Origin of the sequence: Kluyvera sp. (genome assembly GCF_047971185.1) — a bacterium.
Taxonomy (GTDB): Bacteria; Pseudomonadota; Gammaproteobacteria; order Enterobacterales; family Enterobacteriaceae; genus Kluyvera.
In genome coordinates, this window is record NZ_JBKDZH010000065.1 from 1 (window position 1) to 57,671 (window position 57,671).

The window sequence follows — 57,671 nt, forward strand, 5'->3', positions numbered from 1 at the left end:
ATGGGCCAAAGGCCAGCTTCTTCTCTTTCCCGTCAATACGGTACTTCATGTACCAGAGTTTTGAGCCGTTGGGTTTGATCAGCAGGTACAGTCCGGCACTGTCGCCGAGTTTGAAGGGTTTGTCTGTGGGTCTGAGCTTGCGGATAGCGGTATCAGTGAGTGACATAGCGGGGGGCTCCATTCGTTCAACGAACTGTGAGGCCCCCGATTAAGCCCCCAAAAACTACAGGTGTCAAGAAACCCGGCAATCCTTACCAGGACAGCCGGGTCAATCTAATTGCTTGTTTCTATAACGTATTAAGACTCACTGAGATGTCTTAATACTAAAATCTGGCTCCTCTGACTGGACTCGAACCAGTGACATACGGATTAACAGTCCGCCGTTCTACCGACTGAACTACAGAGGAATCGTGTGAACGGGGCGCATATTAACGATGTCGCCACGGCTTGTCAAAGGGTGAAAAGCGTTAATAAGTTCGTTTGCTGACAATTTCAGCAATTCGCCGTTGTTTGCTTATTTTACCCGCGCTTTGCACCGCGAAAGTGCAGATTTACCCCTTATGGGGCATACGGCAATCTTCTGACTGGCCTAAAAAAGGGCCCCAGCGATAGGTTTACCCGCATTTAGCGCCCTTTTCAAAACTGGCAAGCATCTTGCAACTCCTCCGATTACTTAACGCCAGCGTGGCAGTGGATCTCGTACCGGAGGCAAAAATGAACTTAAGACGACTGAAATACTTCGTGAAAATCGTCGATATCGGCAGCCTGACTCAGGCGGCTGAAGTGTTGCATATCGCACAGCCTGCGCTGAGCCAGCAGGTTGCGACGCTGGAAGGGGAACTCGATCAGCAGCTGCTGATTCGCACCAAACGTGGCGTGACGCCGACCGAGGCCGGTAAGGTGCTTTACACGCATGCCCGCACGATTCTGCGTCAGTGTGAACAGGCGCAGCTGGCGGTGCATAATGTCGGGCAGACGCTAAGCGGCAGCGTGTCTATCGGCCTGGCGCCGGGCACGGCGGCCTCGTCGATTACCATGCCGCTGCTGCAGGCGGTGCGGAATGAACTGCCGGAGGTGCTGGTCTATCTGCATGAAAATAGCGGCACGGTGCTGAACGACAAACTGCTGAACGGCCAGCTCGACATGGCGGTGCTTTACGATCGCGCGCCGCTGGCGGGCATCGTCAGCCAGCCGCTGCTGAAAGAAGATCTCTATCTGGTCGGTACCCGCGACTGCCCGGGGCAGAGCGTCGATCTGACCGCCGTCGCCGAGATGAATCTGTTCCTGCCGCGTGACTATAGCGCCGTACGCGCACGCGTCGACGAGGCGTTTTCGCTGCGCCGCCTGACGGCGAAGATTATCGGTGAAATTGAGTCTATCTCCACGCTCACCGCAGCGATCGCCAGCGGAATGGGGGTGACCGTGCTGCCGGAGTCGGCGGCGCGCTCGCTGTGCAGCGCGGCAAACGGCTGGATGGCGCGTATTACTACGCCGTCGATGAGCCTGCCGCTGTCGCTCAACGTTTCGGCTCGCGGCCAGCTGTCGCCGCAGGCCCAGGCGGTGAAAGAGATTCTGATGTCGCTGGTCAGCCGCCCGATGCTGGATAACCGTGAATTGCTGCTGGTGAGCTAAGCTTATATTCCATTCAGGAATATGTTGCTGGTTTTTATTATTTGTTTGTCCGGTCGACAAACTTTAACAATAGCGTCATAACTGACTCAATCGGGGTGACGCGTGAACTTCCAGCAACTTAAAATTATTCGCGAAGCGGCGCGGCAGGATTACAACCTGACCGAAGTCGCCAATATGCTCTACACATCGCAGTCCGGCGTTAGCCGACATATTCGCGAACTTGAGGAAGAGCTAGGGATTGAGATCTTCATTCGTCGCGGCAAGCGGCTATTAGGCATGACCGAGCCGGGCAAAGCCCTGCTGGTGATTGCCGAGCGTATTCTGAATGAGGCCAGCAACGTTCGCCGGCTGGCCGATCTCTTTACCAACGACGCTTCCGGCGTGCTGACCATCGCCACGACCCACACTCAGGCCCGTTATAGTCTGCCGCCGGTCATCAAAGCCTTTCGTGAAATCTTCAAAGATGTGCGCCTGGAGCTGATTCAGGGCACGCCGCAGGAAATCGATGCGCTGCTACACAGCGGCGGCGCCGATATTGGTATTGCCAGCGAGCGGCTCAGCAATGACGCCACGCTGGTGGCCTTCCCGTGGTTCCGCTGGCATCACAGCCTGTTAGTGCCCACCGACCATCCACTCACTCAGACCACGCCGCTGACGCTTGAAGCGATTGCCCGCTGGCCACTGATTACCTATCGTCAGGGGATCACCGGACGTTCGCGCATTGATGAAGCCTTTAACCGCAAAGGGCTGACGCCGGATATCATACTCAGCGCGCAGGATTCCGATGTTATCAAGACTTACGTGGAGCTGGGGCTGGGGATTGGGCTGGTGGCCGAACAGTCGGGCGATGCGCAGGAGTCTGGCAGCCTGGTGCGGCTGGATACCCATCATCTGTTCGATGCGAATACCGTCTGGCTGGGGCTAAAACGGGGTCAGCTCCAGCGTAACTACGTGTGGCGCTTTATTGAGTTGTGCAATGCGGGGCTGTCGCTAGAGGAAATTAAACGTCAAGCGATGGAGAGCGAAGAGACGGTGCTGGATTATCAGATTTGAAGACGAGCTACCCGCCGAGCGGCGGGTAGCCCGGAGGGTTAGTCGTTAAACTTTACCGGACTCTTACGGTAGGACTGAAGTTTCTCCCGCATCCAGCGGCTACTGTTGCGGTTAACCGCGCTGACCACGCCGGTGGTGGCGCCGCCGCCGACCTGAACGTGGAAAATCCCGCGTGAAGGGAAGTCCTGATATTTGGCTCCGGAAAAATCCCATTCGTGGCGGCTAAAAAGTTCCCGCGGCGTGCGGCCCATCATGCTGGCATGGACATCAAGAAATTCGATGTTCAGCAGTTTCGGGTTAATGGCCTCGAGGGTAGTGCCAATTTCAGCATGGCCCATCAGATAGCTGCCGCCGGTTCCCCAGAACTGTTCCTCAGGTTCGCCAACGTCATCGCTAACGCTTGCCAGACGGCTGGCCGGCATCTGCCACGGCAGTACTGGCTGGCGGAGATGGCGGCTTAGCGCCGCGCAATAATCGAACGTTCTGTCCCACTCATACGGTGAATAGCAGTAGCCATTTTTGTAGGCGCGGGCGGTAAAGTCGTCCGCCTCATAGCGGTCAACGGCCATAAAGTCAGCGCCTTTAGCGGTGGCGGGAGTGCCGTTAGCCTGAACGTATTGGGTCTCGTCAAAGACACCGACCAGCAGTGCGTACTGTGCGGAAAGTTTGCCTGCCAGCGCCGGGCTGATGGTCAGCTTTTTCTTCTGGCCATCTTCCGGGTCAAAGACGTCGTCATAGGTGAAATCGTCATACACCCACTGGGAGCCGCCGACGCTCCACAGGTTAATCTGCCAGCCAAGAGAGACGTCCGGCGCAACCACACGCACCAGCCAGTTCACCCCCTTGATGTAGCCCTTCAGCGTGTCGGTAATTCCCGCAGGGATAGCCAGATTCACCCCGTGATGCGCCATCGCCTTAGCGAGCGGTTCGCGTACCGGAACAGGATAATCGGGAGAGAAGCCGTATTTCTGGCACTCGCCGAGATAGTCTGGGTTGACGATAAAGCCTGCCGGTACCGGATGCGCATCGTCTTTCATCGTCTGCGCCATCTGCAACGCCTGAATAAAGTTGGCGAAGCTAAACTGATGACGAACCGGATCGTCGATGATGTTTTCCACATCGCCGAGTGAAAGGTTACAGGTATAGGAGACCATCACCGGCAATACGCTGTCGCCGGTTATCGCCTCAACGTCGCGGGCCATCTGGATGATTTTACTGGTCGGTTCTTTGGCCGGGTCGAGATACGCCGAGGCATCGCCCATGCCGTCATCGCCGGAATACTTGAACAGCGAAGAGACTCGCGCCTGTGCCAGATCCTCTACGTTGCTCGGCGACATATCGGCGCAGCCGCCGAAGCTCAGGAAGTTCGGAAATCCTTTTACGCACAGATTTGCCCCTTCACTAATCGTTACATTGACGGTGATGGGCATCTCTTCACTAACGTGCAGCTCTTCGGGCAGAACGTCGATGTAGTACAGCGTGCCGTTCTGAATAAAGGTGCTGGAGGCGAGGTGATAAATGCCGGGGGCAATCGCCTCCCCTGGGGTGTGGTGGCCAGTCTCCATGGGCAGTGGGGAGAAACGGTACTGCCGCGGTGCCTCACTCTCCTCAACCAGACGGAGTGCGAACGTCGCGGCTACGTTTTTTTCCGCTTCCACGGCGATGTTCAACGCCGGGGAGCGGCTGACGACATCCTCGTTCTGATGAATATGCGTTTGATTGAACGTGACGGCATGGTAGCCGTTATCCAGGTTGCCGCTCTGCGCATCGAAGCGGTAATGGACGTTATTCAGCGTGATGTCATTGATGCTCAGAGTGTAGCGGCCCTGTACCGGACGCTGTTCCAGGCGCAGCGTTTTGCCCGCGTGCAGCTCCGCGCGCCGAACTTCACCATCATTTTCCAGATACACCATCGTCAGCGCTTCGCCGTACAGCGCATGATCGGATGGCAGATTGAGCGTAACGTCCAGCGTGGTGCTGCGTTCTGCGGGAGCAAAGGTGATGACCAGCGAGGTGCATTGGCCCTTCGTGATATTCAGCGAGGCCGCGCTCAGCCGTACGGTCGCGCGAATGGTACCCTCCGCGGTCCGCAGTTCCGCGACGCTGGCCGCGTAGGTGCCTGCTGCGATCCTGAAGCGATTAGCGCCAGCGATCGGATGCAGCGTCTCCTGTTTTTCACCGCGTGCTAGCGTCAGCTCCATCTCACAGGCTTCAAGCCCGATGGGGAAGGTTTCGCAGCTGACAAGCAGTTCACCCGTGACATCGGTCTCTTCATCTGCCGCGATGCTGAAGGTATTTTGCAGCGTTGACCATGCCGGCGCGCTATCGGAAGAGACGTTCACGCCCATATGGATATCAGAAATCGCGCCGCCGAGGGCGGAGCCGTCTGCGGCGGTAAGCGTCAGCTTGATATCGAAAATACCGCTGGAGACCTCGCTGGACTGCACTGTGGTCTTAATTGCGCACCAGGGGTTCGTGGTCACAATTATATCTCCTTCGGTAATCTTCCCCGGCGCGCTGAACGACAGCACCATTTTCTCCTGAATATCTACAGGCTGCCCCTCGGTGGAGGTGAAGCCATGGATATCAACGGTGGGGTACCAGGTATCGTCTGTAAATTGAAGCGTGAAGTCTAATTGCATGTTTTCTCTCCCTGAGAAATCAGTGTGATGGACGTCGTGTTCGCCGAACAGAAGCGTGTCCTGATGGCGTTTTTTTTATAATCAAAACCACGGAGAGAGTCATATAACTTATTGATAAAATGTTGTTATTTTATATTTTGATGTTGCCGTGTTGGCGCATGATGCCAGGCTGTCGGATAAATGATGACAATGAGGTGGAGGGTGATGGATTTTTTGCTGAACGCAGAAAAGCAAAAAGCCCGCTCGAAAGCAGGCTTTTTAAATTTGGCTCCTCTGACTGGGATCGCCTTTGCCAGTAATTGGCTAATAAGTAAGCTAAACCTGAATTGCCGCTCTGTCAAGACCACCAGAATGACCACCAATAGGTGTGGGTTACATAAATCTCGTTTGAGCGTTCCAGAGTACATAATGATCGTTACTATGATTCTACATAACATCATGAGCTAAAAAATGATTGAAGGTTAATTATTCTTCTCTTCGGATTTGATTCTGCACTTTTTCATTGACACAATTAATAATGACAGTTCAAAAATTAGGCGATTATGTTGATATGCCGCTAATCGATAGATTTATCCGGTATTTGCTCCCAGCCTGAACTACCTACTCGCTTGCAGGTGGATTTCTCAATACGGACAAGACATACCATTAGTAAGTTTTCTGATCTTGATCAGAATGATCTGGCGATATCCGGCTCATTGGCACGGCTTTGTTTGATGTAGCTAACTTTTTTTTCCTTCCGCTCATCTGGTCAACGATATGATGAAAGCCGGTAAACATACAGCGTCGGATTGCCCTCAACTCAGGCAATAATTGTAGGAGTAATGCTGGATTGCACGGGAGGTACTGGTAGTAGATTACCGTTTTAATGCAGTGATACAGACGTTGATGAGTAATCCTACAGAATCGGCAATATTATGACACACGGGGTGATTAAGCATGAAGGCGCTTTCTAATCCCCTAAGAAAAAAATGCTTTGGTTGTTAATATAAATTATTGATATTTATTCAAATAATCATCATGTGTAGATGGGTTATGGCTCGACCACTAAGAAAATTAAACAGAGAAAGTGTGGCTTATACTCGGCGAGAAATCGCTGAGGCTGAGATCAATGAACTCGAAAAGCTCAGTGATGATGATATTGCCATCAGAGGAGCTGTTTGGCCTGAAGGTATCCCCGGTTTTATCTCGAGTGAAGCTTTACTTTATTTTGTACGAAACACGAATAACCTTTCACTTCGAGAAACATTGCTTAAATCTTTGCTGGAAAGAGTTCATCGGAACCTCCCTAAGCCCAATAGGTTGGATGGAAAAACTGCATCGATGAGTAGCATGGCGATCCGGGACAAGGCCCGTGATGATTTCATAGACCTAATGCTGCTAGATTAAGCTGATTACGATGAGCGACTCGACTATTTTGAAGTCAATTTTAATGGAGCATTTGCTAGCGATCGGGTTGATGTTAAAAGACAAGTTCTAACCTGCTCCTATTTTTGGAACGAAAAAATCTTTTACGGTATAATGTATATGTACAGCAAAAGGCTGTGCGATTAAAACAAGGAAAATTAAATGGATATTAAAATAATTAATCAGCTACTTTCTGATTATGCGGATATTAGCCGTAAGTTAGCTAACTATATTGGTGAACGTGATTATACTGAAGAAGAGCAAGAGATTATGGATGTACTAATACGTATACATACTCGTCTTACTGAATATAAGATAAAGTGATATTACTTTTCTCAATTGCCATGTCTAAAGTATATTAGTCGCCCAGGTCACCGGCCACAGAAACATCAACATCCTCTGGCGGGTCTACACCGATCTTTATCCCAACCGGGTACACGCCAAGTTTGAACGGTTGCAACAAAAAGTGGTAGCAGGGGCCAGATAAAGTGGGAAAAGTGGGATGATGAGTCTCACGCCCCCATTCAATTTATCCACTTGCTACCCTACAATAGATTAAATACTACCTAGGGGGCAGTTTTTTCCTTTTATCTAACAATCTAAAGCCTTCAGGTACTGGCTTGAATTTATCATTCTCTTCAGGCCAGCGTTTTGCTCGGCTTTGGAAAGCTCGGAGTGCGGTAATATCCAAGGTGGCTGCAACCATAAAATCATTGTCTCCACCTCTCAATCTAGCGATATCGCGCAGGAAGCTCTCTTTGGCTGGCGATCGGATACGACTATCACCGTATTTTCGGTTGTTTACCAGTATAGTGTAGGCATGAACGTCCAATGCTGCGGATTCGATAAGAGACGAAAAAGTATCTAGATCCCTATTCCAACTGAGAACCATAAGAGCGTCAACAGCGCCTTGGAAACGAATTCGTGCTTTGCTGTTTTGCAGTTCCGAACAGACCATTACACCAAAGTTGAAGCCATTATGGATATAAATCGGCTTTGGTGCTTTCTCAGGTGTATCCCACTCCTTTCCATATTTCACTGTTAGCTCTCTATCCTCGCCAACTGCTGGTTCAAGCTTTGGCTGCCATATTTTGACAAAGGTTGGATAGCCAAGCCGGTTATCTGCGAGGACCAGTGCTGCTTCACTTAGGATTTTGTTGCCATCTTTGTGCCGATACTCGGTTCCTGCGATTAGGCTGATACCCGCAGCACTGAGTCTGCTAGCGATACTGTTCAGCCAGCGCAGAGGAATAGATAGTTCTGGAAATATAACATAATCAGGCTTTGGGCTCAGTTTCAAAGCATCGTTAACCAGCTTTGATATTTTCTGATAACGTTTGCGGCTTAAATTCGGTTTATTGCAGGCGGTAGCAGCCCAGTCAGTGTCTTCGGTACGTAAGTTGGTTAAGGCAACGACGACTTTATCCTTGCTATCTGTCCCTATTCTCAGGTATTTCTTGCGCTGTTTTGATTTCTTGTCGTTGGCGTCCTGTTCCGCCGCCAAAAGGGTGGGCTTTATCCAAACCCCACGCAGCACTTGGGTGTATTTAGCCCAAGTCACTGCTGGACCATAGATTGGAAGTTTTCCAGATGCCGATAACAAGCCTACGCATTCAGGCGCTAATTCTGATATTTCAGCCGGAGATAGTGGCCTGGTTGGGAAAAGATAGGGCAGATAGCTGTCATTTATCTTTTGTCCCTTGGTTACCATGCTTAACCTAGTTTTTCGGGTAGAGCTAATAAACTGCTCAAATACCTCCACATCGAGAAACTCTGAGTTACCAAGCAACTTAAGGATTCTCTTTTCCTTCTTAGCATCGCGTTTACCTGCTAGTTTTTCAGCAGACGGACTATTCAGAATGTGCTTGTAGGCTTCTTTTGCGAGGTCTGCTGCTGCAACAAGTGGTGCTTTCTTCTCGAAATCTGCCACATCAAAATGTAGGTCTAATAACTCTACAAAATCAGTCAGTGTTATCACAATCTGATTCAAAAAAAGATCCGCTAAGCGTTTCTTTTTGCTCGACCGTTCACCTAAGAATAGCTTGTTTGGATCATGGTAGCGTGTGGCAGCATCAATAAATAACCATGTCAAAGTGCCCTTGATATAGCCCCATAGATCTTTGAGTACTTTGGCATCACCTCCATTAATTCGAACCTTCTTACCTTGGCCTACTTCGGAAGCTAAGGTATCAATGGCTTGATAGGACTTTACTGCTATTTGCTCGGCTTGGTCCCACTCGTTCATGCTGATTGCAAACCCGAGTAGTCTTGGCAAGTAATGGAAATGAGCAAATAGATTATCCACTCGTAAGATATGGTTATGGGCAAACTGGTAAAACTCTTCGCGCTGCTCTTTCCATTGATTAGGTGGCAAATCTCGCGCAAGGGTTTCTACATGGCGTAATTGCAGTGACCACCCCAAACGGCGAATGGTCAAGCCATCAGCTTTACGCAATGTATCGGCATTTTCCCCTACGCTACCGGCAGCGGAGAGCACTTTGGCTGCCGTCGAATGCTCCAACTGGTCTGGCGACGGCATCAAACGGTGTTCACTGGAAAGCTCATATATCTCTTTTTCAATGCTATCCAGAAGATCGAGCCCCGATCGCCCCTGTAATATAAATAACTTTTGCTTGTCAGACTGAAGCGAAATTTTTGAATTGCCTTGGATATTTGCGCCTTGGTTTATCTCCCAAACCTTTCTGTTTTTAGCGTTCTGATAAATAACGTTTTCACCCATTCTAGCCTGAATCAGGTTCATTAGATCCAAGCTATTGAAAATCGTACCGGTATCACGTAGAACCAAAAACATATCGTCTACATAGCGGCCGTAATGTATCGGTGACAGCTTCTCCAAAACAAGCCTGTCCCATTTGTATAGCAGGGCATTTGAAATGATACGACTACATGTAAGACCAATCACCAATCCGCCGCTGATCTTGGCTCTCTTACCCCCAACAGTTTGGCCAAATTTTGAAGCACCTTCGGCCCAATTGCTGAGGAATTTCGAGAGCTGTTTGGTGAATGCTTCTTCTTCATTTGTCAGTTGTAGATCAAGTGCTTCAAGCAAACCTTTGCCAAAAATAGCAAGCGGGTCAATAAAGTGGTAATAACATTTCAGATCTAGGGATACAGCAATAATATCGCGTTCTTTTTCTAACTCGTCCCGGATAGCCTTAAGGCCGTCGCTACGCCATTTTTGATAGGGCTGAAAATACGGGACAAATGAGCCAATTGAGCTAATGTGGAATGGTTTTTCATCGCCATCTGTGAAGAACTCATCATTACGAATTCGTTTTAGCCTAGCGCCGTAGCAGCTATCATCGAACTTGGCGTCGAACTTGCGACCAATCATGTTGAGCCACAGTGCAGAAATGATGTGGGTTTCTACAGGAAAGTCGCCCACAATACGGAATTCAGGAACTATGTCGTAATTATTGAACAGACTTTCTACCGCTCTCTCTGGTTTAGAAAAGTGCACGTGGCCATTCTCAATAGTATCTGATTTTTTATTTGTAGAAAGTTTCTTTGGCAGTAATCGAAAATGCCCGAGTAATGCTTCATTATCGTCAAAACCCGCGTCGCTCTTTAATTGAATTAACAGCTCATTTAGGTTAGCCAATAAGTCTTGCTCATACTCAGCGAACTTTATGGCAGTCGGGAAGATATTCTCGAAGAAACAGTCGGCTTTGGCCTTCCTATACGCAACTAGGAGATCTTCTATAGTTAGAGAGTTCCATCCTGTAAATTCAGCCTGATAACTCATTATTGTTCCCCTTGGTTATCTACTGCTGTCACTACCTGTTCTATTAGCCGCTTGATAGTTGGATGGCTCAACTTTGATGCGAGTGGAGATACATAGTCACGACCCTGACTCCAATGTAGGTTAGTATTGTATATCAAGCCAAGCAGGAAGTAGCTTTCTGGAATATCAATACCAGTACTGGCAGCGAAGTCCATTTTGTTCTTGGTTTTTTTGGTAGTAAGAAACTCGTTCTGTTGATCTTCATGAGTCAGCATTTCATAGCCGAGTTTCTCTACGGCGACACGGACGGCAAAACAGACCGCTATAGGGTCGTAATTTTTACACTCCAGATAGCGCTTCAGTTCGATATAGGCATAATTTTGAAAAGCTGCTGAACTTCGCCACACTTGCGGCAAGTTGTTTGGCCATTCAGGTTCGGGAATCTCGCATTGGTCTGTATGAAAATGAAACCAACACATCTCTAATCGGTCTTTGATTAATGCTTGTTTATCCCTTGCTTCTATCAGGCGAAGTGTGTCCTGCGACTTTCCTTTAGACATTGATTGAAGATAATTGATCTGAATCTTATGTTTGTTAAAACAGAAATCAAAAAATACGCCTGGGTCCAAGTGCGTTAAAATTATTGGATAAATTATTTGGTTGCGTAGTTTGTATTCTTCAATAATTGAGGTGACATAGTATTGGAAAGCTACCAGATTGGCGTCATCCAAGTAGTCAAACACCTCGTCAATCACCAATATGAGCGGTTTCTTGCTGCTCTCATACAAAGTTTTATGTAGCTGTACCACAAGCGTAATTATGTCACGTTGGCCGTTCGATAATTGGTGGGCTTTGGGGAAGCTAATAACCAACTCTTTCTTTTTCTTGGTCTCTTCAACCTTGGCCCATTGCCAAGTAGAGCTTTTGAAGTTTGTCAGCAAGTCTTGATAGTGTGCTTTGACTGTAACGTAATATAGCCAGTCTGTCGCAGCGGAAAATGTTTTAGGATCGGCTGCATGTAGGCTGGCGATTTGGTAAGCCGCAAAAAAACCTTCGATCTCGGTAGCGGCTGCACCACTCTTGATTAGCCGTTCAGAAATGCCATTTAAAATAGCCACTGCTCTTAGGTTATCAATACAGTTATCCAATATCCATTGTGATATGACAGCAGCACTTCCATTCTGTTTGTTCACCATGTCGGCAATGGCTTGAACCGCTGTCTGAATTCGAAATTGAGTGAACTTTGTTAAATCGACGTCCTTAATTGCATCCAAAATTCTTTGATCTTTTAATAGATCGGCTATGTTAGGCAGAATCTTTCCGTTTTGACCAAAATTGGCTTTAGCATCAGCAAGCTTATACGAAAAGTCTGCTTTTTCCGGAATCTTGCAGATGATTATGGGTTTCACTTCAATGGTGGAGGATACCGCCCCCTTGAAAAGCTTTTTCGCTTTCGGGATTAGGCCGCTATTGACTACCAGCACATCAAACTGTTGTCGAATTTCGTTTTTTGTTCTATTAGCACTTAATTTCTGCCCGTCAACGGTAATACTCAGTTCGGGCACAAGAGTTTCATCCCCTTTATGATGATCGTTTTCGGCAAGATCTATTCGCTTTGTATTCATTGACGAGAAAGCTGTAGCGATCGAACTCTTGCCAAAGCCATTAGGTGCAACCAAAAGATTGGGTTTATGGGCACTTAGCTGCACATTGAAGCATTCGTGCGAAATGCCTCTGATGTTCCTTATCTCTATTTGGCTTATGGTCATCGTTTAACTTCCTTATTTTACCGTTACTTGACCGTTCATTAGCATGTGAAGGAACCAGTCACGAAGTTGAGCTAGTTGTGCATTTTCTCTTTCTGTAAATGTAGTGGTCAACTAAAACTGACCACCGCTTTAGAGTTTTTCCGATATCGATTTTCTTATTGGTTTGGTGATAACCCGTCTTATATTCGTACGGCCTGAGTGCGATTGCATGGGCAGTGTCGTTGAAGCTCATATAACCTGTTACAGGCATATAATACTGGGGGCAGGTCACCCTGGCAACAAGGGCGCATGCGCAATCCATTTTTTTGCCCGGCCAAACTCCACGGCCTCTTTGAACATCTCCGCTTCCATCGTTTTTTTGCTCAGAAGACGCTGAAGCTCGCGGATTTGCTTATTGGCCGCAGCAAGCTCAGAGGCGGGCAGGACTTCTTCGCCAAATGTTACGGCGGTCAGGGAACCGTCTTCATACTGCCTACGCCATTTGAAGATCTGGTTAGCATTGATGCCATGCAGGCGAGCACATGAGACACGGTGATGCCGGGTTCCATAGTTTGCTGAATAATGGCAATTTTTTCCTGCGAAATACTCCGCCGACGCCGACGCCGACGCCGTTCAGGTCCTGATAACACTTCGACCATCTTATTATTCTGACTGGTGTTAAACATAGTTCTAAGACTACCTCTTTTTTAAGAGAGGCGAAGTGTCCGATGATCTATGGGGCCAGTCTAAATACTCCGGAGCTAAAACCTAGCAAATCCACTGGGAAATAAAGATATAGGGGTGAGAATAATTTAGGGTATAAATGATTCCTTTATACCCTTATTGCGAAAATAGGTCACAGAATATTTTTCTGTAGCCAGATCTGGGTGCCTTCTATATCGTACGCCTTTGCTCCATATCCTTTCGCAAGCAGGGACTCCGGCAAATAATCGTCATATTTATCCAGATATTTTTCTGGAACATCTGCAGCGAGCTCAGACTCTGATGGCAAGCCCGACAACTGAATTTCTTTTAGTGCATGTTGGACCGAGGATACACTTGCGTCATCTATTTCTATAACACCGGCAAATGAACTAGCTTTGAAGCTGCTACGCATTAGCAAGGCCGTTATTGTGTTAACGACTTTATCGCCCATCCAGGGGAGAACATAACTACGCTGGCCATCGGAAATAGAATGGGAGTTTTGCAGATTGTAACGTTTAAAGTTGTCACAACCTTCTGCAAAAAGGCTTCTGGCGGTGGCATCCACATAATCGACTCTCTTACTTCCTACCGAGATGCGATAATCATTCTCCCTGTATATGGCGAGCATCTCTTGGCGAACTACATCATGAACAGACATACCCCCACCACTAAAATGTGGCGGCTGGCCGCCTTTGGTCGCCTTAACATAGATAACTTTTTTTTCCACCTCGATCTCTGTCACTTTCCAGCGGCGCCCACCGAAGATTATGTGCTGGTCAGGCAGAAGGGGAGAGTCCACTGGTATTGTGCCAAGGGTTCGACTTCCTGTGACAATGCGGAACTCTTCTGGAGTATTGAACACGGCGTAAAACGTATAATGGTTAGTCAGTTTCTCTCCCTCAGCCCCGATAACCATTTCTCCGCTAGCAAGTTGTGTCAGTAGGCCGTGTGCCCCCATATGTCGAAGCAGACTTTTGAAATCAGTTAAGTCGATGTTCCGGAAGGGGCCTGTCTGGCACAGTTGTGACCAAAGTTGATCGGCTCGAACCCCGCCCCATTGCGCTGTGATCGCAAGAATCTGATGTAGCAACGTGGAGTAATGCATCTGTCGGGCATCAGCCGGTTCGAACCATCGCTTAGTGATCATCAATCTAATCATCGCCATCGACTGAACCAGTTGTAGCCGCAAGCGGTCTACGATGCCGCTGGTTGCGGTAAGTTCTTGCTCAGAGATCAGCATTCTCAGAACCGATGGCGAATCTCGCCGTCCTGACCGGCCCATACGCTGACGCAGGCTGGAGACGGAATGTGGAGGAGTAACCTGTATGACCGACTGCACTTTACCGATATCAATACCCAGCTCAAGCGTCATGGTACAGACGGCTGTTGTAGGCAAATTACCCTGCTGTAGGCGGGCTTCGAGCGTCTCGCGTAATTCCCTAGACAGGGAGCCGTGATGGGGAAAGAATTCATTGGGAACAACATTTTCCTCACACATGTCGCTCAGCGTCGCCGCAATGCTTTCAGTGCGCTTTCGACTGTTTGCAAAAACTAAATGGGAGTCGCCACGGCAGAGTCTGAAAATGTCAGCGCAGACGTGTTTTTCTGCTGAGCTTTGTGGCTCTTCTCCTTTTTCGGTCTCCGGCACTAGATAGCCTTTAACCTGCACTTGCAATGTGGCCGTGCTATTGCTGTCTGTCACAATTTCGCAGGGCAATCGCTGATCCGGACGCAACAGTTCAGGCACTTTATCCAGTTCTCCTAACGTAGCGCTTAACGCAACGCGGGGAACTGGGTTCGCATGACGTCCCAGCACATGATCAATTCTGTTTAGAAGAGAGAGCAACTGCATACCGCGCTCGGTACCAATAAAGGCGTGAAACTCATCAATAACAATGTAGGCTACTGGCGAAAACGCCTGTTTAATCCAGCCTGATGAATTTATGAGTAAGGACTCAAGTGATTCTGGCGTGATAAGTACGATGCCCGCCGGGTCAGTCCGTATCTTCTTCTTTTTGCTTTGCGGTACATCACCATGCCATGGCGTCACCGGCATATCCAACGCCTCGCCCAGGCTCTCAAGACGACGGTACTGGTCGTTAATCAGCGCTTTAAGCGGGCTGATATAGACAATACCAAACCCGCTAGTGATACCTGCAATTGCTGAACAGGCAGGTAGAAAGAAAGCCTCTGTTTTACCCGCTGCTGTGCCTGCACTAATTAGCACGTCCTGGTCTCGAGCTAAAATTGCCGGGATAGCGCTCTCTTGCAGGGGCCTTAATGTAGACCAGCCCTGCTTATAAACCCACTTACGAACGCGAGGATCGAGACTATCGTATGCGCTGCTCATAACTTGAAGTTGGCCAGATCGTCATCATTTTCTTCCTGCTCAATAGCATCATCCATATCGCTTGGCCTGTCATCTTCAATCGACACACCCGAGATTAGCGTTTGCCAGTTTATATTACTGTTTTGTTCCAGCACGGCCAGCATATCCAGGAAACCTTTAATGGTATTTCGGGGGGTACGGAAGTAAGCATCCCCGATGGTTTTACTGCAATGATGCAGAAAAGCGGTGAGTGCGCCATCTGATACCAGATACTTTTCGGGCTCTCCGCCGGCATAAACATGGCGGAGATTTTTCAGTAAAATATACAATTCCTCTGGGGTGAGGCTGGCAAGATGTAGAGTAGGTGACGAGTAGTCAATCACTCCTGCTTTCTGAGCGAACCGATTTTCCGCCAGACGTGATTGCAGCGCCTCATAACTGTAAAGTCCTTTACGCGGATCAAACAAGAACTCGGGCGTGCCTCCAAGAACAAAACCAATATTCTCGGCAGAACCCTGCAGACAGTCATTCAGGATCCTCAGGATCTGTTCATAGTTTGCAGTTCTCGCCTGAGTGTTGTTCAGCTTATAAAGGTTTACCATCTCGTCGAGACTGACCAGTAAACCGGCATAACCTGCCTGACGGACAAATAGGCTTACCAGCTTCAATGAATCGTAGAACGAAGCGTCTGAGATAATAGTCCGGACGTCGAGATCGTTACGGGCATCGGTTTTGGTGGTGTATTCACCCCGCAACCAGCGAATGGCATTTGATTTTAATGTCTCGTTATCCTGTTCATGTCCGCGCCAGAATGCATCGATGACTTTAGCAAAGTCATATCCCCCCACCATGTCAGACAGAGCAGCCAGGCGCTGGTGAATAACCGACGAGACTGTAGTGCCATCCGCATCAGCCTCCTTTCTCGCCTCCGTGACGAACCGCTCCACAACACTGAGTAACGCATTACCATCAGGTTTGTTGCGGGTTGACATGTTCTTCATAAGCTCTGAGTAGAGATTGCGCGCCTGACCTCCCGATGAATGAATGCGCCTGTCGGGGGAAAGGTCGGCACTGACTGTTACCAGCTTTTTTTCCAGCGCAATAGAACGTACAACGCTCAGAAAGAACGTTTTGCCTGATCCGTATTCACCGATGATAAGCCTGAAGCTCGCGCCGCTGTCAGCGATCCGCTCAATATCCTGATGGAGGGCTGTTATCTCATTTATCCGGCCTACCTGGATGTGCTGAATGCCTATTCTTGGCGTTACACCAGACTTCAGTGATTGGATAATAGCATCCCGTTCTTTAACTCTTATACGTGTTACAGACATTAACTATCCCTCTAATTCTTTGGCAATTTCCAGGTCTACCCAGATATCATCATCGGCATCATCCAGCACTGGTGCATCAACCACTGCATAGGACCAATCATTAATAACCTCAAGTGCACCGCTGAGCATCAAATTAAAATTCTCGCACAGTTCCGTCACCTCTTTCCGGGGCCACTGTTCCTTTTCCAAAAGCCTGTGGTAAAGCTGGCTATGTGCATTATCAAGGCCACCATCCTGCGTCCCGGCTGCGGGTGTGCTCTCGCGCAATTCCGGTTCGTCCTCGGTGAAAATCGCGCTAAGTAATTTACGGACATCGTCTGTGGCCGACTCATGGTGAGCCAGCACGCTGGCGTCCAGCGTGAACTCAGCGGCCCCAAGACTCGCTGATGTAGGCGACAGCGGGGTAACCTCTGCCGTAGAATGCTGATGGATGTTGCCGGAGATAGTTGAAGGATCCAATCCTAGGCCTGAATAAATTTTTTCCAGCTGTTTGATTTCGCCAGGCTCAATTCGGCCATCCGAGCAGGCTACTCCCACGATAACCTTACCTACTGCTGATTTTTCCATCGGACTCAACAGTGCTATTCTATTTTTCATGCCTGCCATGTTGGCTGGGGTATGAAGTTGCCACGTCAAATACGAATGTAAGGAGCGCTTTTCATCTTCGCTAAAGCCAGAATTATGGTCGATAGCATTTTCCAGCACTTTCTGCTCGGCCTGATCAAGGCTATTGTCGGTTAAGGCCACCATTGACCCTAGCCTTAGTGTCATCACCGCTGAGATAAACGCCGGAGATGGTGGTAAGCGCGTTCCCTCACCAGCGGCGAATAAAACCAGTGCGCCGTCAGCTTCTGCTTTCACATGGTGGTAATGCGGATCAGGTGCCAGGTAGTAGCCCATTTTCAGTGCAAAGGCCTGCATCAGGTCGGCCTCTTTTTTATTGATTTTCGCCGGGCAAGTAGCTCCCATATGTGCCCAGAAGTCAGCAACGGTGGTTAACCCCTTGTGACTCGCTATCACTTCATCAGCCCAGCGTTTAAATGTATTTAAAACTTTTCCTGCGCTTTCATTGATGATTTCCATAGGCAGCAACATGATTGCCGCAGTATCATTTTCTGACGTACCTTTCCTGCCAAGATAGCGGCTGTAAGCATCCAGTTCATCTGTACAGATCTCTGCAAGCGTCATGATTTTCTGGACTGGTCCCTTCAATGCACTAGGGTCAGGCAAGTCTGGAACAGGAAGGCGAACGCCGCGCAAGCTGGGACTTGCAGGGTTGTAATCCAGACGCAGTCGCGTTTTATTCGGTTTGACAACTATACCCTCACCGTATTTGAGGGTATAGCGCCGTTTGAAAAGCGCAGCAAATTCTTTCGCACAGCGGCGGGCGGGAGTTCGTAACGCATACTCCGTGTGATTTGTTACCCACGTCAGCGCCAGATCGGCTGACACAGGAACTCCAGCATCCACAGCCTTTGCCAGCGCTAGCTTAAACAGCATACCATTGCTGAAACTCGAATCACGGCCAAGGTCGGCAACCAGATCAACATCTGGGCGCAGAATAGACATTGCTTCCAGTAACTGGGACGAGTAATTCCGGAAAGAGCGGTTCTCAATGAATACCGATCTTAACCGGCAGATTTCATTAAATAGTGTACGGAACTCTGCGTCAGGTGTATTACCATCCCGGCAGTCAAAAAGTGCCTTTCTTTCCAGCCCATACAGATAGATAAATACGTAGCCTACAGGGCATGACGCGTCGGACCTATCACTGGCAAGCCAGTTTAGATACGCGCCGCGCGCATCCGCTGAAAGCGAGGAATAGCTGGGCCAGTATCCCAATGAACTATCTTCGTAAAGATAAGGTTTATGGTGAATATTAAGCGTGTCGTCAATTAATGATGCCTCAGTGCCATCATCATAATAGCCGCTCATGCTTTGCCCGGCGGGCTTCATCCGCTGTCCGAAGTAGAAATGACCACTGGTGATCTTCATACCGCCTACAGTAGTCACCTCACCAGGCTGCACCCATCGAGCCAAAGTACCAGTAGTTTTTGGGGGATTCTGACGTTGAATCGTTGTTACTCTGTATTCGACACTCCGGTCGCTGTCCAGTGTAAAAGTTGCCAGATCATCATCTTCACTGTCATCTTTTCTCACAACAGCCTCTTTTTTCTTGATGTCAGCAAGCCATTCTTTAGGTGGCGCTTTCACGGTTTTTGAAGAATAAGAACCCGCAGATTTATGTTTTTTCTTTTTGAAAAACAATAGATAAATTACATAAATCGCCGCTATAAATATCCATAACTCCATGGGCAACAACCTTAAGAATGACTTTTCGCATACGCCGAAAATGGCGAGGGAAAGTAGGGGGGAAGTAGATTAATCTTAAAATAATACTTCTAAATTGCGAGGGTTAAAATCAAAACTTGACCAAATTTAGCCTATTGGTTTTCATCGATAAAACCATTAGCTATCAGCGAAATGCGCAAAGTCGGCAGTTAATTCTTAAGAAGTACTAATGCTAAACCTCCGAGTACTGTTGCGGGGGCAACACCAGTCACATAGATGTAGTCTCGACAAGTCTTCACACTTACTGGCAAAACTTACCTGTCAATGAGCAGAACCCACGATTCGACTGGAAACATAGCCTTTTGGGTTAGCTTTATTCCTAACCTATTGATCTCTAGCATTTCCACTTTTCGCAAAGCAGACAGCAATGTTTTATTGTCTTCAACCTCAAAACACTGCTAGTTCAGGTCTGAACGAATACCGAACAATTCAATCCCCAACCCATTCCACCACTGCGACCCAAGGGGCGCTACGCCCGCCTATGCTGTGTCAGTTTTTTCTCCGTGCGACTTCCGTTCTCGTATCAGCTTCCGGTTAATCGTTTCCCAACACAACCCGTCCCGCAAGGGTAAATGGCACGCATTCTGCGCCCTTGCTGGCCGGAACGATGTCGGGAAAGCGAACCGTCAGGCGATACGAAGACGAAAATCACACCACTGACGGAGAAAAAACATGACCATTTCCCTGCATACCCAGACTAGCGCCCCTAACACCGCAGCGGCGACCAGCGTATCCCCGCTGGAGCAGTCAGGCTCCTCAAAAACGAAATTTTCTAAAGCCAAAACCGATATTTATCAGACTGTCACCAACAACATCATTGCAACGCTTGAAGCCGGTGTAAAACCGTGGTCTTGCCCGTGGAAACGAGTGCCGGGCATGTCTGGGTTACCTTCCAACTTCGCAACCGGTATCGCGTATAGCGGAATGAATATCATGCTGTTGTGGTGTAGCGCGTCAAAACAGGGCTTTGGTGATTCACGCTGGATGACCTACAAACAGGCGCAGGCAATAGGCGGGCAGGTTCGAAAAGGTGAACACGGTACGACAGCCATTTTCTATACAACCTTAGAGAAAGAAAACGAAGACGGTGACATCGACCAGATCCCAATGCTGAAAACCTTCAATGTGTTCAATGTTGAACAAATTGATGGCCTTCCACTGACAACTGAAATAGTCAGCCCAGAAGCAACCTTTGACCCGTTGCCTGAGGCTGAAAATCTGTTCCAGAAGAGTGGCGCAAACATCATTGAGAAAGGACAAAATGCATTTTTCCAACCCTCAACTGATGAGGTCTGGCTACCAGAGCGTCACCTTTTTTCCGATGCTGCTAATTTCTACGCTACTGGCCTGCATGAGCTGGTTCACTGGAGCGGTGGTAAAAAAAGGCTTAACCGTGAAATGAAAGGGAAATTTGGCAGCGCAGATTATGCGGAGGAGGAATTAGTGGCTGAGCTGGGAAGTGCTTTTCTGATGGCGGATTTGGGTATTGTTGGAGAGGTGCAGCACGAAAGCTATATCGCTTCCTGGCTGAAAGCATTGAAGAATGACAAGCGTTATATTTTCAAAGCGGCCAGCACGGCATCAAAAGCACATCGTTATTTGATGGATAAAGCCTGAGGGCAGGGGCAAGAAGCCGCAAAGGAATGTGGCTTTAACATAATATGGTAGTGGGTGGAGTAGCGGTGGTGTTAGGGGGTATCATTCCACTGCGAATTTTCCTGGCACCGGATGTCAGGAAAATTCGCAGGCTGCGGGGCGGGCGGCAAAGAGCCCGTCAACCCTTTAAATGTATAGGCTCCGACTTGATCCGGCGGTCCTCTTTGTTAGAAAACGATTCAACCTGACAGTCGACAACGAACAGCGGACATTGTCTGAACTGGGAGGTAAGCTCTAAAATGAGTGACACAATTTGCAGGAATACTTATAGCATCCTTAACCTGTAGCGTAGGCAAAACTGCACCGGTCTTACTCCTCCTTTCTACCTCTGGCCTTTACATAAATCACCATGCCGTATATGTTTATCAAGCCAATAGCTTTCATATGATAGTAAAGTGTCTAGGTAGTCGTTCAATTGCCTAGACCTTCAGAATTTTACTGAGCAGCGGCCAAATTAGCGCCGTTGCGTGCAGGGATGACCCGCTATGATCGAATCAATCAGTCTCTCCAATATCGCTACCTACCGTCCTGACAAATCAGAAGTTATTAATCTCAAAAAGATTAATTTCATTTATGGAGCAAATGGAGCGGGCAAGACCACAATCAGTCGACTTATTGAGAAACCTAGCCTCTCAACAGACTCTAGTATTACCTGGCTCAGAAATATGGCAGTGCCAGCAATGGTCTATAACAACGACTTTATCACTGCCAACTTCTCAGAATCCAAAGAGTTTCAGGGAGTATTTACACTCGGCAAGGCCGAGAAAGTTCAGCTCGACCGCCTCAAAGATCTTAAAGATGAAAGAAAGCGCCATGAACAGTTGAGGGCCAAGTTAATCATCTCTCTTGATGGTGAAGATGGAAAACCTGGAAAGCATGCTGAGTTGATTTCTTTGGAAGCAAAGTTGGTTGGCCGATGCTGGGAACAGAAAGTGAAGCATGATGAATATTTCAAAGGGGCATTTACTGGTTTAAGGAATAATAAGGAAGCATTCAAAGCAAGGGTTCTTCAAGAACATGAGAATAACAAATCCACCTTGGTTGATTTGGTTGATCTCAAAGCTAGAGCGGCAGTTTTATATGGTGACCAACCCTCGAAAATAGATCTTGTTTCGACCTTGGATTTATCACGGTTGATAGCATTCGAGAAAAGCCCGATTCTGGTTAAAAAGGTGGTAGGCAAAGACGATGTTAGTATATCCGCGATTATTCAGCGGTTAGGTAATAGCGACTGGGTTAGGCAGGGTATGAGATTTCTGGAGCATACGGATGAACAATGTCCGTTCTGTCAGCAGACTCTGCCCCACGACTTCGAGAAGGAACTTACTGACTACTTCGATGAGACTTTTGAGGCGGATTCGAAGGCGATCTCTGCCCTACGTAATAATTATTTTCAAATTGCTGAGGATCTTTTGGCTCAGGCACATGTTCTGTTAGCTTTGGATTGCACAGAACTGGACAAGGAAAAACTTAATCCTAAGATTCAAGCACTGGATGCTGTTGTTCTTATCAATAAAGGGCGGATGGACGATAAAGTTACTACTCCAAGTGCTGAGGTGTTTCTTGAGGGGCTGGAGGATATTGAGGCTGATATTGCTGCTATTGTTAATACGGCGAATGCGAAAATAACCGAACAAAATCGCCTAGTTGCAAGCTTCACTGCTGAGCAGCGCAGGCTCACCGGAGAAGTGTGGAAATATATTATCGATGCCGAGCTAAAGAATACCTTGGCTGATTATACCTCTGAGAAGAATAAGCTACAGAAATCTATTTCGGGCATCGCATTGAGCCGGGATAAAGCCACGGAAGATATTAATGCTACAGACGTCGATATCGATAAGATTGAGGCGGAGCTTACCAGTGTAAAGCCTACAGTAATTGCTATAAATAAGATTTTAAAAAATTTTGGATTCTTCAGCTTTTCTCTAGATCCTGCATGTGCGGATAACTCTTATAGAATTATCCGAGCGGATGGGAGAGATGCCAAGCAAACATTGAGCGAGGGAGAGAAGACCTTCGTAACGTTCCTTTATTTCTACCACCTGTTGAGAGGGAGTATTACGACATCCGGTATAACCGCCGATAGGATTGTGGTCATCGATGACCCTGTTTCTAGCCTTGATAGTGATGTGTTGTTTATCGTGAGTAGTTTGATCAAGGAGCTTTTCGCCGAAGTTAGAAAGAGTGGTAGCCATCTTAAACAAGTTGTGGTGCTTACACACAACGTGCATTTCCATAAAGAGGTCACGTACGATCAGCGCCGGAAGGCCAATACATCTCTTGCTGATGAAACATTTTGGATTGTCCGCAAACCAAATGAGTATTCGGTAATTGAGTTCCATTCAAGTAATCCAATCAGGAATTCTTATCAATTACTCTGGGCAGAGCTGAAAAGGACACCGGTGCCAGTCCTTACGTTGCAGAATACCATGCGACGGATTTTGGAGAACTATTTCAAGATTTTGGGTGGTGTCGATACGTACCACTTGGTTGACAAGTTTGAGGGTATTGAAAAGACACAATGCCAGTCTTTGATGAGTTGGGTAAACGATGGATCGCATTACGCTCCGGATGAGCTCTACGTGGCCATTAGTGACAATATGGCAGCGAGCTACCTGAAAATTTTCTTCAAGATATTCAAGGCGGCTAAGCATGATGCGCATTACAGAATGATGATGGGCGATTCATATGTTGATCTAGATCCGGAAGAGATCTCAGAGCAGCAGGCGATGACTGATGCTAAAGAAGAGGGGGGCGTTGTATTTAATGATGCCGGTGTAGTAGAGAAATCAGCCCCAGTACCGACTGTACTCAAGTCTGAGATTGCTCAGCCCGGATTCGATTAGGGTATGCCGTTTTGAAGCCTTCCGTTGACGAGCGCATCTATGAAAACATCCATCGACTAGATCAGGTTCGAAGCATCCGACCGAACGAGCGGAATGATCACTTTCCCTTGATTAAGGATAGCGTTGCAACGACCCGTTAAACTCACAGTATAAAGCGGACAAGCTTACTGAGCCGAAGGTCCGATGTGAGCGAGAAGCGGACACCGGCTGTCTGAAATGAATTCCTGAATCACTTCACAGCCTGATCATGTCAAAATGCTGCGCAAGAAATTCAATAAACGCCCTGACCTTAACTGACATCTGAGAGCCTTTACTGAATAACGCGCATACCGGCCGCGATGGCAAAGAAGATTCGGGCAGCACTTTTTCAAGTTGCCCCGAACTGATATAGGGTCTGACAGCCCAGTCAGGAACCAGAGCAATGCCGCAGTCATTTACCGCTGACTGAATTACGCAGTCTAAGGCGTTGGCCCGCATCCTGACCGGTACTCTGATTTTCTCTTTCCTGCCATCACTCATCAGCTCCCACACATCAGAATGACTGTACTGACTGTAAATAAGACATTGATGACCTGACAGTTCCTTTGGTGTTGAGGGGCGCCCGTGCCGCTTAAGATACTCTCCTGATGCTATCAGTCCCCAGTGAATGGAACCGAGTTGACGGCCTATCAGTTCACTGTCGCTGAGTGGCCCCACCACTATTGCAACATCTATACCTTCATCAATGAGGTTAACCGGACGGTCCAGAAGCGATACATCCACAGCCAGCGCAGGGTGCTTTTGCATAAACTGAGTTACCGCCGGCATGATTTTTTCACGACCAAATAATGTGGGTGCGGTAATACGAATGATACCAGCGGTTTGCCCTGATCCGGCAGTGAGCCCGTTTTCAAGCGCTGAAATTTCGTCAACCAGTCTGCGGGCGGACGCATAATAAATTTGTCCCTCTGTAGTTGGGGACATATTCCTGGATGATCTGAACAACAGGGGTGTGGCAAGGCGCATCTCCAGAGCACGAATCCTGCGGCTCACAGTGGGCAGCGAAATGCCCGTCGTACGGGCCGCTGCGGACAGGCTGCCGCCATCAACAATCGCTATAAAAAGTTGTAAGTCACTTATATGTTTCACAAAAAACCTGTCTTTCATTTTTGAAAGGGTACCTTACATATTACTTTATTTTTTGAAAAGGATTTCGGGCACATACTTTTCAAATTGCTTATTAAGAGGATGTGAACATGCCGGAGAGTACGACGCAGTCAGTGCCTTATTCAGGTGGACGCTTGCTTAAAGCCATGGCGGCAATTTCAGTATCGGTCGGCCTGGCGACTCTTGATACCTCAATTACCAACACCGCGCTGCCGGCTATTGCGGAACAACTGCAGGTTGGTGATGCGGACGTAATCTGGGTTGTCGCTGCTTATCAGATAATAATGACCGCAGCCATCATGCCCCTGGCCGCACTGGGTGGGACGATCGGATACCGGCGTGTATTTATGGCAGGTCTGATACTTTTCATCTTTTCATCAGCATTCTGCGGCCTTGCCACATCGCTGCCGGTCCTGATCATCGCACGTGCCTTTCAGGGGCTGGGCGCAGCGGCCATCATGAGCACAAATACAGCACTCGTGAAGCTTATCTATCCTCCTGAAAGACTGGGTAAAGGCCTGGGACTCAACGCACTTGTTGTGGCTCTTGGACTGGCGGGCGGACCGGTAATAGCGTCGGCTGTCCTGAGTTTTGCCAGCTGGCACTGGCTTTTTCTGATAAATATTCCGACAGGTGTCCTCGGCCTGATCCTGACTTTACGCAACATCCCACAGAGCAGACCAAGACAGACCGGATTCAGTATGTGGACTGCTGCCCTGACCTTTTTAGCCTTTCTGCTTTTTATTACCGGACTGCAGAGAGCGGAAAGTAAAGCCTGGCCTGAAGTAAGTGCTTATACAATAACAGCGATATTGTGCTTTGCTGCACTCATCCGTGCCGAGCAAGGGCGCAGTAACAGGGTATTTCCGACTGATTTGTTCAGATCTGCAGATTTTTCACTTTCCGCGTTAACAGCTGTTTTAGCCTTTGCAGCGCAGGGACTCGCAATGGTTATCTTTCCGTTTTTTTTGCTGTACGGTATGGGCAAAATGCAGTGGGAAATTGGCTTGCTGATTGCCCCCTGGCCTGTACTGGGGGCTCTGATGGCTCCCGTATCAGGTTCGCTTTCCGACAGATTCCCTGCTGCATGGCTCAGCACAGCGGGCATGGCCGTTCTTTCAGTCAGTCTGCTCACGATGACCCTACTGACGTATGAAACGCCGGTGTGGCTGCTGATGTTCAATATGGCGTGCTGCGGCGTTGGTTTTGGCCTATTTCTGTCGCCAAATCAGCGAACATTGATGGCTTCTGCGCCGCCATCAAGAAGCGGAGCGGCCAGTGGTGTCCTGGGAGTAACCCGCCTTCTCGGCCAGTCTGGCGGTGCTGCCTGCGTCGCTTTCTTTCTGGCTGGAGGTGATGTACAAGCGGGCCAGTCTGCGATTATGGCACTCTGGAGTGGTGCGGCCCTTGCCATGCTTGCGGCAGTTAGCAGTTTTTCGCGTATATTCTTCACAGGGCAGGTTTTAAAAAAATAAAGCATTGGTATGATGTGAAGTCCGCTTCTGGCACAAAGTTGCCTGTCAGATTAAGTTATGGCCCTGAGCCATAAAAATGTTAACTCATATCTTAGCTAACATTTTTAGAATCAGTGACCCGACTTCAATTATCAATATACCTTTCTGCATCGCCAGAACGAGCCGTGGTACTCCGTGCTGCCGCATTACGCCCGCGAGCAATTTTCACATAATTCTCTTCTCGCTCTATACCGATGAAACAGAAACCTTCCATCGCCGCAGCTTTTCCGGTGCTCCCACTTCCCATAAAGGGATCAAGGATAGTGCCGCCCGGGGGCGTAATCAGGCGGCAAAGGTAACGCATCAGCTCGGTGGGCTTTACACATGGATGATTGTTACCCTCACCACGGTCCTTTCTGCTGGCTTTCGCACAATAAAAGAACCGACTGGGGCTGCTAATTTCTACCTGCTGAGGGTTATCCCTGAACCAGGCAAGCACTGCGGCACTGCCATCATGGATAAGATTGGCAGGCCATCGGCCATCGGGGTTTCCTTGCCTGGCGATATCCCCGTCACCTTTATTTCTGCCTCGCCACATGTGGTTGGGATCGGAACCTCCCGGTCCATTTGGATAATCATAGGGTGATTCTCTTTCTGCCAGAGGGATCCTGCATTCGCCGATGTTCAGAACGCCGGTACCATATACGTCTACGTTGGATGCTATGGTTCCCTTACATGGCTTGCGGGCCAGGGTAATCGGTTCCAGCGCCGGTTTTAACGCGTGGTGAGATTTAGGAAAGCCCGAACCGTATACCCAGCCCAGCATTCCGTCACGTCCAAATGTCGCGTCCAGCAATTTGAGCTGATCCGACGATAAACTTTCGATTAGTACCCTGGCAGCATTACTGGTCTCGTAGAGAAATACGATCATGTCACGTATTTCAAAGCCCGCATCCTCAATACGCGCTGCCATCCGGTGTTGAGTGCGGCATCCTGCGAAGGACAACAGATGACCACCGGGTTTGAGTACGCGTAGACATTCTTCCCAGATGACTTGTGAGGGCACATCATAGTCCCATGTCTTACCCATGAATTTAATACCATAGGGCGGGTCGGTCACGATGCTGTTCACAGAGTTGTCCGGCATACTGCGCAGAACGTCAAGGCAGTCGCCATGAGTCAAAATGTCATGCATGGCGTTCCCTCCCGTCATCGTCAGCAACTGATGAAGAGGGGCCACCCTGTTTTTCACTGACACTATTTTCCAGTTCATCAAGGGTACGGAACAGAAACATTTCCCGGTTCTTCGCGTCAAACGGAACCGGAACGCTGTTCCTCATCACCGTCCTGATACTGTCAAACAGCCTGACCAGCGATTCTTTAGTTTTACCATCCGGCATAACATACATCGCATAGTGCCAACGTCCGGCGTCGCTGGCGGCGAGATGACTGCTGATAATGCTGATGTAACGAGCGCGGGTTTTCATCGTTCGCTCTGTTTCCACTGCAACGATGGCACCGCTGCTTAAGGTAATAATGCCGTCCGGTCGGTGTCGGAAGCCCGAGTATCGCGACATAAACTCTCTCCGATCGCCGTTAAGCCAGCCTGTACCGCCTTTTTCCTCAAGGGCGATCCTGACCCGCTGATTTAACAGTCGATGTTCCAGAGTCGAGTGTTTGAGTTTTCCCGGTTCAAAATAGGCGGGGAAAACCTTGTCATCAGCGCTAACCACCATCGCCAGTCCCTGCATGCTGAGCCCCCACAATGATTTTTTCCCGGTCAATACCGGATATTCGTGTTTAATCAGGAGGCCCATCGCAACCGCTTTATTGAGCAGTTTATACATCGCATGGTTATGTTTTCCTTTATAGCCGACAACTTTTTTTAAGGTCCGCAAATCAGAGAACGTTTCTTCCTTGAGAAAATACAGCAATGCCCGCATTCTCCGTTTTGCGGCTTCATTTCTTTCAGTAACGTTATGAATAAGCATTGATAGCCTCACAGGTTGACGGAGGGTTTGTGAATCTGATTTTCTTTTTTGGTATGCGGAGGGTTTTTATTCTCAAATGCAAACAGGTCGATATATTGCTTCTTCACTGGTATGTGGAATAGTTTGGTTGCCTTCGCCAGATCGTTCTGGGTAAAAACAAAACCAACAAATTTGGGGAGGTTAAGCAACATGTTGCTGTCTATATAATATCGTTCAGCCTGGCGGATCATCCTGTCAGTATCCATTTTCTCCGTCAGGGATATATCCGTTTTAACTTTCCTCATTTCATCGTCAACCAGTATAGAGCCTGTCATTCTGGCGAACCAGTCGGCAGTATCCGGATCGCGAATGCGATAAACCAGCATAAACTTGCAATTCTCAATCACTGAACCAGCAACGGCATCACCTTCCAGATCTGCCGGACAGTCATATAAATCTTTTACCGACTGGTGAGCCATGATGATATGCACGCCTTTATCCCTCGCTGCGCCAAGTCCTTCAAGCGCAGGGCGGGACAGGTGATACTTGAGTTCATCAAGGAAAATAGCGACCGGGCGAAGTTTTCCTTTTATCCGGTCACGCGTTTCGGCTATCTGAATCAAGCGAGTTAAAATCATGCGCTGAGCCGAGATGATTTTCTGGTTACGCATTGAGCCGATGATGTAGCAACATCCGCCTTCATCAAAAATGGTCTTTAAGGAAAATCCCTTATTGGCATTGATGGAGTTCACTAAAGCGATTTCCTCAAGCTCGCCATAAAAAGCAGGCACATCTTCACTGAGGGATTTCACAAAGTCAGTGTTAAATAAGTCGCGTAACGTCATTTCCTTTTCATAAATAGCTGCCGTATTTCTGGCTGCACGACGGTCAGCAATACGATAAAAGTCAGCACCTTCGCCTTTTTTACCCAGGCTGAAACCTGCATTAAACAACTCCTCCAGCTGTTCATGAGAAATATCAGCCAGTAAATCAAGTTGAAAATTAAGGTCATTCAGGTTAATCAGAACAAATTTTTTTCCCGCTTTCTGACAAGCTTCCCGTAGTACATGCGGTGCCCACTCATCATTTTTAGGATCTTCGACAAATACGCCTTCACCTGAAAGTATTGCCTGATAAAGCAGTACACAGGCACTGACGCCTTTACCGGAACCTGTGGTGCCGATAAGGTCGGCGTGCTGAGTTTGAAATTCTTCAGGAGTGATATATTGCGGCTGATCATCTTTATCCAGCCCGATAAAAATACCTTTATTCAGGTCAATATAATCCAACGGATTATATGCAATACTGTCTGGCAACATGTCCCTGACTTCGCGAACATCCGTTCTGACATTTCTTTCCAGTTTACTTTTTTTAATCATCCGGTGTTTCAGACTGTCGATTTCCCCCGTCAGCAGCCTTCGGACTACAATATGAAAAGCCAGACCTGCCAGCGTAAATTCGACAGTCAGTATCCAGCGTGATAATCTGAGCAAGATGTTATTATCGAGCACTTTAAAGAAAAAACTCAGCCCCTGAATGGTCAGCGGTGACAGGGTGCCAAATATGAAAAAGAAGGTGGATACACCCGCCACCAATTTTAACCAAAAGGGGGCATTTTTTCTTTCTTCACGTGGCAGATTAAATATAAATGGCAGCGTCAGTCCGGCAAATATGGATAATATTACCGGGTTATGTTGCAGCCAGAGTAGAAAAAAAGAAAAGGCATCCGTAAAGGCATTCAGCCTTTGCATCAGATGAGTTCCCATTACAGTGACCTCCGGTCTGATTTCGGTGTGACGGGCGCATCGCATGGGCGTCACCGATGGACGCTAAACCCCATGCCCATACGCGACGCCTATTGATGACGCCCATAAATGAATGAAAAGCACTGAACGTCTCCGACGCTCATGCCCGTGAACCGCGCTTTCAGAAAACAGCCGACGCGTGGTCGTCAGTCCCCTGAAACGCACGTATGACGGGCAACAGCGTGTGACATTACGCTCGGGCTGGACGCACTCCCTGCATGTCACATGAGGGTAATGTCGTGGCTGGACGCCGCGCCAAAACCCCCAAGGTCAACGGCGGCACACCGTCGGCCGCTACGCGCGACCACCCCCTTTAAGACGGTCGCTTTCGCCTTTTTCTTCCCTTTGCTCGTGCCTCGCAGCGGGAATAAAAGGGAAGCTGACCTTTAAAGAGGGTGGTCGCGCCACGCTACCGGCTTTTGGCCGGAGACTTAGCCGCGACGGTGTGCGGGGCGATGCCCCCCAAATAAACCGCTGTCGTGGGCGACAGCTTTTCGCTCGCTGGGGCGGCGAAATTTATTCGGCTCCCCCCGGCCGGCAAAATCCGCGTGGGCGCGGCTGTTTGCCGGTGAGGCGCGGTGCCTGAACTATTTTCGCTCCTTAACCCGCGAAAATAATTCTGTCCGCTGCCTCATTTTTACGGCCCGCATTTCTTCACGCCTTAATTCGCGAAAAATGTGCTGGGCCGTAAAAACCGGAAAATCACCACGCCTTAATCCTGAGTCGGCTGAAATATTTTGGCGCTATAGGTGACCTGCGAATAAAATTAATACAGGGATTAATAGTGGCTCTCGCGGATTTCCCTGATGATGTCAGAATAACACTGACAACTTTCTTTAATGCTGGTTTCATCCAGCGTAAACCCTCGCCGGTTGGCTTCCTCTGTCAGCTTTATTCTGTCAGTGGGGTTCAGCGTTTGCAGTAATTGCAATAACCGGCATATAACCCGGTAGTGATAAATTTCATAATAAAGGCCGCATCCACGCATCGCCTCATTTTCAATGTGCTCAATAACACAGGCTGCGCGCATGGAATCTCCGCGCTGACGTGTCCAGGGATACTGAATAAAACCCGGTTTTGTCATGATGACTACCTCCGTTAATTAGCCACGCATGCGGCCAAATTTATTGATTATCTGGCTGATAATTGCCGGATCTGATGAGTTGCATTCAAGTAAAAATGATTTTCTGGCATCGGCAGTATGGTCTTGCAGAAAACCGTGCTTGTTCTTTTTCACGATATTAAAGAATGCACGTTCAGCCGAATGACATTCATTGCCGCCGCCGTTACCGGTGGCTTTACCGTACATGCATAACACCACTTCACAGGCGTCAGCGGCCATGACGGAGGTTGAATATGACTCCATAATGCAGAGTAATAATGCGGAGAATATTGCTTTTTTCATTTTGGTCACCTTCATATTTAAACGAGGGTTGCGTAATTCGATAAGTTATTTATTGAAGTCCTTTACTGAATACACCTCTCATGCCATTAAGATGAAGGGGTTTAAAATAAACATCATTCATCCGGCGTATGTCACCATGAATATCAATGCTGACGATCACATCAATGCTTTTTAGCACCTTGCGTAACAGCACGTCGAAAGGCATGTTCCGGCAGGCGGGATTTTCATAGCAGCGGTCAATTATCCCTTCAATACATTCTTCCGGGCTGCCCGCATGCAGGGAGGTCATCAATCCCTCATGCCCGGAACCGACGATTTTCAGTGCATCCCAGGCTTCCCGACCGCGAATTTCTGCCAGTAATATCCGGTCAGGGTTCATACGATAATTGGCACGTATCAGCCTGCCGGGCGTGACAATGGCATTATCCCCGGCATCCGCCGGATAAAAGAGATGGACATAGTTGGTGTGGTGATAGAACCGGATTTCGGGATTATCCTCGATGGTGGTCAGCCTGAGGTGCCGGGGAATATAGTGCAGCAGCGTTTTCATATAGGTGGTTTTACCGGATCCGGTTTCACCGACGATAAAAATCGTCTTGCCGTATTCCACCGCTTTTTCCATAAAACGGGGAATATCCTCACTCTGATAGTAGCGGGTCAGTTCAACATCTTTGCCTTCCGTCCGCTCCTTACCGGTCACCCGGTTATAAAATCCCGCATCAATCCATGACTGATGCGTTTTCTGCCCGAATGAGGGTTTGCGCAGCGTAATAGACACGGTATTACGCTCACAGGCCGGGGGAATAATGGCCTGAATGCGCTCGCCTGATTCAAGCGTGGCGGAAAGGATCGGCGAGGTGTCGTCGATATTATCGTCCTGCCAGGACGCCAGCGCTCTGGCAAAGGCGTAACACTGGCGCTGCGTAATCGAGGCTTCATGTCTTCGCCATTTCCCCCGGATTTTGGTATGCAGTTCACCCGGCCGGTTAACGGCAATTTCCGTCAGGCCGTCCTGTGCAATAAAATCACCAAACAGCTGGTTTTTCATAAAATCCAGCGACAAGTTTTCAGCGTTCATACCACCTCTTTTTCAGTCGCAGCTGCCAGACGGATGAGAAATCAATATCGGTGCCTGTCATGATGCCGATGACATCACCCTGATTCAGGTACAGGGTGGGCGGGATATTGATGCTGTTGTCCAGTGTCGTTTTCGCCATTTCCGCCGTGGCAGCGCGGGTGTTTTCGGTGTAGTCGGTATTGCGGTCTTTCCCCGGGGCAGCATCCGACGCCGCCGCTGCCACGTCCTGGACGGTACTGAGCATCAGGGCATTGCCGAAGCGCTCCCAGAAGTGATTGTCGATCCAGCCTGAGATCCCCGCCTCGCCGAGCGGGCCGCTGGCCTGCGTATCAGTTAGCGGTATTTGCAGGCTGCCGGGCTCAGGCGTACGCAGCTCCGTCCATAGCACAAACATCCGGCTGCGTCCGTGTTGCAGCGCCCCGGTGCGGTAGATGCCACGGGCGACCGTTCCCGCCGGGATCAGCGTCACATGGTTGCTGGCGCTGTAAACATCTTCACTGACCAAGCAGGAAATATGCCCCCCGACATCGGACACGAAGCGCCACATCATCGAACACGGGATATAGCGGTCCACCGGGATATAGAGATCAGGATCAAGACCCAGTCGTCTGACGCCGGTGACACGGGCGACGCCCGGATTGTCGTTGTTACCCGTTTCCGACGCGGCAGTATCCGGGCAGCGCAGGTTGCCATCCTTTCCCCTGGACAGTACTGACGGACAGGATATGTATGTCGTGGATGATGACCGACTGTTGGACGTTTCTGCGTTGCTGCGCGTTTCACCCGGGGAAGTGCGTTCAGTATCGCCCTGCATTGTTTGGGCGTTGTTCACCCCGTCAGCCAGCGCGGCGGCCTTGTTCAGGGCTGGTGGGGCTGGTGGCAGGGTGGGTGCGGGAGTAACGGTCTGGCTGACAGGGTCTGTTCCGTCCTGTGTGTGCGGCCCGAACAGGCCAAACGGGTTACTGTCCATGCCCAGATTTTGACGCTCATGCAGCGTCTTTCCGGCGGAGGGTTGCGGCGCGGTGTCGGCTTCTTTCTCATTACCCCCTTTGAATGCACTGAAAAGACGATCGCCGCCGGATGCCAGGGCGATCACCAGCGCCAGACTCAACAGGCTGACGATCAGCGTGCGGCGACCGGATGCCTTACGAAAACGGGTCACTTCCGGCTGGCCGGGCGGTGTTTTCTGCTCCGGCTCCTGATACGCCATTGCCGCACGGGCGCGTTCGCGGGCTTCCGCTTCCCGCTCTGCGGTGGTTTTTTCCGGTTCGTCCGGGACAGGTTTGTCAGTCATTTGGCCTCCAGCGTAACGGACGGTGAAACGGTGTCGCGGCGGGTTATCGGGATGCGCCCGAATCCGTCGTTTTCGATCCCCACCACCGAAGTGCCGTAACGCAGCACCAGTTGTGGTGATGCCGGAACCACCATCACGATGTAGTTACCCTGTTTAACCGTCCTGGGCGTGACCGCCCGCTCCCGTCCGTTAACCACCCGGAAAACGGAAGGCAGGGTTCTGAGATGCGAGAATCCGAGCCAGGTGAAGCGGCCATCGTCCCAGGCAAAATCCGGTGCGATGGAGGCCGAACCGGCGGCGACCCGTTTGGTGTATCGCCAGTTGCGTGGCGTGCTGGCCTGTCCGAATGCCGCTGCTATCTGCTGCTTCTCCTGTCTTTCACGCTGCTGCGTCTGACGCGCGGCGCTGTCGGCGGCGGATTGCTGGCGAACCTCGGCCGGATAGTGGTAACGGATAACGAACGCCTGCGCGGGGGAATCGTGGTCCAGCACGTTCAGCTCCAGGCTGTAATCACGCTTTGAGGTCACCACGAAGAGGTTGGTCTTCCAGTCCTTTGCCGTGGGCAGGAACACCTGGCTGATGTTGTTGCCGCTGGCGTCCGTCACCGGCTGGGTGATGGGGTTCGGGCTGACGCCTACCCGGTTATCACTCTTCGTGACCGTCCAGCCTTTGGGAAAACCCGCTTGCGCATCAATCACAGCTTCATCGTCGTCAAACAGCAGTGTGGTGACGTAGCCAGGGCGGGTATTCACCACGGTGGCGTTCTGGCTGTTATACGATACGTTCTGCATCCGGCTGTCATAGCCGCTGCCACGCGGGGTGGCGGCACTCCATGCCGCGCATGATGCCAGTAAGCCCGTCAGGAGCAGGATGTTTTTCAGCATCATTCGCTCCTCCGTTCTTTATCGCGCTGGTAGCTGGTGACGATAAAGCCCAGCGGGTTCACTTCACGCTGGCTGTCCGTCAGTTGCTGATGCGGGATATAACGATAAGTGAGTCGGATATTCCAGAAGTCCGTTTTCACTGAATTATCAGAAATACGGCGAAGGGTACGCTTGATACGCAAGGTTGCCAGGTTATCCTGCCCGGTTGCAGGCGCGTGCACATTGGAAATAATGTCGATATAGACAACATATTCGGCTTTATTAAAAACAACGTCCGGTGCCTGGTCGCCGTTAAACCCGTCAAGATAATCCCGGTTCACGCTGTCGCTGTTAAATAATTGTACGTCGTCGTAATCACGCTGGAGGGAGAAATAATTATACCCTTCGCGGAGTCTGGCATAGTGTGCCGCCAGTGAATGCGCCAGCGCTTTTTCAGACGCAATATCCCGCTCTTTAATGCGGGTCATATACTCATAACGACCGGTCTGTTTGTCCACCGACCATAATTCAATGTCAGTGGTTTTCAGCGGCAGCAGAATAAGAATGGCTGTAATTGCCAGTGCAGCCAGAATCAGCCCGGCAGCGGCCACCCGCCAGGCAGTTTTGCGGGAACGCTCTTCCTTTTCCAGCAGGATGGATTCAAAAGAGCGCGAGACATTAATGATGTGCTGAATATCAGACATGGTGAGTCAGCTCCTGGATCATGGCGGGGGAATTCACCGGCTGGGGATCGCCGGACACCGGCGGGAGGTTGCCCTGATGCTGCGCGCAGCCCGTAAGCGCGCACAGCACCAGAAGCAAGATGCTAAATTTCATGGAAGCCTCTTATCGGATAAATGCAGGAAAGCCGCACCGCTGGCAGAGGCCACGGCGTGACGGAGAAAAGAAATTAGCGGTCGGGAGGATTAACGGTGACGCTGCTGATTCTGGCGTTTCATGCTTTCAATGGCGGTGGTACGTTTCTGCCAGGCGCTCACGGCTTTGCCCGCACCTGCGGCAATGAACCTGCCGGTTGTCGCGGCTGCGGCCATGCCACCTTTGGCGGTCAGTCGGCCTCCGGCCTTTATGCCGGGTCTGGCTACGTCGGCAGATTTGCTCGCCAGCGCACTCAGTCCGCTCATCGCAGCCCCCTGTAACACAGCCTGCACGGCGGCACCGCTCAGCGCAGTGGCTATTTTCGCTGAAAAATACACCACGACGCCTGCCGCAATCCCGGCCAGCAAACATTGTGCCGCCAGGGTCACCATATTGCTTTCAGCAGACGTTGCTGTGGCGGCATCCAGTATTGTATTCAGGTAGTTGATGGCGATCCGGACAGACAGGGCAGAGAACATGATCGTTAAGATTGCGGTAAATATTGTTTTCAGCCAGTTATCAAACATGGGTTTAAGAAAACCGTACAGCAGGCAGAAAATAAAGAGTGGGGCGGTGGTGGTCATTAACAGAATGGTGATTTCGGCGAGCAGGTTGACAAAGGTTGCAGCCAGTAACAGAACGATTGCACCGCCCCAGACCAGCACCTCGGCAAAGCCGCCATTCACTTTAACGTAGGTGGATGTATCGAGATTAAACAGCGTTTGCCCCAGCGCTTGTGCCTTTTCCCACACCGTGTCGAGCAGCGCCCAGACATTATCATCGCCACTGATGCCGTCCTTAAGCCCTTCAATGGCCGCAATGATGGCATCCAGCCAGCTATCGCGGTTTAAAACAAAGGTGGTGATCAGCAACATGCGGCCCACATCCCAGACAACATCTTCAACCGGTGTCTGGAGTTTGCCGCCAAGCGTCTGATACCCGCGATACGTAATAAACAGGGTGAAGGAACTGACGATAATCACACTGATTAGGGTGCCGTAGGTAGAAGACTGACCTTCTAATACGGCATTGAGTCCATCCATGATGTTTTTGTCCATACCAACAAAAATACCACCGGACATGGTGCCTCTCATTAGTCAGGAACAGACAGGGGATAAAAAAAGGGAAGGACCCCTGTTTTTGTTGGTGGGGATCTTACTGAGTGACGGATTTTCTTTTTTGGGCTTCCTGCTGAAACAGCGTCTCGAATTTTTCCCTGATGCCGGGTTTGCCTGTCTGGGCAAACATGAGTGCTGCCCGGTGCGCAAACTCGCAGTTGTCGCTTGCCTCGCCATCCTTGAGGCATTGCGTATAGATCTTATAGGTTTCATCGGGATGTTCTTTATACCAGGCTTCTGATTTCGTCTCTTTACAACCTGATAAAACGAGAATGCCTGACATGACGCATAAGGTTAATACGGGTTTTAACATGTTAACCTCCCTATAGAGAGTTCAGATCGGCAACGGGCGCAGTTAATTGCTGTTGCTCAAAGGCTTTCTGTTTTTGCTGTTCCAGCAGCGTTGTTCGCTGTTCAGCCTGTTTGACTGACATTTCCCACTGGCTAGTCAGCGCATTTAATTGTACGCTTTTGGCCGCGATGGCGTTAGCCAGGTCCTGCGACTCTTTCGAATCCTGCGCATTGGCAATACGGTCTGATAAATCTGATATATCGTCGAGCGTGCCCGTTATCTTGTTTTCAACCTCGGACGTATTTTCTATTGCTACAGCCTGATTCAGGATCATCTGTTTGCAGCTGTCCAGATAGCGTTGTGAAGCGCTGGAGGGGTTACAGGTATCGAACGTTTTATATTTGTTATACAATCTATTAAGTTCAGACGAATATGACCCGCTTTGGTTGCTCAGCAGGTCATCCAGTAAAATACCGTTTTGACGAAGATTTTCAATATCGGTTTTCAGACTTTTGGCCTCGCGGAGAAATGCCTGAACGTCACGCACGCCCGTTGCCGTGGCTAATTGCTGCTTGTAGGCATCAAGTTCACTTCTATAGTGGGTAACGGTTTCCTGCCACTGCTGGAGTTTCTGGATCCACTGATTCATGGATTCGGTATTCTGTACGGCGTCGAATACCGGTATTCCGGCGCTCATCGCCTGGGTGGAAATAAACAACGATAATGCCAGTATGATATCTCTGAATCGCATTTTCATTACCTCCGTCATGAATATTACAGGGCTTGTTCAAGGAAGGCGGCTTTCCAGTCCTCAGGCTGCATTCCTTCCTGATACAGGGTGTCGAACAGTTTCAGGTTGTCTTCGCTCCCGCTCAGGATTTTGGTGAGTTTCCCGAGGCCCGATAAATCCATTTTCGCCATCGCCACAAAAGGCCGGGTTTCACCTGCGCGTAATGGCGTTTTCAGGACCACCATAGAGCGCTCACCCGGATCGAGGTTTCTGACGATGTCATACACGCTTTCCGGCACTTTCATCTTTTCCACGTAATCCGCCCGGCTGGCCTTCGGGTTGACGAGAAAAATCTGCGTACTGCACTGCTCGATAATCGCCGGGGCAATAGGGTGCTTGACGATTTCGTCAGGTGACTGGGTGGCGGGGACGAAGATGCCGTTCAGCTTGCGGATCACTTTCAGCATATTGAGCGAGAAACGGGAAAATTCGACATCGGCCAGCCATTTCCAGAACTCGTCCATGAACATCACCAGCCGGCGACCGTCCAGCAGGCTGGTGACGCGGTACAGCAGATAAAAAGTGATGGGGCCGCGAACATCGTCATCATCGAGAAATTCCGTACCGTCGATACCCACGTTATCAATGTTGCTGATGTTGAAGGTGTCCTCCTCATTGTCAAATACCCAGCCGAACTCGCCGCCCTGCGCCCACTGTTTAAGGCGGATGCGCAGCCCGTTGGTGCGGGCGTCAGTGGTTGGCGGCTCCGGCAGGACTTCCAGCAGCCGGGTGATCCCGAACTTGCGGTATTCCGGCGGGTAGTCGAGCATAATGGTATCTACGGCGGCACTGATGCGCTCCTCATCGCGCGGATCGAGCGGCTTCCCGTTGCGGCCGCACAGCATGCGCACCAGTCGTTTGATAAAGCTGATATTCCGCCGGGTTGGGGCAAGCGAAAACGGGTTAAATCCGGTGGGCGTGCCGGTACGGATACGGAAGTAGCGTCCACCCATCTGACGTATCGCCATCTCCGCCGCCCGGTCCTTGTCGAAATACACGGTAGTCAGTTGCTTAAGAGGTGCTGATTCAGAGAACGTCGCCGGATTACGGTACTTCTGCATCAGTTGCTGCATCATGGTCATCAGCATCGTTTTTCCTGAGCCGGTTTTACCGATAATCGCCGTATTACCCGGCGTTTTTTCGTTGAAGTCATCCCGCCCGCTCTGGCTGTCGTGCAGGTTCAGGCAATACCCGCCACCGCCAGGGGATTTGAGGATGGCGATGGCATCGCCCCAGGGATTGCCGTTTCGTTTATGAGGATGAAAATTGTGCAGGCTCGCCAGGTCGGCAAAGTTCTGGCTGCTGACGGCCACCAGACGGGGGCGCAGCGTATAGATACCCGGCAGTTGCGCCAGGTACGCAGCGGGCAGCGACAGCGTGGACAGCGTCGTCATGATGCCGAGGTCGGCGAAGGGCTGCGCCAGCGCGTTGGTGTCCTTGACCACCTGGTCGGCGCTGTCTGAAGATACCAGCAGGGAAAAGTGGTATTTTCCGCAGGAGACATGCCCGGACTGGAGCAGGTCACGCAACACAATCAGCTCTTCGCGCTGCGAAATGGCGTCGTCATCCGCCGAAGTCAGGCGCTTTTCCGCCAGACGAATATGCTTCTGCGCCTCATCGCGGGCCATGCAGGTGAAGGACTGCGTCAGCACATACTCGCTTTCGGCATACAACAGCGCGTCCAGCAGGCCGGTCGCGGTTTCAGGCGAGTAATCTTTGATTTCCAGACTGCGAAAAAAGCGGGAGCCGCCGACCGTCTGGCACTCGGCAGTGTCGGCGGTAAAAAAGACATCCGGCGTGCTTAACGTTTCATAAAACGGTGCACGCGTGACCGTCACCTTTTGCCACTGGCCGGTGAGCAGCCGATGATACAAGGACAGCTGGGCGGAATACACCCGCCGGTTTTCTTCATACATCCCCAGCGGCGTCGCCGTATAGCGGGACAGCGCCGAAGCCAGCGCCTCCCGGTGTTCCAGCATCACTTTCAGGGCATCATCCAGCGCCGCTTTGCGTTTACCGGACGGTTGGGCCTTCATGGCCTTTTTGTCCAGCGGAGAGAAGGGCGCGTAGCAGAGGGAGAAAAACAGCCGGTGCCGCCAGAACGGTTTTTCGCTGGTCGGCTGGTAATACAGCCGGGTCACTTCATCAGAAAAGGGAATACCTGAATTCGCGTCAAAGGCATCGTGGTACTTTTCCCGGATACGGTGAAGATAAAAGGTAACCGGCAGGCCTTCATACGCACGAATCACGTTATTGAGATGTGTCGCCATTAAGGTCAGGTGATGTTCGTCCTCGCATTCAAAAACGGTGCCCTCCAGCTCCCAGCTGGCAACCAAATCACCCTGGCGGTTTCTGATGACGTGTGGGTGAATATGGGAGGAATACGGAATGTATTTCTCCAGCGTAACGCGCTCGTTTAACTTCATCTTTTCAATAAACTCCGAGACGTCGACGGCGTCATAGCGGTTTGCCAGCAGGGCATTGGCACCAAAAAGTTTATTGGTGCCAAAACGGCCACGGGTTTTAAAGGCCAGCCAGAGCAGGCCGAAATAGTGAATATCGGTTCTGGCCTTTGCCTTCATCTCCAGCCAGGCGGGAATAAGCAGTAATATCAGGTAATAGCTGACATAGACCGCCAGCAGGACGATGGCCCCGCTGACAGTCACGAATGGCACGAGGGGAATGCCGGCTATGGCGGCAGGCCGCGTCAGCGCTTTGTTCAGCGTAGCCATCGTTGCCTCCCTTATGACGCCCAGTAGGCACCGAAACCTGACGCACCGACGATAAGGATGGCGCCAATGATGACGTTGCGCATGTCATGGAGGCTCTTGCCGTCAAACAAGACTTTGTATCCCACCCACATGGTGGCCAGCGTGATGGTGACGGCGGCCAGCCCGAGCAGGCCTGTGGAAGTGTTGCTCAGCGTCTCATTGGCTTTATTAAACCCGCTGTCTGCCGCCAGCACCGGGCTTGCCATTAACAAGGAAGAGAGGACGGGCCAGTCAGTCTGTTTTCGTTTCATCATTGTTCCTCCTGGGGGCCGGGAATGGGTAACGCGCCGCGTATCACGGCGTTGGGGTAGCGCAGGGATGTCAGAACTGGCGTGGCGTTATCGGTAAGCTCGCCACGGATGAAGGCGGTGGGGTAATGGATTGCCGGCAGGGTCTTTTCGGTGAGAGGTCGCTGCCGGTCTTCCCGCGTTGACGGCACGGCGTAGCCGATGCGCTGGATGTAGCTGGTCTGGTTAAACGCAGATTCCGGCTGTTGGCCGGTCGTGAAATTTCCTGAGTAGTAGCAACTGAGCGCACGCTTGAGGGAACCGCCGCGGTGGTAGCAGTCGGTGAGGATGTGCTCAAACACGGACAGGTTGGTACAGGGGTCAAGAAGGTCACTGGCGGTCACGCCGTAATGACGGAAATTGGTGCTGGTGATTTGCATCAGCCCGACCGAATAGCGTCGGCCCTGTGCTGCCAGCCGTCCGGTGAGGCTGATGGCCTCATCCCTGCTCGTGGGAAAATGTGAAATCACGCCTTTGCCACCGGGCAGAATTTCAGCGATGGCATACGGATTCAAACCGGATTCGACCCGCGCCACATCAAGCGCCGTTGACGGGTGAATGCTGGGGGCGCACTGTATAGCCGCCGCCAGAAATACGGTGGTGGAAAGCATGGTGGCCTCGGAACGGTAAACCGGGCAACGCGTACCGCCATCAGACGGCACAGGGCCGGGAAAAGGGGGAAGGGCGGTTAAATAGGCTGAGTAGCCTGTGTCGCGTCGCCGTCATCCCTGGGCTCAAGGAGCACCAGCTTTCCGGAAACGGCAATGCCGGGTGTCAGTACCACGTTCAGTCCGGGTTTACCGTGATGGGCAAAAGCCACGCCGACTTTTGTCCACCAGGTATTTTTTTCACTCTGTGAGTCGGGCTGACTTTCATGGGTGACAAATACGTGATAAATGGGTTTTCGCATGACGCCTCCTCTAATAAAAACAACAATGAGTTAAATGAATGTCACATCCCAATTCTGCATTCCGGTTTTAACGGGTCAGCGAGAACATTCAGCGGCACCCTGAATTGTGGTTTCGTGACAGCCCGAACCTTATTTTTAAAGAGCAATGCCCGATCTGGGGAAATTAACGACCATTCGGGCAACCATTCTTTAATGACGTTTTCAGGATCAGATATCCGGGGCGGCATATACACAATAAATTCAAAGTTAAAATGAGAGAGATAAATTAGTGGTGGAGGGGGTGAGCTCTGCGAGAAATAAAAGTAAGTGAAATATATAATAAAGACGACTGTGGATTGATAGTTAATGATAGAGACATGCAGGGGAAATATTCCTGCATGTCTCTGTGACCATTATTAACGTATTCGACGTTCAAGTTTTTCCTGGCATTCTGTGCAGGTGGTTATGCCCGGGAGTGCCTGCCGTCGCTTTTCAGGAATGGGCTTACCACATAGACGACAATGGAAAAATGATGGCGTAGACCCTGGCTTAAAACGACTCTGTTCAATCATCTCCTCCAGTCGTTGCTCATTAAATTCCTGATCGCGGTCGATCTCATCCGGCATGTGCGGCCCTCCGGTCTGACGCCTCCCGCTCGCAAAGTGCGATACGCTTCCAGACGATGGTCAGTGACAATCCTTCGACTTTCACCAGCAGGGTTTGCGTTACCTGCATCATGGCGTCCAGCGCATCGGTTGATTCCAGACTGGCCACCCGGCATTGTTGCCATTGCCGCCAGATGGCCGCATCCGTATCTTCGTCCGGCTCTGGCGTCCGGCCATAAGGTACACGGACGCCCAGTAACCGGCGGCGAAGGCAAACTTCGTTGGAGGTGAGGCCAAAATACTTGTTGAGTAGCGCAATTGACCCACCCAGCCGGATGGCGTGGTTGATACGCTGTTGCTGCAGAACCTCCTCACGGGATTTCGCCAGAAGCAGGCGTAACGCGTCGTGATGAACCGTCACAGCCAAAAATGGTGCAGACTCACGACTGAGGATAAACAGCTCGTCTAGTGACAATTGGTTGAGGGCATTCATTTCGTCGAAAGTGAATCCTAGCGATTCACAGTGACGAATGTTGCCATCCTTCAATGCATGCAGGGCATCGGTTAAAACGGCGTAATTAAGTGACGGAATAATCATGGTGTTTTCTCCCTTCAGCCTATTGAGCGGCGCACTAATTTAATATTGATCCATTCGTCAATTTCCGATTCGAGCCAGGCGACACTGGCTGGGCCAATCTTGATTGAGCGAGGGAAGGTGCCGTCTTTCATATACAGATAGATTTGAGAGCGCTTCAGGCCCGTTTTTTCTTCAACCTGTTTCAGACGTAATAACTGATGAGATGTCACGGTATTCTCCTGTGGCAGATGTAGCGCTAGCCGGGAGATAACACGACAACACAAAGACGTGGTGCGGAGAAAGTTGATGAACCCGTATTACGGAAAATCCAATCCTTAATACGGGTTTTCATAGCGAAGGGCATCATCTTACTTTTGTGTTGGTAGGGAAGGGGGCGAACCGCGCTCAAGCGCAGTTTTGAGCGTGTCGCCACTGAATCGATCGGTAATGCCTTCCTCTGATGCCCATTGCTCAAAAATGGATAGCAACTTGTAAGGCTTTCCTATCAACGGGCTGATAGTTTCATTATTTCTACAGGCAAGCCAAAATAGTCTTGATAGAGGGGATGATATGCGTGTGGAAGAATCCGAGGGTGATTTTTTTTCCAGCCAGCCTGTTGAATAGTTTATTTAACTCAGTTTTCCTGATAACAAAACATGCATCCTTCGGTAAGTTATAAATAGGTAAATAGGCATCATTAAAGCTTAAATCTATGCTGTTTAATGATATTCCATTGCGTAATGAAATTCTATTGTGAACTAGAAAGGTTTCCCCTGATAAGGAAACAGTGATGCCATAGTTATTGTTCCCTCTAAGTACAGGTGATGGTATTTTTAGATTGTGAGCAAGTAGGCATTGTATGAGGAAATATTCATATCCAAAAAGATTTGTATCAATGACGCCATGATCAGTGTGAAAATATTTACCTTCGGTGCTGAAAGTTAAGTTACTCTCGCTAAAAAAATCGATTTCATCCAATTTAATTTTGTCGTCCGGTAAGTTATTATCTTTAGGCTTTAGCTTTAATTTATGGTTATAGGATTTTATTTTCCTCAAGGAAATTGGAGACTGAAAGTATATCGAAAGGAGGATTTTTCCCTGCAGAGCATATCGATAGATATCACTTTCTAGTATTTTTCTAATGCCCTTTTTCTTTGATGCTTTAACTGCTTCTTTGATAGTTAACCAGTCTGAGTTTACATTTTTATTCTTAAAAAAAGCGAGTCTGTCTGACATAACATATCTCCTTTTACATATCCGTGCTGATAAATGTAATACCCTCTCATAAGATGAATAAAGAATAACGATTGATGAAAGGTTAGATGGTTTTTTAAGTAACACCCGTTCAGATTTATTTTTAATATAAAACTGCCGCAAAGACTTCGCGGCATTTTGGTTTCTTACAAATTTGGATTAACATCGGGGTTTTCAAAGTCTGGAACAAAAGAAAGGTATTTCCCACCAATCTTAATAGCCCGTCTGTTTGCTTCGGCATCATGAATATGTAGTGGTGGTATAACGCCCTGTTTTGCTACGATTCCTGTTTCCCTAAAGAACCCTTCGAATCCAGCAGGAGAGAACATCAGTAATATCTTGATAGGTTTAATACTGTTGTTTCTAAATTGATGATAAATCCCCTTGGGAACATAAACAAAATCGCCTGGATTGGCATGGAAAATAATTTCTCCGGCTCTTACTGTTAATTGTCCATCTAGTACATAAAAAATCTCATCAGCGTCTTCATGAAGATGCCAGATTGGCCCCCCACCTGGACCCACAAAACCCTGGATAATAGAAATGTTCCCCCCGGTATTTTCTTTATCCAGCTTTATAGTATAAGTGTCGTTATTTAACCAGAGCGGAACGCCTTCATTGTCTCTAATAATAAATGGCTGCATGATCTATACCTCAGAAATAATAATTTAAAGAGAGTGGCCACCATCGATAACTATTCGTGAACCCACTAAGTAGTCAGACTGGCCTGAGCAGGACCAAATAATGGCTTCAGCGATCTCTTTAACATCGCCAATACGCCCAATGGGGATCAAATCGCGCCATCTTTTGTCACGGTCTGCCGCCGATTCGCCGGGAAGTTGGGTCATTTCGGTGGCCAATGGGCCAGGGTTTATTGAGAAAACCCGCACGCCGTGCGTGATAGCCTCTTTTGCCGAGACTCGGGTCAAAGCATCGACGGCAGCCTTTGAAGCGGTGTAGGCCGCCGTGCCCGGAATATTCAGCCCGATAGACATATTTGATGAAATATTAACGATAGTCCCGGCCCGGTTTTCTTTCATCGACTGAAGTTCGCGCTTCAGACTTTCAAACAAACCAATGACATTAGTAGTGAATACGTGATTAAAGTCTTCACTGGGGGTTTCATCGACAAAACCAAAAGAAAATACTCCGGCGTTATTAACGGCAATATCAAGAGTGCCGACTTTATTTTTTATTCCATCAAACAGGTTATCTATTGATTGATTATTATTTACGTCGAAAGGAATAACCCATGATTTGCCAAGAGTCTCGGAGATCGCTTGTGCCGTTTCTTCGAGTTTCTGTGTATTTCGACCTGCAAGAATAACGGTTCCGCCAAGTCGTGAAAATGCCAAGGCTATTTCTCTGCCAAGTCCACTGCCTGCGCCGGTTACAAGAATTTTCTTTTGCGAAAAAATACCACTCATCGGTTCTCTTCCTTATATAAAGTAATCTTCGACTTTGCCACCAAGGAGAATATCGCCGCACACCTGCAGGACTTTTTCCTGCGCGACAGCGTGCTGGCAAATGGTGTTGATATCACGTAATGCGCGGTCAAAAGGTGTTTCATGGGTGTAGATAGAACCCCCACCCTGTAGGTCATACAAGCTTGAAACGATGGTTCGTGCGGTTTGAAAGGCATTTCTTCGACTCAAAGCTGACTGCACGCGCCAATGAGTAATATCGTCATGAGCAGCATCGGCTTCGAGCGCCTCCCATAATGTACTTACGCTGGTGAGCACGGCGTTTCTGGTGATAAATAACTGATTCTCTGCGTTAGCCACCGCCGTCTGTACGCGCTTTGAGTTTCGCCATTTCACATCATTGATTCTGTCTGTGCGGTCGTCGGCGACGTCGTAGATATAGTCCAGACAGGCTCTCGCAAGCCCCAGCGGGATACCGGCCATTTTGCGTAAAATTGCATCCGGCGTTTTGTGCAGTGGCCCTTGACGTTTTGGCGCCGAGAAATTGAACGCGTGCTGTTCGGGAATGAACAATTCTTGCGTTGAGTAGTCCTGACTGCCGCTTCCCCGCAGGCCGGTGGTGAACCAGGTATCGGAAAAAAGGTAGTCGGCAGGACGCGCCAGCATGACTCGCCAAAGGGGCTTGCAGTTATCATCCAGTATAAGATTGCCGTTACGGTAGAGGAAGCAACCTGCCGAGATGACATCGCCATGAGGCGATCCGCTGGCAAAACGCCATTTGCCAGTGACGATGTAGCCGCCATCAACTATCTCGGCTTTTCCCTGCGGGTGTATCCAACCCGCCACGGCCAGATTGGCGTGTGGAAAGATCTCTTTGGCGCTTTTTTCTTCCAAGAAACCTGAATAAATACCTGAGTCACAACCGATCATGGCGCACCAGGCGGTAGCAGTATCGCCCCGGGCGAGTTCTTCCAGCACAAGGATTTGCTCAATCGACGTCAGTCCGGCACCGCCCCATGATTGCGGGAAACACATTCCAAATATCCCAATGCCACGTAGCCTTTCAATAATATTGAGTGGTATCCTGCGATGCTCTTCTATTTCACGAGCGGAGTTACGCAATTTTCCGCGTAAATCTCTTAGATTAACCAATATATTGCTAAATGAATTTGCTTCATGAGTTATCATGGATATGCCTCAATAAATGAACCTATATAATTAAATCTTAAAAGTACATATGGGTTATTATTAATAACTATATCGCCCTGATGCGAAAATTCCCTTTGGATCTAACGTTTTTTGCAAACTTCTGATGATTTCACCTTCACGAAGCGTTCTGGCATTACGACTATTAGTGAGAGGATGTTCGACGTCCAAACGATAAGGATAAAAACCTGAGGCACTAAATTTTTCATGAAGAAGTTTCAGAGCCTGATGAGCTTTTTTTATTTCCTCTTCCTCGCGCTCAAAACGAATGGATACGACGAGATCAATAATCTGATCACTCAGTGTATTAATTGTGGCGCCGCAGCGCACGCCAGTAGACTCGAAGATATCGTCAAAATGTAGATAAGCCTGTTTAATGGCCTGACCGCTAAAAGGAAGCAGAGGCAAGAAAAATATCCAGCCTTTGCCTTCGGTATCTATTTCAGTCGGTGTAGTACCGAGCGTCTTCTCCAGAAGGATATCATGATATTTAGTATCCCCTTGATAGGCAGCGGCTACTAAATTGGCGACGATATCATCCTGATAAGGATTCGTAGAGCTGTCGCTCCAGACCAAAGAGATGAATTTCTCACCAGCTTTTACAAACTCGGTTTCTAGCGCGATGGAAAGTGCCGAAACCACTGAGGCTGCTCCAGAAATGGGCAGGTGAACGAGAAATTCGCCCTTATTTGCACCATACGTCAGTGTTGAGGTTTCATCATAAATCTTAAGTACTCCGTGAATTAACCCTTGTGCTGACCAGTGCTGGAAAGTATTGATAGCGTACTCTAAGTTTTCGGGGGAAAAGGAAATATAGGCGACGCGAGATTTTTCTGGTCGATTAAGTAGTCGTACAACGCCACCGGTTATAATTCCGAGATTCGATTGGGTGAAAAATTGTACCAGTGAAGGGCCAATCCCATGGGAGTATAGTGCACTTTGTTTTCCCTGTTCCGGCCACCAACCCACTCGGTGTAATGTTCCGTTGGCGAGAACAATCTCTAGGCCGAGAAGATCTTCTGTACGTTGGTGCCTCAACCCCACGCCCCGGTCAAGAGCATTACCTAAAAAACTCGTTTCTGCAGATGAGGCTGTGACATTAATAAAACGATTAGTGTTAAGTAATTTTCGCGATAATGTTCCCTGCGTCACACCTGGCTCAATGACAGCGTAACCCTCTGCGATATTAATCTCGCGAATTTTATTTAGTCCGTTGAGCTTTAACTGCACAGTGTTATCTGATGGAGATTTTGTTGAACCTAACCCCCAATTGTATCCAGTTGAGTAGGGATAAAGCGCTGTTTCTCCATCATATTGATCTGCCAGCTTAACAATGCGAATTACTTGTTCGATACTGGAAACATCCACCCGACCAGAAACAGATGGGGAAGTATATTCGCCAACATCATTCGGTGTATTTGCATAGGCGACGACGTTTCTATGATCTAAATGCTCTTCAAGAAGTGAGATAAAACTTTCGCTCATTTTTCAATCCCCTATTTTGCGATAGCTAACGTTCGGGTTAAGAAAAAAATAGTGCATTTCATTACTGTATGAACCATCGTGGTTTTTTAATCTCCCCGGACGCACACCCTCAAATTCAAACCCTCCCTTTTGCGCGACTCTTTCTGACGCGATATTGCCTTCTTTGACACCAAGTTCTAAACGGACATAGCCCGCTTCGTTAAAGGCCCATTTTTTCAGAAGATTCAGTGCCCTTACGGCATAGCCCAAACCACGATATTCCGGCAATATCCCGTAACCAACATCACCTACATGAGGTGGTACAACATTGCGGATAACAATTTTTCCTACAGCATTACCAGTTGAGCATTCTATAATAGTTAGTAATATATTAGGGCCTACGGCTGAATTAAGCCCGCAACGCCTAATTTTTTGTTTTATTTCATCAAGTGATGCTGTTTCGAATAAACCCCACTTCGATGATTCAGGATTTGATTGCTCTAACCATATACATAATGCGTCTTTTGGTTCAGCTAAACGTAGTGCAATTTTTTCATCGCGATAAATATTACTATCCACTGCAGGGAATAATAGGCTTTTTCCCGTATTAGTTTGATCCTTCAATAATGAAAATACTGCAAATTCCTCTAGCTCTGAATTTGACTTAAATTTTTGTAAAATACCTGCAAAAGTGTACCCGCTCAATATGAGGCTATTAATGATTTTATGATGATCAATTAAAATGCGAGTCTCAACTCTCAGTGTCTTATATTTTTCAAATAAAAGAATTGAAAGTTTACGAAATAGTCCGGTTTTTATTTTTTCTCCTAGCGGCGTATGGATGTTAATGTCCAGAATTATGCTGCTATTATCATTTTCTGATGGCCGCAGGAAAATGTCTCCTATATGCTCCGGCTTGCATTTTCGTATAACAAATATTTTATGTGTGAATGATTTTTTATTAGGCGTGTCATCTGATAGCCTTGCCTCGCAGCTTTGGTCGATAATTTTATCACTCTCGCTGTGGTAAATTATTGGGATCCCATGCTTGTATTTTTTTTCGGTAAATAAATGCGATTCCGGAATAGTTTGAATGTTACTTTCATAGCCTAATGAATTAGTTTCACTGTTCATGGTCTATTCCTATTGGTAAAGTCAGATATTTGCCTGAGGATTGACAGCAGGCGTATCGTAACGGTTGTTTCTCAAAACAGGGAGTAAGGTGACAATCGCCAATCCAGCTAGAAAAATGCCGATGAGAGTTGGTGCACGGTAGCCATAACCTTGGTCGATGGCATAGCCACCGGCCCATGAACCAATTACTACTCCAAGACAGATTACGGAGGTATGCATAGTGTTAATTAATGAAGTATTAGGTGCTGCTTTAAACACGCGTGAGGACATGGCAGGAGTGAGGGTAATACCAGTAAGTCCTAAAATCATTACAGATACCAGCACTAATATTTTATTATCGTAGAAGGTATAAAGCCCACAAAGTGCAAGTACCAGCACGACACTACCGGTGAAAACAACTTTAATCGGAGATTTATCTGCTAGCCTACCCACCAGAAAGTTACCAACTACAGTGAATGCACCGTAAGCAAAAAGAATAGCTGGGATATATGGAGTATCGAAGCCGACAGTGTTTTCAAAATAGGGAACGAAGTAACTGAATGTAGCGAATGTTGCAGCAATAATAAAGAAGCTTGTAATAAACGCGCCCCATATTGAACTGTTTACAATAGAGCTGAATTCAGCTTTAATGCTGCCCTTAACCTCCGCCTGAAATTTAGGAACAATCAGTATAATACCTATTCCAGCTAAAGCTGTAAGGACAATAATTAATGCGAAGGAAACTCTCCAGCCATAATACTGATCAAGTATTGCTGATAGTGGCAGTCCCGCCACCGTCGCTATCATCATCCCGCCCAATACGATGGAGGCTGCAACGCCGAAGCGTTCAGGTGGAACCATTTTTGCCGCTGTCAACAGCGCAAAACCGAAGAAAGCTGCCGAAGATAATCCGGTCGCAAACCTCGCTACTGCTAATAGATCATAAGTTGCAGAAACGGTTGCGACGACTTGGGCGACAAGAAATATACCGGTAATAGTCAATAATGCTGCTTTATTGCTGAGTTTAACTAAAAACGTCGCAAGGAAAGGGCCGCCGAAAACCATACCTAAGGAATAAATGGTTATTAAGTATCCAACTTTAGGAATGGAAACTCCTAGATCAGATGACATGGATGTAATTAATCCAGCAACCATGTATTCAGATGTTGTCATGGCAAAAAGGGTAAAACCTAAAACGTATATTGCCGCTGGGAGTGTCTTGTTCATAAAAATGCTCGATGTGATTAACAGTAATGAACTAATACCCCCTTCCATAAGATTTTGTAAACATAATATGAATCATAATTGTTATGACTTTTTTCATCAATATAACCTGATGGTTTGCATAGTTGTCGTGTTATTTTCGGATGTTGCGATGTTTTATTTTGGTTGTCAAATCGTTCTTAGCTTATCATAAAAAGAGATAATAATATTTTTTTAGATGTTATTTAATGGGTTTCTGTGAATGCTTAAATATCTCAAAGGAGAATGACAATGAGTGAAAACGTGCAAGCAATTGTGAAATCGGATAGCGGTGGTTTTGAATTCACCAGCTTACAGAGGCCGGTAAGAAGGACGGAAAGTGATATTTTAATCAAAGTTACCAATATATCACTCAATCGGGGTGAGTTAGACTTTCCGTGGGAATCGGATAAGCCTGCCGGTTGGGATGCATTTGGTATTGTGACCGAGACGAGCGCCGACGGTCAAGGACCGAAAATTGGGCAGCGGGTATTAACATTGAGTTTTTCAGGTGCCTGGAGCCAATATCGCGTTGTCGACCGTGCCAATGTCGCTATCGTGCCAGAGAGTGTACCTGCAGCGGTTGCAGCTGCGTTGCCGGTGGCAGGATTAACGGCGCTACGTTCTCTGCGGGCCCTTCAATTGCAGCCGGGTCAGTCTCTGGCCGTTACCGGCGCAACGGGCGGTGTCGGGCATTTATTGATTCAGCTAGCAAAGCACGCAGGCATAAAAGTCACTGCGGTGGCCAACAGCCAGCGTGGATTGGACTGGCTGCAAAACAGCGACGTTAAACCCGACGCGATAGTATCAGCAAAAGAATATCCCTTTGAAGAAGCTTTCGATGCTCTGGTCGATACCGTCGGTGGTGATTTACTGGGCCATTTATTAGAAAATGTTGTTCCCGATGGCAAGGTTCTCATTCTTGGCGTTGCCTCGGGGCAGGTGGCGAGCATAGACACCACAATTTTGGTATCACGAGGAATCGATCTGATTTCTTATAAGGATTATTCCCCGGCCGGAGAAGATTTAAGCACCTTGCTCAATCTCATTTCCGAGAAGATCATCAAAGTTTACGCGGATAATATTGGTAATTGGGATAAAGTCATTAAACAGGATTTCCTGCAGCTTCTCGCTCCAGGTAAAGTCACGCTCAACGTACCTCAGGACTAAGCTCAACTCGTACATAGTCCTCTATGATGTCGCCACGCAAGCATATTGCAATAATTGTGGCGACATAGCGTTATCTTTTAACTAATCACACATTGATATTTAACTTCTGTCAGTTTTTTTTGTATCTTTATACCTCCACGAGGCATAGATGTTCGTGTAAGAGATGCAAGAGAAAACTTATGGATTTAAACGCGCTTAAAATCTTTATCAAGGTAGGGGAAACGCAGAGTTTTACCAAAGCTGCGCAGGCATTGGGCCTCACCCAATCAGGGGTCTCACGTGCAATAACCAGACTTGAGCTCGACCTTCGTGTTACCTTGCTTAACCGCAATACCCACTCTGTAAGTCTGACTACCGATGGCTTTTTTTTATATGAATCCTCAAGAAGCCTGATGCATGAAATGGATGAGGTTGGGCATTCGATTACCGGCAGAACTGTATTCCCTGAAGGTGAACTAAAAATAACGACACCTTCTGCTTATGGTCGATTGGTAATTATTCCTACGCTCAAAGAGATCCTGGACAGATATCCGGCATTAACAATTGATGCGGTTATGACTGACCGATTGGTTGATTTGGTGGAAGAAGGCTTTGACGCGGCGATTAGAATTGGAAGCGTACAGGACTCACGGCTTATCGCCAGAACTATTAAGCATTTACGTTTTGTCACCGTTGCGTCACCGGAATATTTAAACAGCCACGGAATTCCTAAAGAGCCAGCGGAACTGGTACAGCATAACTGTCTGGCTGTTAAAGCACAGAAAACTGGGCGTAGCACAAAGTGGTTTTATTCTATAGCGGGAGAACAGCAGGCTTTTGATATTAAGGGTAATCTGGTCGTCGATACTGCGGATGTACTGTTAGAGGCGGCACTCAGCGGAATGGGAGTTGTTCAAATAATGGACTTTGCGGTCGGTAAATATCTGGAAAACGGTAAATTGGTCGAGCTACTACAAGAATACTCCGAGGCTTCGATTCCGCTTTCATTAATTTATGCAAAATCGCGCCATCGTTCGCCTAAAATCAGTACATTGCTGGCGGCGTTAGGAATAAATACTTGACCCTCAACACAGATGCAATTGCGCTTGATTTGCAAGGGTCAAATTCAAAAATTCTGCTCCATTATGTAACTAAACACTAAGCTCTTTATAAGGTTGATAGTAATTTAAATCTATATACGAAGTGTTTGTTCTCAAACTGAGCCCATTAAATTATGAATCGATATATGAGTTTGGAGTACCAGTATTTTACTGGCCAGTGTTTCCGGATGTTTCAGATAGCGTATGACTGTCCGCTAATATCAACTTGCCTGAGAGGAAATATAAATAATATAAACAACCTTGGTGGCGCATTTTCTCTAATATGTAAAAAACCTCCCATATTCATCATGCTGATATCCTTTCTGGTGTGAGAGCTTTAAAAAAATATGTTGGGTGTGGCGGAAATTACATTTGTGAATTATCGGCTTATGTCTTAGTGCTGAAACGTACGACCCGCAAGTGACGCAATAAGTGTTGTCACCAGCACACTCAGGCTTAAAATGAGAGGTGAATAGGTTCCCAGAGTCATCAATTGTCCTGCAACTGCGGTACCAAATGAGCCTGCTGTGATCTTCATGGCCCCAACCCAGACATAAACCTGACCTCGACAGAAAGGCGGGGAATATTCACTACGCGCGGCAAGTGTGGCGGCAAAAAAAGTGGAATTGAGCATCCCCGTGATTAAGAAGTATATAAATAGCGGTAAAAAGCTGCTTACCATAAAGATGGAGAGCAAGCCTGCGACAATCATCCATCCAGTATTCAACATCAGCCTGTCAGGCTCACCTCTGAGAGGTATAAGCATCAGGCATAATGAGCCAGCCAGATTTCCCGCACCATAGGCAACGGTTAGAAAAGCGGCTGTAGTGACTGATATGCCAAGTACATCGGCCATGTTGACAGCAATAACAGGCAGGACTGCAACAGCAAAAGCAACGGCCATTGTGAGATACAGTGTCTGGCGCAGGCACATATCTCTAATCATCAAGCCCATGGTCGCAATAGCGCCCGAAACATGTTTACGCTCACCATCGTGGGTTTCTGACGAAACCGGTAGCCTCATGATAAAGAAAGCCGACATTACGGTACCCATTGCCAAGAGGTAAAAGGCAACTGAAGGTGAAAACCATGCTGAAATGGCAGCAACCGCAGAGGGACCTAGGGTGCCACCGAATCCATAAGTTGCAACATCAAGACCCTGGGCCCTGCGCTGGCTTCTCCGATCAGGCCCTGCAATGGCTGGCAAAAAAGTGCTGATCCCACCGGTCAGAAGTGGACCACAGAGACCTGCGGCTATCAGAAGTAATGCCGTCAGGAATATGGGGACATGACCGAAGGTCGCCGTCAGGAGTCCGGTGAGTCCTGCATAACTCAAACAGTCAGCAACAATCACCTTACGCCCATCTCTGGCCGTGTCGATACTGCGGGCAACAAATGGGCCCAGCATATGTGGCAGAGTAATACAGGCTGCCAGCCATCCTGTACTGCAGAATACTGTTCAGACGACTGACACAGTAAAATCACCGCCAGCACACCACCACCATCTGCAATTCGCGCCAGCATTGCGGCAAAGGCATAGCGGACAAGCCCGGTGTGTCTATAAAGATGGGGATATCGAAGGGTTGTCATGGATTTGCCTACCTGGCCTGATTTAAGCAGGATCGGCAGACAGCCGATCCTGTTGAAGAGTTATTTCAGATCCAGCATTGTTATCACCCGGGCAATTTCCGCTATATCGCCTGCCGACAACGGAAGAAGAGGGCGGGGTAAACAGTCCGTATCGGTAAGCCCTAGTACTCCAGCGGCAGCGGCGATCACCCGAATGCTTCCGCCGTGTTTGCGGAAAAGCGCCCACAAAGGCTCCAGGCGAGTCGTCAGAACCGTAACGCGGGCATGATCGTTTGCCGCTGCGGCCTCAGTTATCTGTTTGGCTGTTTCCGGGAACAAACCGCCACACACCGAGTACCAGACTTCGCAACCGGCCTTTAATCCCAACCCGGCAAAAGCATCACCACTAACCCCGATCGTCACGCCCGGGCGAAGATATTTGCGTAATGTATCCACCCGTTCGCGGGCAGCAGTCGGGCTATCAGGCACGCCAGGAATTTTTACCGAACGCACACCTTCCAGGGATGATAAAAGACCATGCAGCTCATCGGTAAAAGTAAAATGTGTGGTACCCGGATTGTCATAGACACAAACCGGTACCGACACCTGCCGGGTAACCGTCGCAAAAAGATCAAAAACCTCTTCATTGCGTAGGGACTGGTAGCTGACCGCCGGCAGCAACAGGGCATCAGCACCAGCCGACTGGGCATCCTCAGCCAGATGCAGAATTGCATCTGTGCTGAGAGCACCAACGCACACCATTACTGGAATATCCCCGGCGAGCTGTTTTGCCTGCGTCGCGATGCGTTTGCGCTGCTCCCGGGTCAGATATGCATAGCTGCCGGTGGAGCCAAGAATACCCATGGAATCAACGCGAGCCGCCTTAAGGCGAGCCAGAATCTTCCTGAATCCCCGTTCATCCACACCGCTGGTGGTGACCGGGGTTAACGGAAAAGCAGACAAGCCGGTGAACATAATTATCTCTCCTGAATGATATTACGTGCATTGCGCTTCGATGAGCGTAACGTCAAACTGCACACCCGGCATCATTTGTTCAAGGCCGTCGGTCAACATCTTCCCGGCCTCATAAAGTTTCTCCAGCGGCATCTGCGGCAAGCTCTCCAGAATGAACCACATTTGCTGCGCGTCCACATTTAGGCGAGTTCTGATCCCCTGCCGCCAATTCCAGCGGCGACAGGTTATTCCTGCATCATCACACCAGATAATTTCACCTTGCGGCGGGAATTCAACTGCGGGTTCGCCGTCTTTTACAGTATCAAAAGGTTCTGTACCTTTTGCCACGATCAGACGCGGTGACCCCTGATAGGCAGCGATATTTTCGCCGCCAACAGGAACGGCATACCGAAGACTAACGGCATTATAGATATCCACAATCGGATCGAGAGCTGGCATATCGCCGTCGCGAAGCACGCGTTTACGCAGAGCGTCAGCGGAACACGGTGTGCGTTTGGGTTTGGCACCAAATGCCTGGAAAACCTCAGCCCATGCTGCAAGGTGAGATTCTGCCCATTCTGGCGCTCCCGCCAGAATAGCTTTACAGGCATCTTTCAATGCCATTTCACCGATCTGAGGATTTAGTACCGGCGCGGCCTGAACTGAGATACTAAGCGCCCGAAAACCAGGCGCGACAGCATATACCTCAGGGGCGATTGACGGAGAGACAATGAACACGTGATAATCCTGTAATGACCAATTTATCTCATGATACCGACCAATGACCAAAAAAGTCAATTTAGTGACCGATGCTGGTGCTGATGTTAGTACAGTTAACGAAGCCGTGTCACATCGAATAAAGCAGTACCGCAAGCAAAAAAAATTGTCGCTCGACGAGTTATCCAGGCGAGCGAATGTCAGTAAAGGCATGCTGGTCGAGATTGAGGGATGTAAGGCCAACCCCAGCATTGCGTTGTTGTGCCGTCTTGCTGCTGCAATGGGCGTCTCGGTGGCAGATTTTGTCGATGTCAGCACCCGGCCTGATGTCCACATTATTTCGGATGCTGAGATCCCTGAACTCTGGAAGGGAGAAATGGGGGGAAGTGCCAGGCTGCTTGCTGGTTCAGGAGGACCTGACATGACGGAACTCTGGATGTGGGAGATGCAGCCAGGGGAAAAGTTTTCTTCGCCAGGACACCCTTCGGGAGCGCTTGAGCTGCTTTATGTCCAGGCCGGAACGCTGACATTGGGTGTGAAGGATGTCCTTTTTCAGGTGATTACCGGCTACTCTGCGACGGCGAGAACCGATGCCCCCCACTTCTATGAAAACCAGGGCGAAAGCATTCTGAAATTCATCATGACCGTTAACGAAAAAGCATCCTGATTTTAGTACAAGATGATATTAGCAGCCCTTGCACAATGAGAACATAATCATGCGTAAGCCATCCGGTCTTTTAGTCACCCTGATGGAGCTCAAAAAATTTCAGGAAATGGCCTTTCATGATCTGTTACTTTCTGCTGAATGCGATGCAGTGCCTGAGATTGTTCGCACCGGATCATACTGGCTTAATCATATTCATATTGTAGATAAAATTTTCCGCGCACATCTGAGCGGAGAAGTCCATGGTTTTACGTCGACGGTGAGTGATGACACTCCTGAACTCCAGTTTTTAAGACAAGACGCCGCTAACAGCAACGACTGGCTGATTGCCTATGCCGTATCATTGGATGCAGACACGGCCACTGAGGGTGTTCGATTCGCATTTACCGATGGGACGCCTGGTGATATGACGCGTGAAGAGATCCTGCTGCATTTGCTCACCCATGCCAGTTACCATCTGAGTACCTGCAGTCCGGCCCTGGAAAAAAATGGACTTACCATGCCTCCAGTGTTGCTGACTACCATGCTCAGCTCAACCTGTGCGGATGCTCTTTAAGAAAACGCCTGACAGTTACCTATAAGGATTTTGTTTAGTGAACAATCAGCATCTTACTTTTAGAAAAGACAGCTACATAGTGACAACAGATCCTGTGTTTTTCCAGACTGATGCCATACGTGATTTTCTTTCACAGTCATCCTGGGCTCCCGGAATTGATAAAGAAACTGTGCTTTTATCAATAGAGAACAGTTTGTGTTTTGGCCTGTTTGATGGTTCAGAGCAAATAGGATTTGCCCGGCTGGTGACTGACTATGCCACTTTTGGTTATCTTTGTGATGTGTATGTTCTTAAAGAGTATCAGAAGACCGGGCTCGGTCGCTGGCTAATCGAGTGCTGCCACGCGCATCCCGTCATGTCACGTCTTCGACGTATCATGCTGGTGACTGACAGTGTGCCATGGTTATACGAAAAACTCGGGTATACCCCACTTAATCGACCTTATTTTGTCTGGCAAATCAATCGCCCGGATATCTACCAGCAACCGAAGCCATGATTAAAAGGCGGAAATGGAATTCCGTGGCTTTCGCAGGAAGCAAGTATTTGCTAGCAGCTTCAATATACCCTCTTCCCAGTTGCGCCCCCTCTGACCTGCT

At 48.8% G+C, this 57,671-nt stretch carries 50 protein-coding genes, 1 tRNA gene and 1 pseudogene; 12 read left to right on the top strand and 40 right to left on the bottom strand.

All coding sequences use genetic code 11. The features are described 5' to 3' along the window. Positions 1–166: Arm DNA-binding domain-containing protein (locus ACK5JN_RS17670; RefSeq protein ID WP_416871418.1), on the bottom strand; the 166-nt coding region annotated here is incomplete at its 3' end. A gap of 165 nt (positions 167–331) precedes the next feature. Then, positions 332–407 (bottom strand) — tRNA-Asn (locus tag ACK5JN_RS17675). A gap of 307 nt (positions 408–714) precedes the next feature. On the opposite strand from ACK5JN_RS17675, the gene nac reads away from it, so the two are divergent. Both nac and cbl read left to right on the top strand, forming a co-directional pair. Further along, a complete protein-coding gene (gene nac, locus ACK5JN_RS17680) occupies positions 715–1,632 on the top strand; it encodes a nitrogen assimilation transcriptional regulator NAC (RefSeq protein ID WP_416871354.1) in 918 nt (305 codons plus the stop codon). Between the two features lie 102 nt (positions 1,633–1,734). Further along, positions 1,735–2,685, top strand: a complete 951-nt coding sequence (gene cbl, locus ACK5JN_RS17685; RefSeq protein ID WP_416871355.1) for an HTH-type transcriptional regulator Cbl — start codon at positions 1,735–1,737, stop codon at positions 2,683–2,685. A gap of 38 nt (positions 2,686–2,723) precedes the next feature. On the opposite strand, the gene ACK5JN_RS17690 is transcribed toward cbl, so the two are convergent. Continuing rightward, positions 2,724–5,327 carry a hypothetical protein gene (locus ACK5JN_RS17690; protein ID WP_416871356.1) on the bottom strand — a complete coding sequence of 868 codons (2,604 nt, stop codon included), beginning with the start codon at positions 5,325–5,327 and terminating at the stop codon, positions 2,724–2,726. Between the two features lie 1,032 nt (positions 5,328–6,359). Between ACK5JN_RS17690 and ACK5JN_RS17695 the strand changes: the two genes are divergently transcribed. Together ACK5JN_RS17695 and ACK5JN_RS17700 are read left to right on the top strand one after the other, a co-directional pair. Then, positions 6,360–6,713, top strand: a complete 354-nt coding sequence (locus ACK5JN_RS17695; RefSeq protein WP_234472760.1) for a hypothetical protein — start codon at positions 6,360–6,362, stop codon at positions 6,711–6,713. Positions 6,714–6,893: 180 nt separating this feature from the next. Then, positions 6,894–7,055, top strand: a complete 162-nt coding sequence (locus ACK5JN_RS17700) for a hypothetical protein (RefSeq protein WP_161556326.1) — start codon at positions 6,894–6,896, stop codon at positions 7,053–7,055. A 238-nt stretch (positions 7,056–7,293) separates the two neighbouring features. Here ACK5JN_RS17700 and ACK5JN_RS17705 read toward each other — a convergent pair whose 3' ends face one another. The 6 genes and pseudogenes from ACK5JN_RS17705 to ACK5JN_RS17730 all read right to left on the bottom strand — a co-directional run bounded on the left by ACK5JN_RS17705 (position 7,294) and on the right by ACK5JN_RS17730 (position 18,902). After that, complete coding sequence (locus ACK5JN_RS17705) at positions 7,294–10,497, bottom strand: hypothetical protein (RefSeq protein ID WP_416871357.1); 3,204 nt, start codon at positions 10,495–10,497, stop codon at positions 7,294–7,296. Next, positions 10,497–12,245, bottom strand: coding sequence for a hypothetical protein (locus ACK5JN_RS17710; RefSeq protein WP_416871358.1), 1,749 nt, complete (start codon positions 12,243–12,245; stop codon positions 10,497–10,499). Before ACK5JN_RS17710 ends, ACK5JN_RS17705 begins: the two co-directional genes overlap by 1 nt. 274 nt (positions 12,246–12,519) lie before the next feature. Then, positions 12,520–12,883 (bottom strand): annotated as a pseudogene (locus tag ACK5JN_RS17715) (transposase); the annotation flags it as partial. A 197-nt stretch (positions 12,884–13,080) separates the two neighbouring features. Next, entirely contained in the window at positions 13,081–15,279 is a 2,199-nt protein-coding gene (locus tag ACK5JN_RS17720) for a DEAD/DEAH box helicase (protein WP_416871359.1), read from the bottom strand. Then, positions 15,276–16,589: an ATP-binding protein gene (locus tag ACK5JN_RS17725; protein ID WP_416871360.1), complete on the bottom strand. Its 1,314-nt coding sequence runs from the start codon at positions 16,587–16,589 to the stop codon at positions 15,276–15,278. The genes ACK5JN_RS17720 and ACK5JN_RS17725 overlap by 4 nt, the downstream gene beginning before the upstream one ends. A 3-nt stretch (positions 16,590–16,592) precedes the next feature. Then, positions 16,593–18,902 (bottom strand): TerB N-terminal domain-containing protein, encoded by a 2,310-nt coding sequence (locus ACK5JN_RS17730; RefSeq protein WP_416871361.1) that lies wholly within the window; start codon positions 18,900–18,902, stop codon positions 16,593–16,595. A gap of 711 nt (positions 18,903–19,613) precedes the next feature. Here ACK5JN_RS17730 and ACK5JN_RS17735 point away from each other — a divergent pair. Both ACK5JN_RS17735 and ACK5JN_RS17740 read left to right on the top strand, forming a co-directional pair. Next, positions 19,614–20,558: an ArdC family protein gene (locus ACK5JN_RS17735; protein ID WP_200679988.1), complete on the top strand. Its 945-nt coding sequence runs from the start codon at positions 19,614–19,616 to the stop codon at positions 20,556–20,558. A 524-nt stretch (positions 20,559–21,082) separates the two neighbouring features. Continuing rightward, entirely contained in the window at positions 21,083–23,443 is a 2,361-nt protein-coding gene (locus tag ACK5JN_RS17740; protein WP_416871362.1) for an AAA family ATPase, read from the top strand. Between the two features lie 234 nt (positions 23,444–23,677). On the opposite strand, the gene ACK5JN_RS17745 is transcribed toward ACK5JN_RS17740, so the two are convergent. After that, the gene (locus tag ACK5JN_RS17745; RefSeq protein ID WP_416871363.1) at positions 23,678–24,589 is read right to left on the bottom strand and encodes a LysR family transcriptional regulator; all 912 of its coding nucleotides are present in this window, start codon (positions 24,587–24,589) and stop codon (positions 23,678–23,680) included. An 89-nt stretch (positions 24,590–24,678) separates the two neighbouring features. Between ACK5JN_RS17745 and ACK5JN_RS17750 the strand changes: the two genes are divergently transcribed. Then, positions 24,679–26,064, top strand: a complete 1,386-nt coding sequence (locus ACK5JN_RS17750; RefSeq protein WP_416871364.1) for an MFS transporter — start codon at positions 24,679–24,681, stop codon at positions 26,062–26,064. Positions 26,065–26,188: 124 nt separating this feature from the next. Here the strand turns inward: ACK5JN_RS17750 and ACK5JN_RS17755 are convergent, their stop codons facing one another. From ACK5JN_RS17755 to ACK5JN_RS17885, 27 genes are all read right to left on the bottom strand, one after another. After that, entirely contained in the window at positions 26,189–27,238 is a 1,050-nt protein-coding gene (locus tag ACK5JN_RS17755; protein WP_416871365.1) for a DNA-methyltransferase, read from the bottom strand. Beyond that, on the bottom strand, positions 27,231–28,034 hold the full coding sequence (gene mobC, locus ACK5JN_RS17760) for a MobC family replication-relaxation protein (protein ID WP_416871366.1): 804 nt from the start codon (positions 28,032–28,034) through the stop codon (positions 27,231–27,233). Before mobC ends, ACK5JN_RS17755 begins: the two co-directional genes overlap by 8 nt. Positions 28,035–28,042: 8 nt before the next feature. Beyond that, positions 28,043–29,779, bottom strand: coding sequence for a type IV secretory system conjugative DNA transfer family protein (locus tag ACK5JN_RS17765; protein WP_416871367.1), 1,737 nt, complete (start codon positions 29,777–29,779; stop codon positions 28,043–28,045). Between the two features lie 817 nt (positions 29,780–30,596). After that, positions 30,597–30,902, bottom strand: coding sequence for a hypothetical protein (locus ACK5JN_RS17770; protein WP_416871368.1), 306 nt, complete (start codon positions 30,900–30,902; stop codon positions 30,597–30,599). Positions 30,903–30,920: 18 nt separating this feature from the next. Beyond that, complete coding sequence (locus ACK5JN_RS17775) at positions 30,921–31,223, bottom strand: TrbM/KikA/MpfK family conjugal transfer protein (RefSeq protein ID WP_416871369.1); 303 nt, start codon at positions 31,221–31,223, stop codon at positions 30,921–30,923. A 49-nt stretch (positions 31,224–31,272) separates the two neighbouring features. Continuing rightward, a complete protein-coding gene (virB11, locus tag ACK5JN_RS17780; protein WP_416871370.1) occupies positions 31,273–32,301 on the bottom strand; it encodes a P-type DNA transfer ATPase VirB11 in 1,029 nt (342 codons plus the stop codon). After that, on the bottom strand, positions 32,291–33,595 hold the full coding sequence (virB10, locus tag ACK5JN_RS17785; RefSeq protein WP_416871371.1) for a VirB10/TraB/TrbI family type IV secretion system protein: 1,305 nt from the start codon (positions 33,593–33,595) through the stop codon (positions 32,291–32,293). Before virB10 ends, virB11 begins: the two co-directional genes overlap by 11 nt. Further along, positions 33,592–34,479: a P-type conjugative transfer protein VirB9 gene (gene virB9, locus ACK5JN_RS17790; RefSeq protein ID WP_262016875.1), complete on the bottom strand. Its 888-nt coding sequence runs from the start codon at positions 34,477–34,479 to the stop codon at positions 33,592–33,594. Before virB9 ends, virB10 begins: the two co-directional genes overlap by 4 nt. Then, positions 34,479–35,162: a virB8 family protein gene (locus ACK5JN_RS17795; protein ID WP_416871372.1), complete on the bottom strand. Its 684-nt coding sequence runs from the start codon at positions 35,160–35,162 to the stop codon at positions 34,479–34,481. Before ACK5JN_RS17795 ends, virB9 begins: the two co-directional genes overlap by 1 nt. Next, positions 35,155–35,295, bottom strand: a complete 141-nt coding sequence (locus ACK5JN_RS17800) for a hypothetical protein (RefSeq protein ID WP_170215684.1) — start codon at positions 35,293–35,295, stop codon at positions 35,155–35,157. Before ACK5JN_RS17800 ends, ACK5JN_RS17795 begins: the two co-directional genes overlap by 8 nt. 89 nt (positions 35,296–35,384) lie before the next feature. Further along, positions 35,385–36,416 (bottom strand): type IV secretion system protein, encoded by a 1,032-nt coding sequence (locus ACK5JN_RS17805; RefSeq protein WP_416871373.1) that lies wholly within the window; start codon positions 36,414–36,416, stop codon positions 35,385–35,387. Between the two features lie 73 nt (positions 36,417–36,489). Continuing rightward, on the bottom strand, positions 36,490–36,765 hold the full coding sequence (locus ACK5JN_RS17810) for an EexN family lipoprotein (RefSeq protein ID WP_416871374.1): 276 nt from the start codon (positions 36,763–36,765) through the stop codon (positions 36,490–36,492). A gap of 10 nt (positions 36,766–36,775) precedes the next feature. Beyond that, on the bottom strand, positions 36,776–37,495 hold the full coding sequence (locus ACK5JN_RS17815) for a type IV secretion system protein (protein ID WP_416871375.1): 720 nt from the start codon (positions 37,493–37,495) through the stop codon (positions 36,776–36,778). A gap of 23 nt (positions 37,496–37,518) precedes the next feature. Beyond that, on the bottom strand, positions 37,519–40,266 hold the full coding sequence (locus ACK5JN_RS17820) for a VirB3 family type IV secretion system protein (protein WP_416871376.1): 2,748 nt from the start codon (positions 40,264–40,266) through the stop codon (positions 37,519–37,521). 11 nt (positions 40,267–40,277) lie between these two features. Then, positions 40,278–40,556 (bottom strand): TrbC/VirB2 family protein, encoded by a 279-nt coding sequence (locus tag ACK5JN_RS17825; protein WP_037038866.1) that lies wholly within the window; start codon positions 40,554–40,556, stop codon positions 40,278–40,280. Beyond that, positions 40,556–41,203, bottom strand: a complete 648-nt coding sequence (locus ACK5JN_RS17830) for a lytic transglycosylase domain-containing protein (protein WP_416871377.1) — start codon at positions 41,201–41,203, stop codon at positions 40,556–40,558. The genes ACK5JN_RS17825 and ACK5JN_RS17830 overlap by 1 nt, the downstream gene beginning before the upstream one ends. Positions 41,204–41,280: 77 nt before the next feature. Beyond that, on the bottom strand, positions 41,281–41,502 hold the full coding sequence (locus ACK5JN_RS17835; RefSeq protein ID WP_416871378.1) for a hypothetical protein: 222 nt from the start codon (positions 41,500–41,502) through the stop codon (positions 41,281–41,283). Between the two features lie 395 nt (positions 41,503–41,897). Next, positions 41,898–42,107, bottom strand: a complete 210-nt coding sequence (locus tag ACK5JN_RS17840) for a TraR/DksA family transcriptional regulator (protein WP_416871379.1) — start codon at positions 42,105–42,107, stop codon at positions 41,898–41,900. Beyond that, positions 42,097–42,684 carry a DUF2857 domain-containing protein gene (locus ACK5JN_RS17845; protein WP_117119700.1) on the bottom strand — a complete coding sequence of 196 codons (588 nt, stop codon included), beginning with the start codon at positions 42,682–42,684 and terminating at the stop codon, positions 42,097–42,099. The genes ACK5JN_RS17840 and ACK5JN_RS17845 overlap by 11 nt, the downstream gene beginning before the upstream one ends. Positions 42,685–42,698: 14 nt before the next feature. Further along, positions 42,699–42,893 carry an AlpA family transcriptional regulator gene (locus ACK5JN_RS17850; protein ID WP_009635172.1) on the bottom strand — a complete coding sequence of 65 codons (195 nt, stop codon included), beginning with the start codon at positions 42,891–42,893 and terminating at the stop codon, positions 42,699–42,701. A 301-nt stretch (positions 42,894–43,194) separates the two neighbouring features. Beyond that, positions 43,195–43,899 (bottom strand): hypothetical protein, encoded by a 705-nt coding sequence (locus ACK5JN_RS17855; RefSeq protein ID WP_416871380.1) that lies wholly within the window; start codon positions 43,897–43,899, stop codon positions 43,195–43,197. A gap of 164 nt (positions 43,900–44,063) precedes the next feature. Further along, positions 44,064–44,561, bottom strand: a complete 498-nt coding sequence (locus tag ACK5JN_RS17860; RefSeq protein WP_117119701.1) for a cupin domain-containing protein — start codon at positions 44,559–44,561, stop codon at positions 44,064–44,066. A gap of 24 nt (positions 44,562–44,585) precedes the next feature. Next, on the bottom strand, positions 44,586–45,344 hold the full coding sequence (locus tag ACK5JN_RS17865; RefSeq protein ID WP_416871381.1) for an SDR family NAD(P)-dependent oxidoreductase: 759 nt from the start codon (positions 45,342–45,344) through the stop codon (positions 44,586–44,588). 12 nt (positions 45,345–45,356) lie between these two features. Continuing rightward, the gene (locus ACK5JN_RS17870) at positions 45,357–46,529 is read right to left on the bottom strand and encodes an acyl-CoA dehydrogenase family protein (RefSeq protein WP_416871382.1); all 1,173 of its coding nucleotides are present in this window, start codon (positions 46,527–46,529) and stop codon (positions 45,357–45,359) included. A gap of 60 nt (positions 46,530–46,589) precedes the next feature. After that, a complete protein-coding gene (locus tag ACK5JN_RS17875; RefSeq protein ID WP_416871383.1) occupies positions 46,590–48,032 on the bottom strand; it encodes an FAD-binding oxidoreductase in 1,443 nt (480 codons plus the stop codon). A 3-nt stretch (positions 48,033–48,035) separates the two neighbouring features. Next, complete coding sequence (locus tag ACK5JN_RS17880; RefSeq protein ID WP_416871384.1) at positions 48,036–49,145, bottom strand: GNAT family N-acetyltransferase; 1,110 nt, start codon at positions 49,143–49,145, stop codon at positions 48,036–48,038. A 21-nt stretch (positions 49,146–49,166) separates the two neighbouring features. Further along, entirely contained in the window at positions 49,167–50,351 is a 1,185-nt protein-coding gene (locus tag ACK5JN_RS17885) for an MFS transporter (protein ID WP_416871385.1), read from the bottom strand. Positions 50,352–50,618: 267 nt separating this feature from the next. On the opposite strand from ACK5JN_RS17885, the gene ACK5JN_RS17890 reads away from it, so the two are divergent. Together ACK5JN_RS17890 and ACK5JN_RS17895 are read left to right on the top strand one after the other, a co-directional pair. After that, positions 50,619–51,536 carry a zinc-binding dehydrogenase gene (locus ACK5JN_RS17890; RefSeq protein ID WP_416871386.1) on the top strand — a complete coding sequence of 306 codons (918 nt, stop codon included), beginning with the start codon at positions 50,619–50,621 and terminating at the stop codon, positions 51,534–51,536. 179 nt (positions 51,537–51,715) lie between these two features. Then, entirely contained in the window at positions 51,716–52,597 is an 882-nt protein-coding gene (locus tag ACK5JN_RS17895) for a LysR family transcriptional regulator (protein ID WP_416871387.1), read from the top strand. Positions 52,598–53,009: 412 nt separating this feature from the next. Here ACK5JN_RS17895 and ACK5JN_RS17900 read toward each other — a convergent pair whose 3' ends face one another. From ACK5JN_RS17900 to ACK5JN_RS17910, 3 genes are all read right to left on the bottom strand, one after another. Next, positions 53,010–54,023, bottom strand: coding sequence for an MFS transporter (locus tag ACK5JN_RS17900; protein ID WP_416871388.1), 1,014 nt, complete (start codon positions 54,021–54,023; stop codon positions 53,010–53,012). A 242-nt stretch (positions 54,024–54,265) separates the two neighbouring features. Further along, the gene (locus ACK5JN_RS17905) at positions 54,266–55,159 is read right to left on the bottom strand and encodes a dihydrodipicolinate synthase family protein (protein ID WP_416871389.1); all 894 of its coding nucleotides are present in this window, start codon (positions 55,157–55,159) and stop codon (positions 54,266–54,268) included. A 21-nt stretch (positions 55,160–55,180) separates the two neighbouring features. Continuing rightward, complete coding sequence (locus tag ACK5JN_RS17910) at positions 55,181–55,876, bottom strand: B3/4 domain-containing protein (RefSeq protein ID WP_416871390.1); 696 nt, start codon at positions 55,874–55,876, stop codon at positions 55,181–55,183. 43 nt (positions 55,877–55,919) lie between these two features. On the opposite strand from ACK5JN_RS17910, the gene ACK5JN_RS17915 reads away from it, so the two are divergent. Genes ACK5JN_RS17915 through ACK5JN_RS17925 form a run of 3 tightly spaced genes read left to right on the top strand, consistent with a single transcriptional unit; the run spans position 55,920 to position 57,571 of the window. Continuing rightward, the gene (locus ACK5JN_RS17915) at positions 55,920–56,522 is read left to right on the top strand and encodes a helix-turn-helix domain-containing protein (protein WP_416871391.1); all 603 of its coding nucleotides are present in this window, start codon (positions 55,920–55,922) and stop codon (positions 56,520–56,522) included. Positions 56,523–56,571: 49 nt separating this feature from the next. Next, positions 56,572–57,075, top strand: a complete 504-nt coding sequence (locus ACK5JN_RS17920) for a DinB family protein (protein ID WP_416871392.1) — start codon at positions 56,572–56,574, stop codon at positions 57,073–57,075. Positions 57,076–57,112: 37 nt separating this feature from the next. After that, on the top strand, positions 57,113–57,571 hold the full coding sequence (locus ACK5JN_RS17925) for a GNAT family N-acetyltransferase (protein WP_416871393.1): 459 nt from the start codon (positions 57,113–57,115) through the stop codon (positions 57,569–57,571). Positions 57,572–57,671 lie beyond the last annotated feature (100 nt).

Excerpts from the sequence above, each read along its gene's own strand:
- nac (WP_416871354.1), top strand. The coding sequence starts at position 715 with ATGAACTTAAGACGACTGAAATACTTCGTGAAAATCGTCGATATCGGC.
- ACK5JN_RS17690 (WP_416871356.1), bottom strand. The coding sequence starts at position 5,327 with ATGCAATTAGACTTCACGCTTCAATTTACAGACGATACCTGGTACCCC.
- ACK5JN_RS17695 (WP_234472760.1), top strand. The coding sequence starts at position 6,360 with ATGGCTCGACCACTAAGAAAATTAAACAGAGAAAGTGTGGCTTATACT.
- ACK5JN_RS17700 (WP_161556326.1), top strand. The coding sequence starts at position 6,894 with ATGGATATTAAAATAATTAATCAGCTACTTTCTGATTATGCGGATATT.
- ACK5JN_RS17705 (WP_416871357.1), bottom strand. The coding sequence starts at position 10,497 with ATGAGTTATCAGGCTGAATTTACAGGATGGAACTCTCTAACTATAGAA.
- ACK5JN_RS17710 (WP_416871358.1), bottom strand. The coding sequence starts at position 12,245 with ATGACCATAAGCCAAATAGAGATAAGGAACATCAGAGGCATTTCGCAC.
- ACK5JN_RS17720 (WP_416871359.1), bottom strand. The coding sequence starts at position 15,279 with ATGAGCAGCGCATACGATAGTCTCGATCCTCGCGTTCGTAAGTGGGTT.
- ACK5JN_RS17725 (WP_416871360.1), bottom strand. The coding sequence starts at position 16,589 with ATGTCTGTAACACGTATAAGAGTTAAAGAACGGGATGCTATTATCCAA.
- ACK5JN_RS17730 (WP_416871361.1), bottom strand. The coding sequence starts at position 18,902 with ATGGAGTTATGGATATTTATAGCGGCGATTTATGTAATTTATCTATTG.
- ACK5JN_RS17735 (WP_200679988.1), top strand. The coding sequence starts at position 19,614 with ATGACCATTTCCCTGCATACCCAGACTAGCGCCCCTAACACCGCAGCG.
- ACK5JN_RS17740 (WP_416871362.1), top strand. The coding sequence starts at position 21,083 with ATGATCGAATCAATCAGTCTCTCCAATATCGCTACCTACCGTCCTGAC.
- ACK5JN_RS17745 (WP_416871363.1), bottom strand. The coding sequence starts at position 24,589 with ATGAAAGACAGGTTTTTTGTGAAACATATAAGTGACTTACAACTTTTT.
- ACK5JN_RS17750 (WP_416871364.1), top strand. The coding sequence starts at position 24,679 with ATGCCGGAGAGTACGACGCAGTCAGTGCCTTATTCAGGTGGACGCTTG.
- ACK5JN_RS17755 (WP_416871365.1), bottom strand. The coding sequence starts at position 27,238 with ATGCATGACATTTTGACTCATGGCGACTGCCTTGACGTTCTGCGCAGT.
- mobC (WP_416871366.1), bottom strand. The coding sequence starts at position 28,034 with ATGCTTATTCATAACGTTACTGAAAGAAATGAAGCCGCAAAACGGAGA.
- ACK5JN_RS17765 (WP_416871367.1), bottom strand. The coding sequence starts at position 29,779 with ATGGGAACTCATCTGATGCAAAGGCTGAATGCCTTTACGGATGCCTTT.
- ACK5JN_RS17770 (WP_416871368.1), bottom strand. The coding sequence starts at position 30,902 with ATGACAAAACCGGGTTTTATTCAGTATCCCTGGACACGTCAGCGCGGA.
- ACK5JN_RS17775 (WP_416871369.1), bottom strand. The coding sequence starts at position 31,223 with ATGAAAAAAGCAATATTCTCCGCATTATTACTCTGCATTATGGAGTCA.
- virB11 (WP_416871370.1), bottom strand. The coding sequence starts at position 32,301 with ATGAACGCTGAAAACTTGTCGCTGGATTTTATGAAAAACCAGCTGTTT.
- virB10 (WP_416871371.1), bottom strand. The coding sequence starts at position 33,595 with ATGACTGACAAACCTGTCCCGGACGAACCGGAAAAAACCACCGCAGAG.
- virB9 (WP_262016875.1), bottom strand. The coding sequence starts at position 34,479 with ATGCTGAAAAACATCCTGCTCCTGACGGGCTTACTGGCATCATGCGCG.
- ACK5JN_RS17795 (WP_416871372.1), bottom strand. The coding sequence starts at position 35,162 with ATGTCTGATATTCAGCACATCATTAATGTCTCGCGCTCTTTTGAATCC.
- ACK5JN_RS17800 (WP_170215684.1), bottom strand. The coding sequence starts at position 35,295 with ATGAAATTTAGCATCTTGCTTCTGGTGCTGTGCGCGCTTACGGGCTGC.
- ACK5JN_RS17805 (WP_416871373.1), bottom strand. The coding sequence starts at position 36,416 with ATGTCCGGTGGTATTTTTGTTGGTATGGACAAAAACATCATGGATGGA.
- ACK5JN_RS17810 (WP_416871374.1), bottom strand. The coding sequence starts at position 36,765 with ATGTTAAAACCCGTATTAACCTTATGCGTCATGTCAGGCATTCTCGTT.
- ACK5JN_RS17815 (WP_416871375.1), bottom strand. The coding sequence starts at position 37,495 with ATGCGATTCAGAGATATCATACTGGCATTATCGTTGTTTATTTCCACC.
- ACK5JN_RS17820 (WP_416871376.1), bottom strand. The coding sequence starts at position 40,266 with ATGGCTACGCTGAACAAAGCGCTGACGCGGCCTGCCGCCATAGCCGGC.
- ACK5JN_RS17825 (WP_037038866.1), bottom strand. The coding sequence starts at position 40,556 with ATGAAACGAAAACAGACTGACTGGCCCGTCCTCTCTTCCTTGTTAATG.
- ACK5JN_RS17830 (WP_416871377.1), bottom strand. The coding sequence starts at position 41,203 with ATGCTTTCCACCACCGTATTTCTGGCGGCGGCTATACAGTGCGCCCCC.
- ACK5JN_RS17835 (WP_416871378.1), bottom strand. The coding sequence starts at position 41,502 with ATGCGAAAACCCATTTATCACGTATTTGTCACCCATGAAAGTCAGCCC.
- ACK5JN_RS17840 (WP_416871379.1), bottom strand. The coding sequence starts at position 42,107 with ATGCCGGATGAGATCGACCGCGATCAGGAATTTAATGAGCAACGACTG.
- ACK5JN_RS17845 (WP_117119700.1), bottom strand. The coding sequence starts at position 42,684 with ATGATTATTCCGTCACTTAATTACGCCGTTTTAACCGATGCCCTGCAT.
- ACK5JN_RS17855 (WP_416871380.1), bottom strand. The coding sequence starts at position 43,899 with ATGTCAGACAGACTCGCTTTTTTTAAGAATAAAAATGTAAACTCAGAC.
- ACK5JN_RS17860 (WP_117119701.1), bottom strand. The coding sequence starts at position 44,561 with ATGCAGCCATTTATTATTAGAGACAATGAAGGCGTTCCGCTCTGGTTA.
- ACK5JN_RS17865 (WP_416871381.1), bottom strand. The coding sequence starts at position 45,344 with ATGAGTGGTATTTTTTCGCAAAAGAAAATTCTTGTAACCGGCGCAGGC.
- ACK5JN_RS17870 (WP_416871382.1), bottom strand. The coding sequence starts at position 46,529 with ATGATAACTCATGAAGCAAATTCATTTAGCAATATATTGGTTAATCTA.
- ACK5JN_RS17875 (WP_416871383.1), bottom strand. The coding sequence starts at position 48,032 with ATGAGCGAAAGTTTTATCTCACTTCTTGAAGAGCATTTAGATCATAGA.
- ACK5JN_RS17880 (WP_416871384.1), bottom strand. The coding sequence starts at position 49,145 with ATGAACAGTGAAACTAATTCATTAGGCTATGAAAGTAACATTCAAACT.
- ACK5JN_RS17885 (WP_416871385.1), bottom strand. The coding sequence starts at position 50,351 with ATGAACAAGACACTCCCAGCGGCAATATACGTTTTAGGTTTTACCCTT.
- ACK5JN_RS17890 (WP_416871386.1), top strand. The coding sequence starts at position 50,619 with ATGAGTGAAAACGTGCAAGCAATTGTGAAATCGGATAGCGGTGGTTTT.
- ACK5JN_RS17895 (WP_416871387.1), top strand. The coding sequence starts at position 51,716 with ATGGATTTAAACGCGCTTAAAATCTTTATCAAGGTAGGGGAAACGCAG.
- ACK5JN_RS17900 (WP_416871388.1), bottom strand. The coding sequence starts at position 54,023 with ATGCTGGGCCCATTTGTTGCCCGCAGTATCGACACGGCCAGAGATGGG.
- ACK5JN_RS17905 (WP_416871389.1), bottom strand. The coding sequence starts at position 55,159 with ATGTTCACCGGCTTGTCTGCTTTTCCGTTAACCCCGGTCACCACCAGC.
- ACK5JN_RS17915 (WP_416871391.1), top strand. The coding sequence starts at position 55,920 with ATGACCAAAAAAGTCAATTTAGTGACCGATGCTGGTGCTGATGTTAGT.
- ACK5JN_RS17920 (WP_416871392.1), top strand. The coding sequence starts at position 56,572 with ATGCGTAAGCCATCCGGTCTTTTAGTCACCCTGATGGAGCTCAAAAAA.